Consider the following 50,011-nt stretch of genomic DNA (forward strand, 5'->3'; position numbering starts at 1 on the left):
GCACCTGATCCGCAAGCCGCGCGAATACGACGTCATCCTGACCGAGAACATGTTCGGCGACATCCTGTCGGACGAGATCTCGGTGCTGGGCGGCTCCATCGGCCTGCTGCCGTCGGCCTCGCTGGGCACGGAAGGGCCGGGCCTGTTCGAGCCGATCCACGGTTCGGCGCCGGACATCGCCGGGCAGGATCTGGCCAATCCTGTCGGCACCATCCTGTCGGCGGCCCTGCTGCTGCGTCACAGCCTGAAGCTGGAGGACGAGGCCGATTCGATCGAGGCCGCCGTCGCCGCCGTCCTGGCCGCCGGCGCCGTGACCGCCGACCTGGGCGGCGAACTGGGCACCCGCGCCGCGACCGAGGCCGTGATCGACGCCATTCGCGCCATCCACTGGGCGGCGGCCCATCGGGTGCAGATGCACTGGGCCTGACGCCCAGGCTCGCGACGCCTATTTACCCTGTTGAAAATCCTGTCGGAAACACCGGTTTCTGACGGGAAAAGAAAACGGTTAAGGCCTGCATGACGCAATGATCATGCGGGCCTTAACTTTTCTGTCGTGATAGTTGCAAGAAAGTTGCACCGTTTATGGTCAAGCCCCTTGCGCGGATCGTGATTGCGGTAAAACCTTCGCATCTGCGAGATTGCTAAGGGGGTTTTTGCTCATGTCGCGTGTCTGGAATCGACTTCCGGGAGCCGCCGCGCTCCTGTTACTGACCATCGGTCTCTTCTACGCGGGGGGCGCCTTCGCCCAGACGCCGGAGGCGGGGCCGGTCCTTCTGGCGCACCAGTCGGCGCTCGAGCTGGACGGCGCGGGCACGGCCTGGCTGGGCACTTCGACGGCCCTGGTCCTGCTGATGACCCTGCCGGGTCTGGCCCTGTTCTACGGCGGCATGGTGCGCCGTAAGAACGTCATCGCCACCATCACCCAGTCGGTCGGCGTCTTCGCCGTGGTCTCGCTGGTCTGGTTCATCGCCGGCTACAGCATCGCCTTCGGCGCCAATCCTGATGCGGGCCTGCAGCCCTACATCGGCAGCTTCGACATGCTGTTCCTGAACGGCGTGACCCTGGGCACGGCCAACAGCCTGCTGACCGGCATTCCGGAATATCTGTTCATCAGCTTCCAGATGACCTTCGCCATCATCACCCCGGCCCTCGTCACCGGCGCCTTCGCCGAGCGGATGAAATATTCGGGTCTGCTGCTGTTCACGGCCCTGTGGTCGCTGCTGGTCTATGCGCCCATCTGTCACTGGGTGTGGGGCGGCGGCTTCCTGGGTTCGGCCGGCGTGCTGGACTTCGCCGGCGGCGCGGTCGTTCACGTCAACTCGGGCGTGGCCGGTCTGGTCTGCGCCATCTTCCTGGGGCGTCGCAAGGGCTATGGCGCCGAACCGATCATCGCTCACAACCCCGTTCTGACCATGATCGGCGCCTCGCTGCTGCTGGTCGGCTGGATCGGCTTCAACGCCGGCTCGGCGGGGGCTGCGAACGAACTGATGGGCGTCGCCCTGCTGAACACCGTCCTGGCCGCCGCCGCTGCGGCTCTGACCTGGAAGGTGATCGAGTTCATCGAGAAGAAGAAGGTCTCGCTGATCGGCATGCTGTCGGGCGTCGTCGCCGGTCTGGTGGCCATCACCCCGGCCGCCGGCTTCGTCGATCCCAAGGGCGCGGTGATCATCGGCCTGATCGCCGGTCCGGTCTGCTACATCTCTTCGGTCTGGATCAAGAAGCTGCTGCGCTACGACGACTCCCTGGACGCCTTCGGCATCCACGGCGCCGGCGGTCTGATCGGCGCCCTGCTGACCGGCGTGTTCGCGACTACCGCGATCAACAGCCTGTCGGAAGGCGCCAACATCGGCGCCCAGGCCCTCGGCCTGGCCTGGACCATCGCCTACAGCGCGGTCGGCACCTTCATCATCCTCATCATCTGCAAGTTCACCACGGGCCTGCGCGTGAGCGAGGCGGAAGAAGCCGCCGGTCTGGACACCTCGCTGCACGGCGAGAGCCTGGACCACTGATGGGTGGGGCGCGGCCCGCCGGCCGCGCCCGCACTTCACGGCCCTAGGGCTGACTACTCTCTCGAATACAATATAAAACAAGGGGATACAGTATGAGCGTGAAAATGTTCGCCGCCGCCGCGGCCCTCACGATTGGAATGATTGCGTCTGCCGCACCGGCGCCTGCTTCGGCAGAAGAGCCTACATTCTCGGCTAACATTGGAGCCGTCAGCGATTACGTCTTCCGCGGCTTCAGCCAGACGAACGAAAATCCTGCGATTCAGGGCGGCGTGGATATGACCTATGGGTCCTTCTACGCGGGCGCGTGGGCGTCGAATGTCGATTTCGGCGATGACACGAACGCTGAAGTCGATGTCTACGGCGGCTATCGGACGGAAGCTGCTGGTTATGCTTTGGACTTCGGCGTGATCGGCTATCTCTATCCCGGCGAGCCTTCGGGTGCCGACTACAACTATGTGGAGTTCAAAGCTGCCGGATCCCGCGCGATCGGCCCCGCTACCGTCGGCGCCGCTGTCTATTATTCGCCGGACTTCTTCGGCGTCGACGAAAGCGCCACCTATGTCGAACTCAATGGCGCCTTTTCGCCGATTGAGAAGCTGACCGTCTCGGGGGCCGTGGGGCAACAATTTCTGGACGTTGGGGATGACTACGCCACTTGGAATATCGGCGCGACCTATGCCTTGGACGACACCATCGGCTTCGATGTTCGTTACCATGATACGGATGTCACGGGCGTCCCCGGTGCTTCCGACCGGGTAGTGGCGGGTCTGAAGTTCGCGTTCTGATCGGTCGACCTAAAATGGAAAGGCCCCGGAGATCGCTCTCCGGGGCCTTTTTCATTCAGCGGGCGTAACGGTCGTGGACCGGGTCGTAGCTGTCCCAGACCTTGCCGTCGGCCAGCGACCGCAGCAGCTTCAGATATTCTGCATGGGTCCAGGCGAGGGGGGTGGCCGAATCCGTGTTCTGGCCCAGGGCGTAGTCCTTGGCGGTCGGGTCGCCGACGCCGTCCCAGACCTGTTCGGCCAGCATCAGGCCGTCGTTGGCGAAACGCTCCATGCCGCGCACATAGGTCTGGCGGATGGCGGCGATGTCGGCGGCCGAGGGCGTGCCGTTTACGCTGGCGCGGGCCAGCTCGTAGTGACCGCGTTCGCCGGTGAAGAAGGGCCAGACCCGGCCGCGCTGACCGGGGCTCATTTCGCCGCCGACGCCGTAATTGGCGCCCGTACGCCAGTCCTCGCCATAGCCGTCGACGCCGTAGCGACGCCAGCCCGGCGTCTTGTCGCCCTCTGGGCCGAAGTCGTAGCGGACCCGGTACAGGTCCTCCAGGCCCTGGTCGTCATAGACGGGCAGGGTGGAGACGATGTGCGGATCGTCGGCCTTGCGCACGCCGTAGCGGACCAGTTCCAGGAAGCCGCCGTCGACGACCCGGTCTTCCTGCGGCGCGATCTGGCCGTTGGCTGCACCGATCGGGGCCTTGTCGTTCGGGTTCTCGTTCTGGGTGATGCGGATGTAGTAGCGGCCGTCGCCGAAGTCGCCGTTGGTGGTGAACATCCGGTCTTCGATCTTGGACGCATAGCTGTCGGCGGCGACCTGGTAGCGGGTCGCGCCCGCCGTATCGCCGGAGGCGCGGGCCATCTCGGCGGCGACGGTCAGGCCGGCGACCAGGGCGGCGGTGCTGGACGGCGAATAGCCCTGCTGCTCCTCCCAGCGTTCCTGCTGGGTGAAGGGCGGCTTGATCTCTGCGTCGTTCCACAGAAGGCCGATCTTGCCGCCGTCGACCAGGAAGTCGGCCGCCGGCTTCAGCATCGAACGATAGTGTTCGGTCATCTGGGCGTCGGATAGCCAGCCCATCTTCCACAGACGATAGCCCAGCATGATCGGCATGGCCGTCTGGTCCAGCTGGACCGCGACCCATTCCAGTTCGCCGTCGACGTGGGTCTTTTGCAGGAACCAGCCGCCGACGCCGGTATTGCCGGGCGTGTTCGGCCCGACCTGGACCTGGGGCAGATAGTTGAAGGCCGCCAGCGGCGTTTCCTTGTCGCCCAGGGCCGCCAGGGCCATGGCCACCTGATAGAAGTCGCGCGGCCAGACCGCCTTGTAGCCGGTCGAGGACTTGGAGGCGTCCACCGTGTCGCCCCAGGGGTTGGACAGGGAGGCGATCAGGGCGCCGGCGTGGGTGCGGTCTTCCTGCACCTTCAGCATCAGGGCCGAGGCATAGGCCAGTTTGCCGCCGTCGGTGGCCTGTTCGGCGATGCGCGGCAGTTCGCTCAGGGAGGCGACGTAGTCTTCCCAGCCCACGCGTTCGCCCTCGCCGTTGAAGCGGGCCAGGACCTCGTCCAGACCGGTCTGGAACGAGCCGTCGGCGGCGGCGCGGGCCTCGGCCTCGCTGTGGCCGAAGCCGATGACGAAGTCGCGCTGCAGGCTGTGGCCCGCGCGCAGGCGCGGCAGGGCGCCGGTCATCATGGTGTTGCCGGCCGTCTCGCCGGTCGAGGCGTAGGTCCAGTCCATCCGGCCGTTCTGCAGGTCGGTCAGGCCGTCCGACGCACCGACGAAGCCGACGCTGGCCTTGTCGAAGGCCTGGCTGGGCTTCAGCACCAGATGGGTGTCTCCTTCCCAGGCGTGGAAGCCGTCGCGCGCAGCCTGACCCAGGTCGTCGACGCCGGTGTTGGCGATGTGCGGCTCCAGCAGCAGATAGGGGGTCACGTCGCCCTTCAGGGCGGTGATGGCGACGCGCAGGACCAGGGCGTTGCGGTCCGGATCGCTGAAGATGGTCTTCACGATCTCGAAGCGACCGTTCTTGTCCTGGGTGGTGACGCGATAGGCGGGCGACAGGGGGCGGCCCTGGGCGTCGACGTGCAGATATTCGGTGCGGCTGTTGGTGTCGTCGCCCTCGACGACCAGACCGTCGTGGGTCACGCCGGCGAAGCGCAGCGACTTGATCTGGGCCTCGTGGATCAGGCCGTACATGGTCTCGGTCAGGACGCCGTCGGCGATCGAATACCAGACCTTGGACACGGCGCCGGTCGGGCCGCTGTCGCGATACTGGCCGTCGACATAGGCCTCATAGGATGCGCCGGCGCCGGTCTTGGCCGCGCTGGACCAGACAGGGGCGGCGCCCGGCGCGCCGGGGGCTATGCCCGACTGGGCCGAGGCGGCGGAGGCGAGGGCCAGGCCGGCGGCGCCGGCGAGGCAGAAGGTACGGAAGTGACGCATTGTGGTCCTCACGGGTTGCGCGTGGGGGCGGGGGAAAGAAGGAAGCTCAGGGGGACGTCCAGACGCTGGTTCCAGGACGCCTCGGTGTGCTGGGCGCCGGGGAAGACCAGGCTCTGGAAGTCGCCGGGGCCGTAGCCGCGACGGCGGAAGCTCTGGTCCACCTGGGTCTGGAAGGCGGCGTAGAACTGGTCCAGCGTCTCGTCGCCCCGGTCGAAATAGAAGCGATGGCTGCCTGGGGCGGGCAGGCCGCGCTCGATCACCCCGGTCCAGGCGGCGACCAGCCGTTCGCGCCAGGCGTCCAGTTCGGGGCCGTCCTGCAGGCCCACGACCTTCAGCGGCCAGTGGGTCGACAGACAGGCGGCGGCCGAGAAGACGTCGGGCCGTTTCATCGTCGCATACATCGAGATCAGCCCGCCCATGCTGGAGCCGGAGATCATCGTGTCCTCGCGCCCGGCAAGGGTGCGATAGGTGCGGTCGACGAAGGGTTTGATCTCTTCGGTCAGGCAGCGGACATAGCCGTCCGACAGGGGCGCGCCGCCATAGATGGCCTGGACGTCGGCGCGCATCTCCTCGGGCAGGGCGGCGATCAGGTCGCCGGGCACATATTCACGCAGACGCAGCGGGGTGTTCCAGACCCCGACCACGATCGGGGCGCGGACCTGACCATTGGCGATCAGCCGCGTCAGATGCTCGTCCACGCCCCATTCGCCGGAATAGGCGGTCGAGGCGTCGAACAGGTTCTGGCCGTCGTGCATGTAGAGGACCGGGTAACGGTCGTCCGAGGCGTCGTAGCCGGGCGGCAGCCAGATCGAGACCTTGCGCGGGGCGGCGTGGGACAGGGTCAGGTCGTCGTGGACGATCAGGCGGCCGCCCGCGATCTGGGCCTGGGCGGCGCCGGCGAAGGGCAGGGCGGCCATCAGGGTCAGAAGACCGCGGCGGTTCATGCCCGGTGCTCCTTGACCAGCAGGGCGCTGATCGCGGCCAGGACGAAGGAGACGCCGCCCAGGACCAGGGCCCAGATGGCCTGACCGTCGAACAGGGTCTTCAGGATCAGGCCCAGGACGGTGGCGGCCAGCAGCTGGGGCACCACGATGAAGATGTTGAAGACGCCCATATAGACGCCCATCTTCCGGTCCGGCACCGCCGCCGACAGGATGGCGTACGGCAGGGAGACGATCGAGGCCCAGGCGAAGCCGACGCCGATCATCGGGATCCACAGCAGGCCCGGCTCGCGGATGGCGAAGACGCCGATCAGGCCCGCCGCGCCGCACAGCAGCATCAGGGCGTGGGTCGCCTTGCGGCCGATCCGCCTGGCGATGACCGGCAGGGCGAAGGCCGCCAGGGCCGCGACGCCGTTATAGACCCCCATCAGCACCCCGACCCAGTCGGCGCCCTGGGCGTAGGCGGTCGAGGTGGGGTCGGTGGTGCCATAGTGGACGCTGGTCACGGCGGCGGTGGTGTAGATCCACATGGCGAACAGGGCGAACCAGCTGAAGAACTGGACGACCGCCAGACCGCGCATGGCCTCGGGCATACGGAAGATGTCGTTCAGGATTTCGGTCGCGGCGTTGGTGATCCGGCGGCGCTGCATCATGCCGACGGCGATCATCAAGAGGCCGAAACCGACCAGGAAGCCGCCGAGGATCAGCAGTTCCTTTTCCAGGTTCAGGACGGTGATCAGGCCGAGCGCCAACAGGCCCAGGACGCCGCAGACCAGCCCCGAACCCAGCCAGCCCTGCACCGACTTGGCGGGCGGTTCGGGCGTGTCGTCGTGGGCGATGCCGGTCTTCGCCTGCTCGAAGGCGGCGATCTGTTCGGGGCTGTATTCGCGGGTCGACAGCACGGTCCACAGGACGGCGGTGAACAGGCCGGCGGCGCCGACGTAGAAGGCGATCTTGACCGACAGGGGCACGACGCCCGCCTCGGCGGTCGAGACCACGCCGAAGACATTGGACAGCAGCCACGGCAGGGTCGAGGCGAAGACCGCTCCGGCGCCGATGAAGAAACTCTGCATCGCATAGCCGGCGGTGCGCTGCTCCTCCGGCAGATTGTCGCCGACGAAGGCGCGGAATGGCTCCATGGTGATGTTGATCGAGGCGTCCATGATCCACAGCATGGCTGCGGCGAACCACAGGCTGGGGCTGTTGGGCATGGCGATCAGGGCCAGGGTGGTCAGGATTGCTCCGACCAGGAAATAGGGGCGACGACGCCCGAACCGCGTCCAGGTGCGGTCGCTGAAATGGCCGATGATCGGCTGGACCAACAGGCCCGTCAGCGGCGCGGCGATCCACAGGATCGCCAGCGTATCGACCTCGGCGCCCAGGGTCTGGAAGATGCGGCTGGTGTTGGCGTTCTGCAGGCCGAAGCCGATCTGAATGCCGAAGAAGCCGACGCACATGTTCCAGATCGCCAGCGCCGAGAGGCGCGGGCGATGGGCGTGGATGGGTTCAGGCGTCGCGGTGCTCATCGACGCGCACGTCCGATGGGCACGAAGCGGATGGCCTGACCGCCGCCGGGGGCCAGGGCCAGGGTCAGGACGTCGGCCGAGGTCACGTTGCGCTGCTCGATGACGATGTCCTCGCGCCTGTCGGTGAAGTTGGCCTCGGGGCCGTCACGATAGATCTCGGCCCGGTAGCGGCGGCCGGCGTCGAGGAAGTCGAGGCGGGCGGTCAGGACGCGGGGGTTCTCGTCGGTCACGGCGCCCAGGGCCCAGACGTCCGAGTTGCGGTCCTTGCGGGCGGTGACGACATAGTCGCCCAGCTCGGCCGCCAGCACGCGGGTCTCGGCCCAGTCGCAGGGCACGTCCTTGATGAACTGGAACGGGCCGGGGTTGTTCTCGTAGTTGACCAGCAGGTCGGCCGCCATCTGGATCGGGCTGTAGATGACGACATAGAGGGCCAGTTGCTTGGCCCAGGTGGTCATCACGCCCTGCGGGCTGCGCGTCTCCATGCCGAAGATGCCGGGGGTATAGTCCATCGGCCCGGCCAGCAGGCGGGTGAAGACCAGGTTCGGCTCGTGCTCGGGCGGGTTCGACGGATTGCCCCAGGCGGAATATTCCATGCCCCTCTGGCCTTCGCGGCTGATCATGTTCGGATAGGTGCGGCGCAGGCCGGTGTCCTTGAACGGCTCGTGGGCGTTGACCGCCACCTTGTGACGGGCGCCGGTCTCGACGACCTTCAGATGGTGCTGGGCCATCGCCTGGCTCTCGTGCCAGGCCATGACCATCTGGCCGTCCGGCCCGGCGACGCGGGCGCCCTGGGCGTCGGCGACATAGCCGGTCTTGACCGAACGGACGCCCAGACGGCCGTACAGCTCCATCGCCGCTTCCAGCTGCTGCTCGTAGTGGAAGGCGTTGCCGCCGGTCTCGTGGTGGCCGATCAACTGCACGCCCTTCGACGCGGCATAGGTGGTCACGCGCTCAAGGTCGAAGTCGGGATAGGCCTCGGTGAAGCTGAAGTCCGCACCGTTGGCGAACCACTGGCCGTCCCAGCCCTTGTTCCAGCCCTCGACCAGGACGCCGCCGAAGCCGTGCTTGGCCGCGAAGTCGATGTGTTTGATCGTGTTCTCGGTGGTGGCGCCGTGCTTGGGACCGGAGTTCCAGCTCTTCAGCTCCAGGTGCATCTCCCACCAGACGCCGACGTATTTCATCGGCTTGAACCAGCTGACGTCGCCCAGCTTGTTGGGCTCGTTCAGGTTCAGGATCAGGCTGGACTCGATCAGGCCTGCGCCGTCGTCGGCGATCTGCAGGGTGCGCCACGGGGTGTTGAACGGGGCCTCGCGCACCACGGCGGCGTTGGTCAGGCCGGGCGTCAGCTGGGCGCGGAAGCGGGTCCCCTCCGAGCGGCGCAGGTTCATGCCGGCGTAGTCGACGCAGGCGGCCTCGTGGATCGAGACGTGCAGGCCGGACTGGCCCTTGATCGTCATCGGGGTCTGGGCGCTGCCGACTTCGTCGATGGCGGTGCGGCTGTAGAGATATTCCTCGCGGTTCCATTCCCAGGCCGGGCACCACAGGGCCTCGCCGTTTTCGGCCAGGTTGAACTCGGTGATCTCCGAGTTGAAGCGGACGGTGGTCAGGCCGGGCTGTTGCGGGAACTCGTAGCGGAAGCCCAGGCCGTCGTCATACAGGCGGAAGACCACGTCCACGCGGCGTTGCAGGCCGGCGGTCTCGGCATAGGTGACGCGCCATTCGTTGTAGTGGTTGCGAATGAAGCGGCGCTCGCCCCAGGGCTGCTCCCAGGTGTCGTCCACGGTCACGGGCTGACCGGCGGTGATGGTCAGGCCACGCTCGATGGCGGGGGCGTCGGTCAGCAGGAAGCCCAGCTTGGACGGGGCGACCACGAACCGGCCCTGACGCTTGACCGCATACATCGGACGGCCGTCGTTGTCGGTGAAGGCCTCGACCGTCAGGACGCCGCCGGGCGATGAGGCGCGGGCATGGGCGGGCGTGGTCTGGGCGCGGGCGCCGGTCGCGCCGAAGGCCAGAAGGGACACGCCGCCGAGGGCGAGGAAGGATCTGCGCTGCATCATGGGAACTCCGTTACGCCGCCTCTTGCCAACCGCTACGAACGGTGGCTGAAATGTTTGCAGAAAAATTTGCAGCAATCACAGGCTGCCGCCAGGAACCGCGACCTTGAGCCGCAAGACCACCCGACTTGAAGACATCGCGCGCCTGGCCGGCGTGTCCATCGCCACGGCCTCGCGCGCCCTGAACGACAGTCCCGCCGTCAACGACCGGACCAAACAGCTGATCTGGAAGCTGGCCAAGGAGCACGACTATCCGTTCCGCCGCTACATGCCCGCCGGTCCGATCGGGGCGCAGGGCACCATCGCCCTGGTGACGCCGCGACCGCAGGGGCGGGAAGGGCGGATTTCCGACCCCTTCTTCCTGGAGCTTCTGGCCGGGGTGGGCGAGGCGGCGCGCGAGCGCGACTGCGACCTGCTGATGAGCCATATCTCGCCGGCTACCTATGACGAGCTGGCGGCGGCGATGAACACCAGCCGCGCGGACGGGGTGATCTTCCTGGGCCAGTCCAGCCTGCACAACGCCTTCAACCGGCTGGCGGCCGGGGATCATCGCTTCGTGGTCTGGGGCGCCGACCTGCCCGAGCAGGACTACTGCTCCATCGGCTCCGACAACTTCTCCGGCGGCCGCCGGGCCACGTCGCATCTGGCGCGGCTGGGGCGCAAACGCATCGTCTTCCTGGGCGACCTGGATCCGCTTGAAGCCCTGCAGCGCCACCGGGGCTATCTTGAGGCGCTCGAGGCGGCGGGCATCGCCGTGGATACGGACCTGATCGTGCCCGCTCATTTCGAGGTCGAGTCGGCCGAGGCCTCGGTCGACGCCCTGGTGCGCCGGGGGATCGAATTCGACGGGGTGGTCGCGGCCTCCGACCAGATCGCCCTGGGCGCCGTGCGCGCCCTGCAGCACGCGGGGCTGACCGTGCCCGGCGACGTCTCGGTCATCGGTTTCGACAACGTCCCGTTCAGCCGCTATGCGCGCCCGGCCCTGAGCACCATCGCCCAGGACACGGTGAAGGCCGGACGGCTGATGGTGTCCAAATTGCTCGACCACGGGGGCGCGACCGCCGGTCGGTCGGAGCGTGTGCCCACCGATCTGATCGTGCGCGAGACCTGTGGCGGCTGAGACCGTCATGCCAGGCTGAAGACCAGGGCGGCGAGCGGGGGCAGGGCGGCGCCGTTCGCCTCGGTCCAGTTGATCGCCTCGATGCGCGTCGCGCCGGCGGGCGGGGTCCAGTCGACCGTGTCGTGACCCAGGTTGAAGACGCACAGCAGGCGCTCGTTCGACCCGCCGCGCTCGTGCCGTTCGAACACCAGCAGGCCCGGCGTCTCGACCAGATCCATGCCGCCGTAACGCAGGGCCGGATGCTGATGGCGCAGGCGGATCAGGCGGCGGGCGACCTGCAGGGTCGAGGCCGGATCGGCCTCCTGCGCATCGACCGCCAGCGGCAGGTGACGGGCGTCGACCGGCAGCCAGGGTTCGACGGTCGAGAAGCCGGCGTTGGCCTGCTTTGAATGCCAGGGCATGGGGGTGCGGGCGCCGTCGCGGCCCAGGGTCTCGGGCCAGTTGGCGATGGCCTCGGGATCGACCAGACGCTCGAACGGCACCTCGGCCTGGGGCAGGCCCAGTTCCTCGCCCTGATAGACGAAGACATTGCCGCGCAGGCTGACCAGCAGCAGCAGGGCCATTTCGGCGAAGGCCTTGCGGTCGCGGCCTTCGGCCCAGCGCGACACGGCGCGCGGCGCGTCATGGTTGGAGAAGGTCCAGGACGGCCAGCCCTCGCCCTGCTGATCCGGCCACATGGTTTCGCCCTGGGCGACCAGTTCGCCCTTAAGCGCGTCGGCGTAGAGGTAGAGGAAGCCGTAGGCCGAGTGCAGCCGGTCGTCGCCGGCGGTGTATTCCTTCATCTCGCGGTCGGCATGGTCGCCGCCGACCTCGGCCACCGTGAACCGGCCGTCGTAGCTGTCGGTCAGGGCGCGAATCCGGTTCAGGAAGCCCAGCGTCTCGGGCTGGCTCTGATTGTGGATCTTGTCCTGGAAGTCGAAGGGCCGGGTCTTCTTGCGGTCGTCGGTGAAGGGCGGATTGTCCGTCAGCCTGGTGTCGTGGATCGAGAAGTTGATGGCGTCCAGACGGAAGCCGTCCACGCCCCGGTCCAGCCAGAATTTCGCCGCCGCGACCAGGGCGTCCTGCACCGCCGGATTGCGCACGTTCAGTTGGGGCTGCGAGGCCAGGAAATTGTGCATGTAATACTGGCGACGACGCGCGTCCCAGGTCCAGGCCGGGCCGCCGAACACCGACTGCCAGTTCGATGGCGGCGAGCCGTCCGGCTTGGCGTCGGCCCAGACGTACCAGTCGGCGTGGGTGCCCGACTTCGAGGCGCGGCTGTCGACGAACCAGGGGTGTTCGTCCGAGGTGTGGGAGAAGACCTGGTCGATGACGACCTTCAGGCCCAACTCATGCGCGCGGTCGACCAGGGCGTCGAAATCGGCCAGGGTTCCGAATATCGGATCGACGTCGCAATAGTCGGAGACGTCGTAGCCGAAGTCCTTCATCGGCGACTTGAAGAAGGGCGACAGCCAGATGCCGTCCACGCCCAGGGAGGCCACGTGGTCGAGGTGGTCGGTGATGCCCTTCAGGTCGCCGACGCCGTCGTCGTTCGCGTCGGCGAAGCTGCGCGGATAGACCTGATACAGGACCGCGCCGCGCCACCAGTCGGGGTGGGCGGTCGCCGCTTCGGCCCCCGTCTGAGGAGCTGCTGAGAGGTCGGGTTTGTGGGCGTTCACTGGGCGGCGCTCTTGCAGATCAGATAGTCGAGAGGAGGGACGCGGACGGCGTAACTGGCCGGGGCGGAGGCCTCGGCCTCACAGTCGCCGTGCACAGCCTGCCACCGCAGGGAGGCGGCTTCCACCTCGACCTGGGCCGAGACTTCGGCGGTCGAGGTGTTGAACAGGACCAGGGTCTCGCCGCCGGTCTCGTCGAGGTGGGAGACGGCGAACAGCCCCGGCTTCTCGCCCGAGGCGCGGGCCACCTGGCGGCCGTGACGCAGGGCCGGTTCGGCGGCGCGGATGCGGGCCATCTCGGCGATGGCCCGATAGAGCGGGGCCTCGGTCGAATAGGCGGGCTGGCGGCCGCCGATGGGCATGTCGGCGGCATAGACGGCGGTCTGGCTGGGCCACATGTCCTGACGCGAGTTGCCGTAGCCGCCGGCGCCGGCGAAGCCCTGTTCGTCGCCATAGTAGAGGGTAGGCACGCCGCGGCTGAACATCATCAGGGCGTGGGCCAGGCGCACGCGGGCCAGGATCTCGGCGTCGTCGGCCTGGGGGTTGGCCTGTTTCACGAAGAAGCCCACGCGGCCCATGTCGTGATTGCCCAGGAAGGTCGGCAGGATGGCGGCCGTCTCGGCGCCCCGGGCGTAGATCGTGTCGGCGTCGAACAGCTTGGTCAGGGCGTCGGTCCCGACCTTGCCCGAGGCGACGTCGGTGGCCTGTTTCTGGAACGGAAAGTCCAGCACGGCGGGATACCGGTCGACCTTGGTGAAGCGGGCCGTCACCGCCGGGTCGGGATCATAGACCTCGCCGAAGATATGGAAGTTCGGGATGCCGTTGGCGCGGGCGCGCTCCAGCATGGCGGGGATGAAGGCCTGCCAGAAGACCGGGCTGACGTGGCGGGCGGTGTCGATGCGGTAGCCGTCGATGCCGTATTTCTCGATCCAGCCGCCGAAGATGTCGATCATGCCCTGGATCACGACCGGATCCTCGGTGAACAGGTCGTCCAGACCGGCGAAGTCGCCGTCGAAGGCGCTCTCGCCCGCGAAACTGCTCTCGCCCCGGTTATGATAATGGATCGGGTCGTTCAGCCAGGCGGGAACCTTGGCGTTCTCCTCGCCGGCCGGGACATAGGGGGAATAGGCGTAGTCGGGCCGGGTCAGGCGCGAGAAGTCGCGGCCGTCGAAACCCTCGTTGATCGCCGCTCCGTCCACGCCGCCCCGTCGGGTGTAGGGGTAGTCGGCGCGGCTGCGGTATTCGCACGGACGATCCGGGCATTCGCGATACTTGATCACGTCGGCCGTGTGGTTGGCGACGATGTCCAGATAGACCTTCATGCCGCGCGCATGGGCGGCCTCGACCAGCGACCGCATCGCCGCCTCGTCGCCGAAATGGGGATCGACCGCCGTGAAGTCGGTGATCCAGTAGCCGTGGTGGGCCGCGCCGGTATAGCTGCCGTGCGATTGCACCGGCTTGTTCTTGAAGATGGGCGCCAGCCAGACGGCCGTGGCGCCCAGGCCCTGGATATAGTCCAGCCGCTGCTCGACCCCGGCCAGGTCGCCGCCGTGATAGAAGTCGGTGTCGGACGTGTCGAAACCGCTGGTCAGCCGCTCGGGCGCGTAGCCGCCGTGGTCGTTGGTTTCATCGCCGTTGGCGAACCGGTCGGGCAGCAGGAAATAGATCACCTCGTCCTGCGGCGGACGCTGGCGCAGGGCCTCCAGAGCCGTGGACGACTGGGCCAAGACGGGCAGGGGCGAGGTCGAGACCAGCAGGGCCGCCGCCGCCGTCAGGGCGCGCGCCGAGGTCTTCCACTGTCGAGTGTTGGCCATTTCGCTGTCCTCCCGCCCAGAAAGTGCAAAGCCTTCCAGATCGATTTGCAAGATTTTGCAGTCCTGCCCGTCGCTGTCAACGCGGATAAGAATGCTGCATTGCAACAAGCAGCAGGCGTAAACCTTGCTCAAAGCCTGACTGTGTGGGGTGTTCTTGGGCGTTGAAAAGCAGCGGTAACCCGGCTCCAACATTAACAGCTTGCAAGAATGTCGAAGATTTGCATATTTTTGCGACGGCTCCGGTCGCGACGTTCAGAATCGCGACCAGCCCTCAGGGAGGATGATCATGATTCAACGTCTCAATCGGCGTGCGCGCCTGCTGTCCGGTGTCGCCTTCGGGGCCGCCGCCCTGCTGGCCGTCGGCAACGCCCACGCCCAAACCGTCACAAACACCCCGACCGACGATCAGGCGGACGAGGTCGGCGAAATCGTCGTCACCGGCATCCGCCGCTCGATCGAGGCATCGATCTCGGCCAAGGCCAACAACACCTCGATCGTCGAGGTCATCTCGGCCGAGGACATCGGCAAGCTGCCGGACGTCTCCATCGCCGAATCCCTGGCCCGCCTGCCGGGCGTGACCTCGCAGCGCCTCGACGGCCGCAGCCAGGCCATCTCGATCCGCGGCCTGGGCCCCGACTTCACCACCGCCCTGCTGAACGGTCGCGAACTGGTCACGACCGGCGACAACCGCGGCGTCGAGTTCGACCAGTTCCCGTCGGAACTGCTGGGCGGCGTGACCGTCTACAAGACGCCGGATGCGGCCCTGGTCGGCCAGGGCCTGGCCGGCACAGTCGACCTGCGCACCATCCGTCCGCTGGCCTATGGCCGTCAGGCCATGGCGGTGAACTATCGCCACGAGTGGAACGACATCGGCGCCCTGAACTCGGGCACGACCGACAACGGCGACCGCTACACCATCTCCTATATCGACCAGTTCATGGACGGCACGCTCGGCGTGGCCCTGGGCTATGCCCACATGAGCTCGCCGTATCAGTCCGAGCGGTTCAACAGCTGGGGCTATCCGACCTATACCGACGGCAATCTGCTGACCGGCGGCGTCAAGCCCTACGTCATGTCTTCGGAACTGGAGCGTGACGGCTATATGGGCGTGCTGGAATGGCGCCCGAACGACCGTATTCACTCGACGATCGACGCCTTCTATTCCGAGTTCAAGAACACCCAGGTCCTGCGCGGCATCGAGTTTCCGCTGGCCTGGGGCGGCCTGGCCGAAAGCCCGGGCCGTAGCGACACGGTCCTGGGCGGTTGCCAGATCACCAACGACGTCCCCACGCCGGACGTCTGCCGTCCGGCCCCGTCGCTGCGTCCCGGCTACACCGTCGAGGACGGCATGATCGTCGCCGGCACCTGGGACAACATCAAGGGCGTGGTCCGCAACGATCTGAACAAGCGCGACAGCAACATCACGGCCCTGGGCTGGAACACCGAGTTCGTCGCCAACGACGACTGGACCCTGGGCCTGGACCTCAACTATTCCAAGGTCGAGCGCAGCGACGTCATCCTGGAAACCAACGCCGGCACCGGCCGCAACATCAACGGCGCCCTGGACAGCCTGGGTTTCGTCCTGACCGATGACGGCGTGACCCAGTTCACCAGCCAGCTGAACTACGCCGACCCGACCCTGATCCGCATCACCTCGGCCCAGGGCTGGGGTTCGGACGTCATTCCGGGCGGTCAGGTCGGCTATATGAACACCCCGTCCATCGAGGACGAGATCAAGGCCGTGCGCCTGACCGCCAACCGTCAGCTGCACCAGAGCCCGTTCAAGTCGATCGACTTCGGCTTCAACTATTCGGAACGGTCCAAGAGCTTCGTCAACGACCAGTATTACATCGGCGTCCCCGGCGGCGGCGACCTGACGGTGCCGTCGGAATACCTGCTGGACCCGACTGACCTGGGCTATCTCGGCATCTCGCAGGTGCTGAGCTACGACGCCCTGGGCCTGGTCAACAGCGGCCTGCTGGACCTGGTGCGCAACCCGAACGCCGACGTCGCCGCCGGCAACTGGGAAGTGACCGAAAAGGTCTCGACCGCCTATATCCGCGCCAATATCGACCACAACCTGTTCGGCCTGCCGCTGACCGGCAACGTCGGCATGCAGTTCGTCTATACGGATCAGCAGGGCCAGGGCTTCGAGGCGCAACAGCTGAGCGCCGGCGTCGCCGCCGTCACCGAGGTCACGGGCGGCGCGGAATATCTGGAAATCCTGCCCAGCTCGAACTTCATCCTGGAAGTCGGCGACGACATGTTCGCCCGCTTCGCCGTGGCCCGCACCCTGGCCCGTCCGCGGATGGACGACATGCGCGCCTCGCGGAACTTCTCGTTCAACGCGGGCAACAACAACGAGAACGCCACGCCCGAGCAGAATTCACCGTGGAGCGGCGGCGGCGGCAACCCCGCCCTGAAGCCCTTCATCGCCAATGTGGTCGATGTCTCGTTCGAGAAGTATTTCGCCAACCGCAAGGGCTATGTCTCGCTGGCGGCCTTCTACAAGGATCTGGAGAGCTACGTTTACACCCGTAACGTGCTGTTCGACTTCACCGGCTATCCGACCGGCGGCGTCCCGCCCGTGATCAACCAGGGCGTCCTGACCACGCCCGAGAACGGCAACGGCGGCTGGATCAAGGGTCTGGAATTCTCGGTCTCGGCGCCGTTCGACATCTTCCATCCCGTGCTGGAAGGCTTCGGCGGCATGTTCAGCGCCTCGCAGACGGACAGCGAGGTCCAGCCGGATCCGCTGAACCCGCCGACCACCATGCCGGGCCTGTCGGAAACCGTCCTGAACGGCACTTTGTATTATGAGCGTTACGGCTTCCAGTCGCGCGTCTCGGCCCGCTATCGCTCGGACTATCTGGGCGAGGTCGCCGGCTTCGGCAACGGCCGCACCCTGCGTTCGGTCGCGGCGGAGACCGTCGTCGACGCCCAGATCGGCTACGAGTTCCAGTCGGGTCCGCTGGAGGGTCTGTCGATCCTGGCCCAGGTCAACAACCTGACCGACGAGCCGTTCAAGACCTTCGAGAACGGCGATGAGCGCCGCACCATCGATTATCAGAGCTACGGCCGGACCTTCGCGGTGGGCATGAACTACCGCTTCTGATTTCTCCCCTGAGCAAACTGGGCCGCTTCCGGAAACGGAGCGGCCCTTTCTTTTTCCAGGAAGGGGCGGTCGCGCCAAGTTTGGTTACAGGAACGGCTTTTCCGCTGGACGGATCGGCCGCTATGACCGAACCAAGGCGACCAGAACCGCGCGGCAAAGCGCGGCCGATTTGTTTTTGATCCTGAGAGGGGGATTAGATGTCCGCACCAGAGGCCGCGAAACGCCAGGGCACAGCCTTGGCCTTCGGCTATATCACCACCCTGTTCTTCGCCTGGGGTTTCGCCACTTCGCTGATCGATCCGTTGATCGCGGCGGTGAAGCGGGTGTTCGATCTGAATAACGCCGAAGCCTTCCTGACCACCTTCGCCTGGTTCATCGCCTATGGGCTGATGTCGCTGCCGGCGGCGGCGGTGCTGGGCAAGCTGGGCTACAGCCGATCGATCATCGGCGCCCTGATCGTCATGGTCGCGGGCTGTCTGATCGTGCCGGCCGCCACGGCCGCCGACTGGTATCCGGGCGTGCTGATCGCCCTGTTCGTCATCGCCTCGGGCGTGACCCTGCTGCAGGTCGCCGCCAATCCGCTGGTGGCCGAGCTGGGCAGTCCCAAGGGTGCGTCCAGCCGTCTGAACCTGTCCCAGGCCTTCAACTCGCTGGGCACGACGGTCGGTCCGTATCTGGGCTCGCACGTTCTGCTGACGGGCGGCGTCTTCGCCGCCGGCGCCGTAGTCACGGCCGCGACCCGGACCCAGTCGCTGCGCAGCATCGACCTGGCCTTCCTGGGCATGGGCGCCTTCTTCGCCGTGGTCGCCTTCTTCATCTTCACCGCGCGCAAGAAGATCAACGCTGCTGCTCCGGCCACGACCGAGGCCGTTTCGCCGCTGAAGGCCCTGACCTCGCCCTGGGCCGTCTTCGGGGCTCTGGCCATCTTCCTTTATGTCGGGTCGGAAGTGTCGATCGGCGGCATGCTGACCAACTTCCTGGAGAGCCCGGAGGTCCTGAACGCCCCCATCGAGACCGCCGGCAAGATGGTCGCCTTCTACTGGGGCGGGGCCATGGTCGGTCGTTTCATCGGTTCATTGGTCCTGACCAAGGTTCGTCCCGGCATTGTTCTGGCGGTCTGCACGGTCGCCGCAGGGATCCTGTGCTTCGTGGTCAGCCAGGTCGGTGGTCCGACGGCGGCCTATGCGGCCCTGTCGATCGGTCTGTTCAACTCGATCATGTTCCCGACCATCTTCACCCTGACGCTGGAACGGTCGACGGCGCCGACCTCGGCGACCTCGGGCCTGCTGGTGTTCGGCATCATCGGCGGCGCCCTGCTGCCGCAGATCGCGGCCCATATCGCCGACGCCGCCGGCGCCCTGCAACCGGCCTTCTTCGTGCCGATGCTGGGCTATGTCGGCTTGACCGTCTTCGCCATCGCCTGTGTGCGGACCAAGGCCAAGACCGAGGTCTCGGGATCGGCTTCGCCACACTGAGGTCAGTCTTCGGGCAAGACAAAGGGCGCGGAGAGCGATCTCCGCGCCCTTATCAATTCCGGGGGCGTGTCAGCCGTCGATCAACGCCTGAAGGATCGGCGCCAGGCGATCGCGCATCCGCTCGCATTCGGCGGGTTCGATGTTGAATGTGCCGCCGCCCAGTTCGCGGCTGACCGACATGCCCATGATGAAGCCAGCCAGCAGCCGCGCGCGCACGGTGGCGTCCGGCCCGGCCAGCCAATCTTCCAAAGGGGCGAAGAAGCGGGCGGTGCAGGTGGTCTGGACCATTTCCGAGGCCTTGGCCGAACCGACCGAGCGCAGCATGATCGACATGCCCTTCAGCTTCTCGGCCTTCTTGGGTTCGAACACGATCTCGTGCGCCACGCGCCGGCCGAAGTCGGCCTTGTCCCCTGACATCAGGCTGCTGCCGTCGCCGCAACTGTCCAGGGCCGCGAGGAACAGATCGTCCTTGGAGCCGAAATAGCGGCTGATCAGGGCCGCATCGACCCCGACGTCCCGGGCGATGTCGCGCATGCCCACATCGTCATAGCTCTCGGCCGCGAAACGTTCGCGCGCAGCATCGAGGATGGCCGTGCGCGTCGCTGCGGCGTTCCTCGGACGTGGGCCGGGACATAACAAGGGGATGACACTCCACAGGTGAATAACCGTAGATCACATATGGCTTTGTCAACGCGTGTTGACAAGCGTCACGATGCCCAGCATTAAGTCACCACGCGTTGACAAGGCCGACTCCCCATCGGCCTATGTCCGCTCGACTGGGATTTTACCTCCGACAGGGAGATTGCGCAGATGCGCGGGCTGAAGATTGCGGCCGTGTCCGTCATGGTGACGGGTGCGCTATATGGTTGTTCCCCCAAGGCTGAAGGACAGGCGCAAGGCGCGCCTCCCGTGACAGTGGCCACGCCGCTGCAGCAGAAGGTGGTGGACTGGGACGAATTCACGGGCCGCTTCGAAGCGGTCGAGAGCGTCGAGGTGCGGGCTCGGGTCGGCGGCTATATTCAGGCCGTCCACTTCACCGACGGTCAGATGGTTCAGCGCGGACAGCTGCTGTTCACCCTGGACCCGCGTCCGGCCCAGGCGGCTCTGGCCCAGGCCCAGGCCCAGGTGGCGCAGATGACGTCGCAACTGGGTCTTGCCCGCGCCAACCTGGCGCGCAGCGAGGCGTTGCTGGCGTCTCAGGCCGTGTCCAAGGCGGAGTATGACTCCAACAAGGCCGCCGTCGACGCGGCCGTGGCCAATCTGGCCGCCGCCAACTCCGCCGTCCGTACGGCTCAACTGAACCTGGAATACACCCGCGTCACGGCGCCGACCTCGGGCCGCGTGTCCGACCGTCGCGTCGATCCGGGCAATGTCGTCGCCGGCGGTTCCTCGGCGGGCGACGTTCTGACCACCATCATCTCGGGCGGTCCGATCCACTTCGTCTTCGACGGTTCGGAAGCGGTCCTGCTGAAGTATCTGCGTGACGGCGGCGCCAACAACGGCGCTCCGGTCCGGATCCGCCTGCAGGACGAGAGCGGCTACACCCGCACCGGCCGCCTCGACTTCTCGGACAATGCGCTGGACACCGCCTCCGGCGTCATCCGTATGCGCGCCATCGTGCCGAACAGCGACGGCTTCCTGCGTCCGGGCCTGTTCGGTCGCGCCCAGGTCGCCGGCGCCGGTTCTTATGACGCCCTGCTGGTCCCGGATTCCGCCATCGGCACCGATCAGGCGCGCCGTGTCGTCTCGGTCGTCGCCGCCGACGGCTCCGTCACCACCAAGGCCGTGCAACTGGGCCCGATCGTCCAGGGTCTGCGCGTGATCAAGTCGGGCATCGCCCCGACCGATCGCGTCATCATCGCCGGCCTGCAACGCGCCGCCCAGCCGGGCGCCAAGGTCACCGCCCAGAACGGCCGTATCACGCCCGTCGCCGAAACGGCTTCGGACGCACCGGTCACCCAGGCGGCCCCGGCCTCGAGCGCCTCGTTCGCCAACAGCCTTTCCACCGGCGACTAAGCCATGAACATCTCCCGCTTCTTCATCGACCGGCCGATCTTCGCGGCCGTGATCGCTGTGGTGATCTCCATCATCGGCATCGCCGCCTATCCGCTGCTGCCCCTGTCGCAGTATCCGGAGATCGCGCCGCCGACGATCACCATCAACGCCACCTATCCCGGCGCCTCGGCCGAGACCCTGGCCGAGACCGTCGCCGCCCCCATCGAGCAGGAGGTGAACGGCGTCGAGGGCATGCTGTACCTCACCTCCTCGTCCACCTCGGACGGGGCGGTGGCGATCACCGTGACCTTCCAGCCGGGCACCGACCTCGATTCCGCGCAGGTCCTGGTCCAGAACCGGGTCGCCCTGGCGGAGCCTCGTCTTCCGGACGCGGTTCGTCAGACCGGCATCATCGTCAACAAGGCCGAAAGCGGCTTCCTGATGATCCTGGGGCTGACGTCGCCCAGCGGAGCGCTGGATAACGACTATGTCGGCAACTACGCCAACTCGACGCTGCGGGACCGTCTGCTGCGCCTCGAAGGCGTCGGCGCGGTCCAGATCTTCGGCGGCGGCAACTATTCGATGCGGATCTGGATCGACCCGGCCAAGGCGGCCGAGCGCGGTCTGACCGGTCCGGATATCGTCGCCGCGCTTCAGGCCCAGAACGTCCAGGCGGCCGCAGGCTCCATCGGCCAGCCGCCGTTCGCGACCAACGCCGCGGCCTTCCAACTGCCGATCCAGGTCCAGGGTCGTCTGACCGATCCCGACCAGTTCTCGAACGTCGTCCTCAAGACGGACGACAGCGGACGCATCACCTATCTGCGCGACGTGGCGCGGATCGAGCTGGGCGCCCAGGATTACGGCATCCGCGGCTTCTTCGACGGCCAGCGCGGCGTCGGCATGGCCATCGTGCAGCAGCCCGGGGCCAACGCCCTCGGCACCGCTGACCGTGTCCTGGCCGAAGTCGAGGCCATGAAGGCCGACCTGCCCGCCGGCATGGCGATCTCCGTGCCCTACAACCCGACAGAATTCGTCGCCGCATCGGTGGAGTCGGTTCAGCACACCCTGGTCGAGGCCGTCTTCCTGGTCGTGATCGTGATCATGGTCTTCCTGCAGACCTGGCGCGCTGCGATCATCCCGATCGTGGCCATCCCGGTCGCCCTGGTCGGCACCTTCGCCGTGCAGCTGGCCCTGGGCTATTCGATCAACTCCCTGTCCCTGTTCGCCCTGGTCCTCGCGGTCGGCATCGTCGTCGATGACGCCATCGTCGTGGTCGAGAACGTGGAACGGGCCATCAGCGAGGGCCTGACGCCGAAGGAGGCCGCCTATCGATCGATGCAGGAAGTCTCCGGCGCCCTGATCGCCATCGGCCTGGTGCTGATCTCTGTGTTCGTGCCGACCATGTTCGTGCCGGGCATTCCGGGCATCTTCTATCGCCAGTTCGCCGTCGTCATCGCCTCGGCCTCGGTGATCTCCCTGTTCGTGTCCCTGACGCTGTCGCCGGCCATGGCCGCCCTGCTGCTGAAGCCGCACAAGAAGGACCACGAGAACGTCCGCAAGCCGGGCGTGCTGGGATCGGTCGCCTATTACGGCGGCTGGGCCGGTCGCAAGTTCAACGAGGGCTTCGACTGGCTGTCGGACCGCTACGGTCGCCTGACGGCGCGTCTGGTGCGGACGGTCGGCCTAGTGCTGATCATCTACGCCGGTCTGCTGGGCCTGACCGCCTGGCGCCTGGTCGATACGCCCTCGGGCTTCATTCCCGAGCAGGATCAGGGCTTCCTGATCGGCGTCATCCAGCTGCCCGCCGGCGCCTCGCTGGACCGCACCGAAGCGGTCATGCAACGCGCTCGCGAGATCATGCAGAAGACGGACGGCGTCAACGGCACCGTGGCCTTCGCGGGCCTCGACGGCGCCAGCTTCTCGTTCGGCTCCAACGCCGCCACCATCTTCGTTCGCCTGAATCCCTTCGAGGAGCGGACCAAGGAGGAGGCTGCGACGGCCCTGGCCGGGGCCATCACCCAGGCCACGGGTTCGATCGAGGACGCGCAGATCTTCGTCATCGCCCCGCCGGCGGTTCAGGGTCTGGGCAACGGCAACGGCTTCAAGATGATGATCCAGGACACCTCGGGCGCCGGCTACCGCGCGCTGGAGGGAGCGACCTTCGCCATGATGGGCGCGGCCGCACAGTCGCCGGATCAGGTCAGCCAGGTCTTCTCGACCTACAACACCGGCTCGCCGCGTGTGTCGGCCGACGTCGATCGTGACAAGGCGCTGATGATGGGGGTCCAGCCCAGCGACGTGTTCAACACGCTGGGGGTCTATCTGGGTTCGTCCTACGTCAACGACTTCAACATGCTGGGCCGCACCTACCGGGTGACGGCGCAGGCGGAGCCGCAGTATCGGGACGACATCGCCGACATCGCCAACCTGAAGACCCGCTCGACCAGCGGAGCCATGGTTCCGATCGGCTCGGTGGCGAACCTGGTCAATGACTCGGGGCCGTCGCGGATCGTCCGCTACAACCTGTTCCCGGCCGCCGAACTTCAGGGCAACCCCGCCATGGGCGTGTCCTCGGGCCAGGCGCTGCAGGTGATGGAGCAGATGGCGACCAGCACCCTGCCGCAAGGCTTCTCGTACGAGTGGACCGAGCTGGCCTACCAGCAGAAGGCGGCCGGTTCGGGCGCGACCATGATCTTCCTGATGGCCGTGGTCTTCGTCTTCCTGGTGCTGGCGGCCCAGTATGAAGCCTTCACGCTTCCGCTGGCGGTCATCCTGATCGTTCCGATGTGTCTGCTCGCAGCCATCATCGGGGTGAACATCCGGGGCCTGGACAACAACATCCTGGTCCAGATCGGCCTGGTCGTTCTGATCGCGCTGGCGGCCAAGAACGCCATCCTGATCGTCGAGTTCGCCAAACAGGCGGAAGAGGAGGAGGGCATGAACCGCTTCGACGCGGCCGTGCACGCCGCCCGCAGCCGTCTGCGCCCGATCCTGATGACCTCCTTCGCCTTCATCCTCGGCGTCGTGCCGCTGATGCTGGCGACCGGACCTGGCGCGGAAATGCGCCAGTCGCTGGGCACGGCCGTCTTCTCCGGGATGCTGGGGGTGACCTTCTTCGGTCTGATCTTCACGCCGGTCTTCTACGTCGTGACGCGCTGGCTGTCGTCGAAGCTGCCCCAGTCGCCGAAGAAGGAGCGCGAACTGCCGACCACCTACGGCATGCCGCCTCATGACAGCATCGTCGACAACGATGCGCCTGCGCCGGCGACCGGCCGGATTGGGGACCACTGATGACCCGCAACACGACCCTGTCCTTCCTGACCGCCGCGGCTGCGAGCGCCCTGCTCGCCGCCTGTGCGGTCGGGCCCCGGGCGCCCTCGGCCGACCTGCCTGCGGCGGGTGCGGGCGCCTTCATCGGCTCCACCTCGTCCACCGTCTCGACCGCCGAGGCGAGGGACGACTGGTGGCGGCTGTACAACGATCCGACTCTGGACGGCCTGATCCAGCAGGCGTTCGCCCAGAACAACGAACTGGAGGCCGCCTTCGCCAATCTTCGCGCCGTCCAGGCGTCGCTGTCGGAGGCCCGCGTGGGCCGTTTCCCGACCACGACGACCAGCGCCCAGGCCCAACGCAGCCGCGCCTCTGCGGCCACGGTTCAGGGGTTGCCGGCCGGCGAGAAGGCGCCCGAGATCGACACCTATGACGTCGGTCTCCAGGCCTCCTACGAGGTCGATCTGTTCGGCCGCGTCGAATCGACCATCCGCGCCGCCCGCGCTGACGCCCGCGCCGCGCAAGCGGCCCTGGCGACAGTCCAGGTGACGGTGGCCGCCGAGACGACCCGGGCCTATGCCGACACCTGCTCGGCCAACGCCCAGATTGCGGTGGCGGAGCGGACGCTGGACCTGCAGCGCAACACCTCCAACCTGACCCAGACCCTGCTCGACAACGGCGCGGGGACCGGGCTGGACGTGGCCAGCGCCCGCGCGGCCCTGGCGCAGACGGCGGCGACCCTGCCGACCCTGCGTGCGGCCCGCAACGAGGCCCTGTTCCGCCTGGCGACCCTGACCGGGGTGACCCCGGCCGAGGCCAGCCAGGCCGCCGCCGCCTGTGTCCGTCCGCCGCAACTGAGCCAGCCGATCCCGGTGGGCGACGGCGCGGCCCTGCTGGCGCGTCGTCCCGACGTGCGCGAGGCCGAGGCCAATCTGGCCGCCGCCGCCGCGCGCGTGAACGTGGCCACCGCCAACCTCTTCCCGCAGATCAGCCTGGGGGGCTCGATCGGCTCCACCGCGCTGGAATCGGGCGAACTGGGCGATGATCAGAACTTCCGCTTCAGCTTCGGTCCGCTGATCAGCTGGTCGTTCCCGAACGTCTTCGCCGCGCGCGCCCAGATCAAGGCCGCCGGCGCCCGTTCGGATGCGGCGCTGGCCACCTTCGATCAGACGGTGCTGACCGCCCTGCAGGAGACGGAAACGGCCCTGTCCAACTACGCCAACGAACTGGACCGCCGTGCCGCCCTGACCGAGGCGCGCGACCAGGCGGCCCGCGCCGCCGGCCTGTCGCGTCAGCGTTTCAACGCCGGCGCCGACAGCTTCCTGCTGGTTCTGGACGCTGAACGGACCCAGGCCTCGGCCGACGCGGCCCTGGCCCAGTCGGACGCTTTGGTGACCACCTATCAGGTCGCCCTGTTCCGCGCCCTGGCCGGCGGCTGGCAGCAAGCCGAGAACTGAACCCGTCGAGGCCGGCGTCCTCCTTCCGCATGGAAGGGAGACGCCGGTCCGTCGCCGCTTCGAGGGGCCGCGCGATCCGTCGCCGGCCCTTTTTCGCATCTGAAAGACGACGGCCGTCCACAAGCGCGTTCCGATTCCATGTTCCCGTTATGTTCCGTTCGTGCTTCAACCGTCCTCGGTCCGTGGCGTGATGGAGGACGAGATGAACGACGGCGTGCTGGCCCATATGATGGCCGAACTGGATGCGGAGCTGGCGCGTGTGGAGCCCGCCCTTCCGCAACATCCCGAACAGACGAGACAGGTCGAGGTGCTGCGCGCCCTGGCCCTGGGCCTGGGCAATTTCGAACGGATGCGGGCCCACGAGGTCCACATGCTTGCGGCGCGGCTGTCGCCCCGCAGGGCCTGAGCGCCGCCTGACCAGAGGGCCGGTGCGACCTGCCCGCTTAGCGGGCGGGCTCAGCCCGCCGTATTCACCCGCGCCACCACCGACATACCCGGCGCCAGACGTTGCGCCGCCTCCTGGCCCGGATCGATGCGGATGCGGACGGGAATGCGCTGGGCGACCTTGGTGAAATTGCCGGTGGCGTTGTCGGGGCGGATGACGCTGAACTCGCTGCCGGCGGCGGGGGCGATGCGTTCGACGCGGCCGCTCAGGCTCTGGCCGCCCAGGGCGTCGACCGTGATCTCGACCGGCTGACCGATGCGGATGTTGCGCATCTGGGTCTCCTTCAGGTTCGCCGTGATCCAGACGACATCGGGCACCAGGCCCATCAACTGGGCGCCGGCGGTGACATACTGGCCCTGCCTCACGCCCACCTCGCCCAGTCGGCCGGGGCGGGGGGCGACGATCCGGGTGTTGGCCAGGTCGATCTGGGCCAGGCGCAGGGCGGCGCGGGCGTTCTCGACGGCGGCGGCCAGACTGTCGCGCCCGACCACGGCCGAGGTGACGCCGGTCTGGGCCACGCCCTCGGCGGCCTGGGCCTGGGCGACCTGGGCCTGGGCGCTGCGCAGGGCGGCGACGGCGATGTCGACATTGGACTGGGACACCCAGCCGCCCGCCTTCAGGGTGCGGGCGCGGTCGGCGTCGGCCTGGGCGCGGGTCAGGGTGGCCTGGGCGGCGGCGATCGAGGCGCGCTGCTGGGCCACGGTCCCGCGCGCCGAGGCCTGGGTCTGGGTCGAGTTGGATAGGGCGACCTCGGCCGAATGCAGATTGGCCTGAGCCTGTTCGACCCGCTGCTGATAGATGCGGTCGTCGACCTGGGCCAGCAACTGGCCCTGCTGGACCGTCTGGAAATCCTGGACCGGAACCTCGGTCACATAGCCGCTGACCTGGGGGCTGATCAGGGTGACCTGGCCGCGGACATAGGCGTTGTCGGTGCGCTGGATATGGCCGGTGAAGGGCGGCAGTTGCCAGGCGTAGAGCACCAGGGCCACCGCCAGCAGGGCGACCGCGCCCGCGACCACGGCCCAGAGGACGCGCTTGCGGGGTTCAGGCGCGGCCGGAGCGGGGGCGGGAGCAGGCTGAGGGGCGGCGGGGGCGGTGGTGTCGGTCATCGGAATGCAGGGGGCTTTCGGGGTCAGTCTATGGCGGCGGCGGCGGCGGCCTGATTTGTGGCGTTTTGGGCGTCGCGGCGGGCCTGGGCGCGGGCTTTGAAACGGGGACGCAGATGGATGGCCGACACCCAGGCGCAGCCCAGGCCGGCGAGGACGGCGATCATCAGGAAGACGTCATTGTAGGCCAGTATATTGGCCTGTTGCGTCACCTGGCGGCTGAGCAGGGCCACGCCCTCGGCCTTGAGCAGGGCGGGGTCGCTGATGACGTGGCTGTAGGCGCCGGACAGTTGGGCCATGCGCTGGGCGACCTGGGGATCCATGCCGGTGATCCCGGCGGCGAGTTCGTTGGAGTGGAATTTCTCGCGCACGATCTGGACCGTGCCGACCAGGGCGCTGCCGGCCAGGCCGCCGACGTTCTGGAGCACGCTGAACATGACGATGAAGCTGATCAGGTTGCGCGGCCCCTGCTGCAGCACCTTGCCGACGCCGATCAGCAGGGCCGGGCCGACGAACATGGCCGAGGCGAAGGCGATCAGGCCCTGGCTGAAATAGAGTTGGGCCGGGCGGGTCAGGATGGTGGCGTGGCTGTCGATGAAGGCGCCGATGGCGATCAGGCCCAGGGCGATGGCGATGGGCTTGTTCAGCTTGGCCAGGTTCAGGGTCAGGGCGCTGACGGCCGTGCCGGCGACCATGGCCAGCAGGATCAGGGCGAACAAGCCGTGCAACTGGTCCGGCCCCAGGCCGACCACGGTCAGGAAGCCCACGGCGCCCGAGGTCTGTTCCGACAGGGTGATCCGGATCAGGAAGACGGCGCCGAACAGACGCAGCACGTCCGGCCCGGTCAGCCACCGGGTGTTGATCAGCGGGTTCTTGCGGTTGTGCTCGATCACCAGGGCGGCGGTCAGCAGGAGGATGGACCCGGCCAGGGCCCAGCCGATCCAGGCGGCCTCGGTCCACCAGACGATCCGCCCCAGGCCGATGGCGGCCGTCAGCAGGGCCACGCCCGGCGCGAACAGGGCGAAGGTCAGAAAGTCCAGCGGCTCGAACAGTTTCAGCCGTTCCGACGGGGGCAGGCGCAGCACCTGGACGGCGGCCCAGGCCAGCAGAGCCATGCCCAGCTCGAAGGTGTAGAAGGCCTTCCAGTCGTTCAACTCCAGCAGGGTCGGCATGACCAGGCGCGAGATCGGCACGGCGAAGCTGGACAGGCCGATGCCGATGACCAGCCCCTTGAGCCGGTGTTTCGCCGGGAAGGCCTGGATCATGTAGAGGAAGCCCAGGCTGGACAGGCCCGTCGCCGCCATGCCGGCCGCGCCGCGCACGACCAGGGTGGACTCATAGTTGTCGACCACCAGGTGGGCGGCGCAGGTGGCCACGAAGGCGCCCAGGCAGATCTGGGTGAACAGGCGCAGGCCGTACTGCTGGCGGAACTTGACCAGGATCAGGTTCATACAGGCGTTGGTCATGACGAAGACCACGGGCAGCCAGGCCGCCTCGGTCAGGGTGATGCCCAGCGAGCCCTGCAGGCTGGTGATATTGGCGGTGACGGCGGCGTTGCCCATCGACCCCACCATGGCCACCAGGAAGCCGGTCAGGGCGTACTGGATGCGCAGCCAGCCGGGGAAGTCGGGCGTGGCGGGCGAGCCCGGCAACTGGGGCAGTTCGTGCGGCTTCAGCGTGGCGACATACTGGTCCCACGGCAGATGCCAGTTGTGGTCGAGACGGCGGGCCATCAGCGGACCTTCACGCCGTCGAGCAGGATGGCGCGGATACGGGCCGAGACGGCGCGACGTTCGTCCTCGTCGGCGCCCTGGAAGCCGGCGCCCAGCACGGTGGCGATCAGACGGATGTCCATCGGCCGCAGATCCTCCCGCACCAGACCGGCGGCCTGGGCCCGCTCCAACGGCGCGGCGCCCGCCTCCATCAAGCGCTGCCGCAGGGGAGTAAGCGCGTCGGGCGAACGGACGTTCCGCACCACCCCGGCAAGGCCGGCGTTGCGGATCATGTGTTCGGCCAGCTCGTCCAGGAACCAGAAGAAGACTTGCGGATCATCCCCCTGTTCGGCGGTGCGTCGGCCCAGTTCGGCGACATCCGCCTCAAGCACGGCCAGGGCCAGTTCGGTGCGGTCGGCGAAATGGCGATACAGGGTGCCGCGCCCGACCCCGGCCTTTTCCGCGATCAGGTCCAGAGGCGCGTCCAGCCCCTGGTCGGCGAAGACCGCGCGCGCGGCCTCCAGCACGGCGGCGCGGTTCTGCAGGGCGTCTTTTCGGATGGGGCGCGACATGATGACGCGCTTAAATGGACAATGGTGTCCGCTTTGCAAGGGGCGACGCAACTCTTTCGCTGATTTCGTGTGGAAATTGGGGGGGAGTTTCCGGGAAGGCGTCGTTCGCGACCGTCTGGTGCGTCATTCACCAACTGCTCGTCATCCTAGGCCTTGTGCCTAGGATGACGGGGCGGGGATCTCAGAGCGCCTTTTCCAACACGACGAATGCAAGCTCGGGGCGAGGCGGCGCAACGGGGAAGGGGCGGGTCTCGCCGGTGGGGGCATAGCCGCGCCGTTCGTACCAGGCGATCAACTCGGCGCGGCGATGGATGACGGTCATCTCCATGCGGCGGGCGGCGAAGCGGGCGACCGCCTCGGCCTCGGCGGCGGCCAGCAGACGTCGGCCCAGACCGGCCGCCTGCAGCGACGGATCGACCGTCAGCATGCCCAGATAGGCCAGATCCTGACCCGCGCGGGCGATCTGGACGCAGCCGATCAGCCGGTCTCCGTGGTGGGCCAGCAGGATGACCCGGTCGGGATCGGCGATCAGGGCCGCCAGTTCGTCGGGACTGGTGCGGTCGTCGAACAGCAGATCCGCCTCGTGCGTCCAGCCGGCCTTGGCCGTCTCGCCGCGATAGGCGCGCTCGATCAGAGGGTGGAGGGCGGCGACATCGTCAGACGTCGCCGCGCGGAAGGTCGGTTGCATCAGCGCGAGACGCCCAGCTCCTCGACCAGATGGTCCATGCCGTAGACGTCGCGCAGGGCCACGGTCACGGCCTGGGTGGTGACGATGACGCTGCGGTTCGCATTGCGGTCGTAGCCGTAGGCGTTGCGCTGGGTCAGGACGGTGGAGTCGAAGTTCGCCCCGATGATCTCGCCCTTCGCATTGACGGCGGGCGAGCCGGACGAGCCGCCGATGGTGTCTGACGAGACGGCCATGTCCATCACGGCGTTCGGGTCGATCCGGTCTTTCGCCGCCAGCAGTTTCGGCGCGACGGCGAAGGGTTCGGCGCCGGTGGCCCGGTCCCACAGGCCGGCGAAGGTGGTGAAGGCGCCGAAGCGCTGTCCCGGCACGTCCGAGCCTTCGACCTGGCCATAGGTCAGACGCAGGGTGCCGGTGGCGTCCGGATAGACGGCGTCGCCATAGGCGGCGAAACGGGCGGCGGCCAGTTGCTCCGAGGCGCGGGCGGTCGGACCGTCGACCTTGTCGCGCCATTCCGCGCGGACGGCGCGGGCGTCGGCGTCGATGGCCAGGACATACTGGATCAGCGGATCGGTCGAGGCCTGGACGGCGGGCAGACCGCCCTCCCACAGGGCGCGGCGCACGGCGGGATCGGCCAGTTTGGTGCCGGCGATCAGGCGGGCGGACAGCTCCTCGGGGCTTTCCTTGCCCAGCAGGACGCGGACGTGCGGGCTGTCGACGGTCAGCCATTCGCGGGTCTTGGACAGCCACCATTCCAGACGGATCTGCTCCAGCGCCGGATAGGTCGGGCGTTCGGCGAACAGGCCGGACTGGACGGCGGGCAGGCGGCTGTCGGCGAACTCGGACAGGCGCTGGTCGGACGGCTTGGTCCGCTCCTGGGCGCCGCGCACGATGGCCCGCGCCCACTGGAACAGGGACGATCCGCCGGCGACCGAGGTGGTGCCCATGCCCGTGCCGCCCTCCAGCAGGGCCGTGACCGGATACAGTTCGCGGGCGGCGGGCTGGATGGCCTCCAGCCTGCCCCACGGATCGGCGCCTTCACCGTTGGAGGCGGCGTAGCGCTGCATGAAGTCCACTTCGGCGGCGGCCTTGGTCGCCATGAAGTTCGGGTCGATCAGGGCGGCCATCCGGCCGCGCCCGCGCTTGTAGGTGTTCTCCAGACCGACGATCGGGTCCATGGCGATAAAGGCCTGTTCCTCGCCCTCTTCGGCAAAGCGGATCAGGCGGCCGCGCAGTTCGGAGGCGATCAGCTGATCCAGAGGCAGGACCACGTCGCGGATGGTGGTCAGCTGATCCATGGTCAGCAGGCGCTGGGTCGAGCCGGGATTGCCGGTGATGAAGACGGCCTCGCCCTCGGTCGGCTTGGCGGGGTTCCAGGTGAAATGGGTCGGGGTCTCGACCGGCTTTCCGTCCTCGTACAGGCGGATGAAGGCCGCATCGATGGCGAACCGGGGGAAGGAGAAGTTGTCCAGATCCCCGCCGAAGGTGGCGGCCCGGTCCTCGGGCGCCCAGGCCAGGCGGACGTCGGAATATTTGCGGAACTTGTAGAGCTTGAACTGGCCGCCCCGGTACAGGCTGACGACCTGGCAGCGGATCTTGGGATCGTTTCCGCAGGCCTCCGTCTCGATCCGGCCGGCCTCGGCCTCGCGCGCCTGGGTGAAGGCCTGGCCTTCAAGCCCTTCGCCGGCCTTGTGCATCCGCTCGGTGACGTCGGAGATTTCGGTCAGGATCTCGGCCGTGGCGCCGGGGCATTTCAGCTCTTCCTCGCGCGATTTCGGGGTGAAGCCGGTCTCGGCGTAGTTGACCTGTGGTGTGGACAGGTTGGCGACGCAGGTGGCGACGCAGTGGTTGTTGGTCATCACCAGCCCCTGGCCGGACACGACCCCGGCCGAACAGCCGCCGAACTTGACCGACGACAGACGCACCCGGTCCAGGAAGGCCTGGTCGATGTTCGTGCCCAGGGTCGCGTTGGCGCGGGCGATGGGGAAGTTGTCGTAGGTCCACATGCCTTCCTCCGCGCTGGCCGAGGAGGCGGCGGCGAAGGCGAGAACGGCGGCGGAGGCGAGGAGGGCGAGGCGCATGGGGCGGTGTCCTTGAAGTCTCCTCCCTGTCCGCGCAGCGGATGGGGAGGTGGCGCGGCGCTTCTTCAGCGCCGTGACGGAGGGGCTCTTGAATACATTACAGACGCCGGTGCGGTGGTGAAGAGCCCCTCCACCGCGGAGCCTGTCCTCGGGCTCGCCGAAGGCGAGACCCGGGGGCGGTCCCCCTCCCCATCACAAGCGATGGGGAGGAGACGCTCTCGTCTTAGCGACGCACGCCCAGTTCGCGCAGCAGGCGCGGCTGGTTGTAGACGGTGCGCAGGGCTTCGGTGATGGCGGCGGTCGAGACCGTCACCGTGCGGTTCAGTTCCGGATCGTAGCCGAAGCTGCCGCCCAGCGAGTGGATGTTGCCGTCGAAGGCGGCGCCGATGACTTCGCCCTTGGCGTTGATCACGGGCGAACCCGAGTTGCCGCCGATGATGTCGTTGGTCGAGACGAAGTCATAGACGGTCGACTTGTTGACCTTGTCCTCGGCCGCCATCCAGTCCTCGGCGGCGTTGAAGGGCTCGGCGCCGGTGTTGCGCTGATACAGGCCGCCGATCTCGGTGAAGGGCGTCACCGTCACGCCGCGATAGGTCCAGCCCTTCACCTGGCCATAGGACAGGCGCAGGCTGAAGGTCGCATCGGGATACAGGTTGGTGCCGTAAACCGCGAACCGGGCCTGGGCGATCTTCTCGCCGGCGCGGCTGGTCGGGCCGGACACGGCGGATTCCCACTGGGTGCGGACGGCCTGGGCCGCGTCGTCATTGGCCAGGACGAACTGGATCAGAGGATCGCCCGAGGCGGCCAGCTGCTCCGGCGTCATGGCCAGGGCCTGGGCGCGGAAGGCCGGGTCGGCCAGACGGGTGCCGTCGATCAGACGTTCGGCGACCTGGGCCGGGCTCTCGGTTCCCAGCAGGGCCTTCACGTTGGCGTTGTCGACGGTCAGATATTCGCGGGTCTTGGACAGCCAGAAGTCGACGAAGATCTTCTCCAGATCGGTCGAGATCGGAACCTCGGTCGCCAGGCGGCGGCCCAGGGAGGCGATGTCGGCGTCAGAGTATCCGGCGCGACGCTCAGTCACCGGCTTGGCCCGTTCCTTCGAGGCGCGGACGATCGAGCGGGCGTAGGAATAGAGTTGCGACCGCTGGCCGGCGGCCGATTCCAGCTGGCGATAGGGCAGGTAGAGGTCGCGCTGGGCGGCCGAGACGCGCTCCAGATCGGCCCACGGATCACCGATACGCTGGGCCAGGGCCGCGTCGGCGGCGACGCGCTGGCGCAACTCCTGTTCTTCCGACCGCTTCGTAGCCATGAAGGCCGGATCGGTCAGGGCGCCCTGCTGGCCGTAGAAGACCTTGAAACTGTTCTCCAGGCCGAACAGTGGGTCGACGGTGACGCGCTTGGCCTCTTCGCCGGTGGTCGCATATTCGACCAGACGGCCGCGCAGTTCCGACGACTGGATCAGGGTCAGGGGCATCTGCTGGTCGCGCAGGGCCTCCAGCTGGGCCACGGTCAGCAGGCGCGAGGTCGAGCCGGGGTTGCCGGCGACGAAGGTGACGTCGCCTTCCTTGGGCGCATTGGCGTTCCAGGTCAGGTGGTTCGGCGTGGCGACCGGCTTGCCGTCCTCGTAGATGCGCAGGAAACCGGCATCCAGGGCGTAGCGGGGGAAGTTGAAATTGTCCGGGTCGCCGCCGAAGAAGGCCGCCTGGAACTCGGGCGCGAAGACCAGGCGCACGTCGTCGTACTTGCGGAACTTGTAGAGCTTGTATTGGCCGCCGCGGTAGAAGCTGATGACCTGGCAGGTCAGCTTCTGGTCGTCGCCGCAGGTCTCCTTCTGGATCTTGTCGATCTCGGCCGCGCGGGCCTGGACAAAGGCGGCGCCCTCAAGCCCTGCGCCGGCGCCGACCACACGGTCGGTCACGTCGATGATGTCGGTCAGGATCTCGGCCGTCTGGCCGGGGCATTTCTTCTCGTCCTCGCGGGTGGCGGGCATCCAGCCGTTCTTGACATAGTCGTTGTCGGCCGAGGACAGGTCCTGGACACAGGAGACGACGCAGTGGTGGTTGGTCAGGATCAGGCCTTCGCCCGAGACCAGAGAGGCCGAGCAGCCCTGCAGGCGGACGGCGGCGTTGCGGACCCGGTCCAGCCAGGCCTGGTCGATGTTGGTGCCGTACTTCTCGTTCACCGTCGCGATGGGGAAGTTGTCGAAGGTCCACATGCCTTCGTCGGCACGGGCCGGGGTCGCGGGGGCGGACAGGACGACCGTCGCGGCGCCGAGGGCGGCCAGCGAGGCGGTGAGACGAAGGGACGGCAGGGACATTCGGGATCTTCTCCGTGCGCGGAACGAGCCTGTCCCGCCTGTTATCTTGTAACTAGCGCCGTTTCACGAGCGCCGCCAAGAGGCAGACGCCGCCTTAGTCCCCTGATTTTCCGGGCGCAACGTCGCGGGTCTTAACAAGCCTTACCCCGATTTAACTTGGCCGTGAGGCGGCTCGCGCTCAGATAGACGCCATACCGGGGGTTTATCGACGACCATGTCGCTTGCGCTATCTACGCTGCTGTTCGAGTGGCGCCGCTATATGGCGGCGGTCATGGCCCTGGCCCTGTCGGGTCTGCTGGTCCTGGCCATGACCGGTGTCTTCATCGGCATCGGCAAGGGGTTCACCGCGACCATCGAACGGTCGGGTGCGGACATCTTCATCCTGCAGCCGGGCGCCAAGAGCCTGATCAACGGGCCGTCGGGCGTGCCGCGCCGTTTCATTCCGCTGGCCTACAACCACCCCGAGGTGACCGAAGTCATGCCGCTGGACGGCGCCGGCGGCACCTTCCAGAACATCAAGAACGTCGACCCGACCAAGAACCAGGCCGACAACGCCCGCCAGGGCGCGCCGCGCCAGAAGTTCGTCCAGACCAGCATCATCGACACCCGTCCGGGTTCGGTGACCATTCCGACCGACTATTCGCAGGAACTGGTCGACGCCCTGCGCCAGCCCTACACCGTGGCGGTGGACGAGACGGCCCTGGGCACCCTGGGCGTCAAACTGGGCGACAAGGCCCTGTACAACGGCCAGACCGTGACCGTCGTCGGGGTGACGCGCGGCTATCCCAACATGATGCAGCCGGGCGTGGTCATGTCGCGCGACACCCTGCGGATGCTGGGGCAGGCCGACACGGGTCCGCGCGTCGGGCCGCTGATGATCAAGCTGCGCGATCCGGCCCGCGCCCCCATCGTCGTCGCCCAGCTGAACGCCATGGGCAATGGTCAGTGGAAGGCCTGGACCAAGTCGCAACTGGCCGAGGCCAACGCCGGCGCCATGTTCGAGGAAGGGATACTGGTCATCATCATCGGCGGCTGCGTCGTGCTGGGGATCATCATCGGCGTGGCCATCACCTGGCAGACCCTGCGCGGCGCCATCATGGCCAATATCAAGGAGTTCGCCTCGCTGCGCGCCCTGGGCGTCGGCATGGGCTCGCTGCGCCGGATCGTGGTCGAACTGAGCTTCTGGGTCGGAGTGGTGGGCGTGTTCGCGGCGATCTTCCTGACCTGGCTGGTGTCGCTGCTGGCCAAGCTGGGGGCGGTGATCATCGCCCTGCCGTTCAGCCTGCTGTTCGTGGTGGGCGTGGGGCTGATCCTGATCGCCATGGTGTCCGGCCTGCTGTCGCTGGGCATCCTCAAGAACAGCCAACCGGCGGATCTGCTGCGATGAACATCCATACGAAGGTTCACGGCAAGCACGGCGACTTCGCCATTGAGGCCAAGGGTCTGGTCAAGCGGTTCAAGTCCGGCAAGGCCTGGGTCGAGGTGCTGAAGGGCGTCGATTTCGATGCGCGGCACGGCGACCTGACCATGGTCATGGGACCGTCGGGCTCGGGCAAGTCGACCCTGATCGCCGCCCTGTCGGGTCTGCTGAAGCCGGAGGAGGGGCGGGTGGACGCCCTGGATGTCGACGATCTGTGGAAATACTCCTCGGGTCGGATCGACAAGTTCCGGCTGGATAATTGCGGCTTCATCTTCCAGGGCTTCAACCTGTTCCCGTCGCTGACGGCGCTGCAGCAGGTCGAGACCGTGCTGAAGTTCCAGGGGCTGACGGCCGGTCAGGCGAAGAAGCGCGCCACCGTCGCCCTGGAAGAGGTCGGCCTGGGCCATCGCCTGCACCAGCGGCCGGCGGCCCTGTCCGGCGGCGAGAAACAGCGGGTCGCCATCGCCCGCGCCCTGGCCAAGGATCCCAAGATCCTGTTCGCCGACGAACCGACCTCGGCCCTGGACGGCGAGAACGGCCAGGTGGTGATCAAACTGTTGCGCCGCGCCGCCACCGAACACGGCGCCGCTGTGATCTGCGTGACCCACGACCCGCGCCTGGAGGCCTGGGCGGACCGGGTCATCCATATCGAGGACGGCAAGATCCTGGACGACCAGCGCCGCATACCCGATCCGAACGCCATCCTGGCGTCCCACTGAACATAACGACGACATCGCTTAGGACGAGACGCCAATGCCCGGCTTTCTGAAGAAAAAACGCACCTGGATCGGCCTGCTGCTGGTGATCGTGCTGGTGGTCGGCTTCATGCTGTTCCAGTCGGCCGCCAAGACCAAGAAGGTCGAGCAGGAAAAGGCGGCGGCGACCAAGGTCGAAAGCCCCTATGCGGCGATCGCCAACGGCAAGGTCGATGTCGAGGGCGGCATCATCCAGATCGCGGCCCGTCGCGGCGGCATCGTGCGCGAGGTTCTGGTGCAGGAAGGCGACCGCGTCGTCGCCGGCCAGATCCTGGCCCGTCAGGAGGACGACGAACCGCGTCTGGCCGTCCAGAGCGCCCAGGCCGCCGTGGCCCAGGCCGAGAGCCAGCTGGCCCAGATCCGCGTCGACATCCGCACCGCCCAGCGTGAGCAGGAACGTCTGCAGCGCCTGGTCGCCACCAACTTCGTCGCCGCCCAGCGGATGGACCAGGCCCAGGACGCCATCGCCACGGCCCAGGCGCGGCTGGGGTCGCAGACCGCCGCCGTCCAGACCGCCCGCGCCCAGCTGGACCAGGCCCGCTATGATCAGGAACTGACCGTCATCCGCGCGCCCAGCGCCGGCCGGATCGTGCGTCGCTACGCCAATCCCGGCGCCGGCGCCTCGACCCTGAATGTCTCGACCATGTTCGATCTGGAGCCCGAGGCCCCGCGCATCGTCCGCGCCGAGGTGGTCGAGAGCGACCTGCCGAATCTGCGTGACGGTCAGGCTGTCGAGATCACGCCGGAAGGCGACACCACCAAGGTCTATATCGGCGCGGTGATGCGTCGGGCGGCCGTGTTCGGCGCCCGCAAACTGGCCTCGGACGATCCCTCGCAACGCACCGACGAGCGGGTGGTGGAAGTCGTGGCCTCGGCCGGCGACGCGCCCCTGCTGATCGGCCAGCGGGTGCTGGTCAAGTTCATGAAACCGGGTGAGACCGCCGGGGCCAAGCGCGCCGTGACGACCGGCGTCGGCCCCAATCAGGCGATGCGCGCCCAGTAAGGCGAAGACGGATCAGCGGCCGGAGAAGTCACCCGGCCGCTTGTCCAGCACGGCGTTGACGCCTTCCAGATGGTCTTCGGTCAGATGGGCCAGGGCCTGCATGGCGGCCGACAGCTCCAGGATCTGTTCGAAGGTCTGGTCACGGCCCTGGCGCATCAGGGTCTTGGCCATGCGCAGGGCCTGGGGCGGTTGGGCTGCGATCTGGCCGGCGGTGATCAGGGCCTCGTCCATCAGCCGGTCGTGCGGCACGACCCGGTTGACCAGACCCCAGCGTTCCGCCGTCTCGGCGTCGATGCTGCGTCCGGTGAACAGCATTTCGGCGGCGCGGGCGTAGCCGACGTCGCGCGGCAGCCGCCAGGCGCCCCCGTCTCCGGGAATGATGCCCAGCTTCAGGAAGGGCACGCCGAAACTGGCGCGCTCCGAGGCGATGCGGATGTCGGCGGTGGCGGCGATGCCGCAGCCCAGCCCCATGGCCGGGCCGTTGACGGCCGAGAGCAGCGGCATCTCCAGATCATAGAGGGAGCGCACGATCCGGTGGACCACGCGGCGATAGCGGTCGCGGATCTGGGCGCCCGATCCCTCGAACAGGTCGCGTCGATCGCGCATGGCGGTCAGGTCGCCCCCGGCTGAGAAGGCCCGACCGGCCCCGGTCAGGACGACGCATTTCACCGTCGGATCATCATTGGCGCGGGCGCAGGCGGCGGCGAATTCGTCGCCGTCGGTCAGGTCCGGCAGGGCGTTGAGCCGCGCCTCGCGGTCCAGCGTCCAGATCAGGATGTCGCCCCGTCTTTCTTCGGCGATCAGCCTCTGTTCGTCGATCAGGCCCATGCGTCTCTCCGTCGTTTCGTCCGTCATCGACCGCAGACGCGACGAGAGGCAAGTCCGGAATTGCAAAAGCCCCGGCTTGAACCGGGGCTTCCGCAGCATCGGACCTGTCGGCCGTCAGCGTTTCTTGATCGTATAGGGTACGAAGTTGGACGGATGGCTGACCGCCCGCCCGGAGTTCGACGGCATATGCCGACTATTGACCAGCATCCCGCCCCACAGGGCAAAGGACATCATGGCGTGTTGGAGGTTACGCTCCTTATCGTTCATCTTGGCGTCTCCTTTCGCAGAACGATGAAAAGAGACGCGTCGTACCTCTGGGGATTCCACCCTCAGTCGTTTCGCGTCAGAGGCCAAGATAATCAATTTTGCGGAAATTGCAAATTTATCCCTCAGGGTCCGGAGTATATTTCGTGATGGCGTCACATTGACCGATCCAGGCGCACCCTCTGGCCGCCCCGCCGGACCGCCCAAGGCGATCGCCACGCCATGCGTCATGGTTTGCGCCGTCGACGGCGACAGCGGTCTGTGTCTGGGCTGCTTCCGCACTCTGAAGGAGATCGCCGGCTGGCGCGCGCTGAGCGACGACGAACGTGCGGCGGTGATGGCCGACCTGCCGTCGCGGCGATCGCGGGTGGACCCGGCCAAGCTGGGCGAGGCTTAAGGTTTCGTCAGCCACGTCGTTTCATCGCATTCCAACCTGCGATGGATATGCAGGATCCATGATCCGCATCGACCTGCAGTCTGTAGCCGTTCTCGCCGTCGCCCTCGTGGCCTCGTTCGCCACCGCCGCGACCATCCGGCATCTCGACGGCTCCGACGCCGCCATGGCCGCGACCGTCCAGGTCGCGCCCGCGCGCGCCTCGGGCTCGGCCGCCCAGGTGGTCAAGGGGCCGGACGGACACTATTGGGCCCAGGCCAAGATCGACGGTCGCGCCGTTCAGGTGCTGGTGGACACCGGCGCCAGCGTCGTGGCCCTGACCCGCGCCGACGCGCGCCGACTGGGCGTCGATCCGGCGCCTGAGGATTTCACCGGCAAGGTCCAGACGGCCTCGGGCGTCGTCCGCGCCGCGCCGGTCGAGCTGAAGACCATCTCGGTCGCCGGCGCCCGCGTCGACAAGGTCGAGGCCCTGGTGGTCGAGGAGGGGCTGGCCTACTCCCTGCTGGGCATGAGCTTCCTGGGTCGGCTGTCGGCCTTCGAGGCCACCCCCGCCGGCCTCACGCTGCGCCCTTAAGAGACCCCTTCGCGCGTCGCGCGGGCGCGTCCAGCGGCGCGAGCGGTCGCCAGAGCCTGGGCCAGACCGGCTTCGTCATAGGGCTTGCGCAACAGGACGACGCCGAGCGCCGGATCGTGCGGCGCCTCGGTATCGCCCGTGGCGAAGACCAGGCCGATGGACGGCGACAGGGTATGCGCCCGTTCGGCCAGGACCGCGCCGGACACGCCCGGCAGGTTCAGGTCGGTCACCAGCACGTCGATCGGCGCGGTCTGCAAGGCCGACAGGGCCTCTTCCGCGCTGCCGGCCTCCAGCACCGAGGCGCCGAGATCCTGAAGCATCTGGGCCGTGGCGGCGCGGATCAGGGCGTCGTCCTCGACCAGCAGAACCATGGGGGTCGGCGACAGTCGATCCCCGGACGACGGGACGGCTGACGGGGTTTCGGTCGTGGCCGTGGCGGCGCGGGCCTGGTTGCGTTGCTGCTGGTTGGCCAGGACGTGGCGGACCTTCCGCGCCAGTTGCTCGCGCGTATAGGGCTTGCCCAGCAGGTCGACCCCGGCGTCCAGACGGCCGCCGTGGACGATGGCGTTCTCGGTATAGCCGGAGGTGAACAGGACGGCGACGTCGGGCAGGCGTTCGCGGGCGCGGCGCGCCATCTCGGGGCTCTTCATCGAGCCGGGCATGACGACGTCGGTGAACAGCAGGTCGATGGCCACGCCGCTCTCGATCACGTTCAGGGCGCTGTCGGGATCGGTGGCGCGCAGGACGCGATAGCCCAGGTCGCCCAGCATCTCGATCACCGTGGCGCGCACCTCGGCGTCGTCCTCGACGACCAGGACGGTCTCGGCGCCGCCCTCGACGGGACCGTTGTCGACCGTCACTTCCAGATCCTCGGCCGCCAGGGCGCGGGGCAGGTAGAGTTTGATCGTCGTGCCGTGGCCGGGCTCGGAATAGATCTTGATGTGGCCGCCCGACTGTTTGACGAAGCCATAGACCATCGACAGGCCCAGGCCCGATCCCTTGCCCTCGGCCTTGGTCGAGAAGAAGGGCTCGAACACCTTCTCGATGATCTCGGGCGACATGCCTGCGCCGGTGTCGGTGACCGCCAGCATGACATATTGGCCGGCTGTCACTTCGTCGTGGATCCGGGCGTAGTCGTCGTCGAGCAGGGCGTTGCCCAGTTCGATGGTCAGGCGCCCCTGGCCGTCCATGGCGTCGCGGGCGTTGATCGCCAGGTTCAGCACGGCGTTCTCGACCTGAGCCGGGTCGATGAAGGTGTTCCACAGACCGCCGCCGACGACGGTCTCGACCTCGACCCCGTCGCCGATGGCCCGACGCAGCATGTCGTCGATGTCGCGCACCAGCCGGGTCAGGTTGACCACCTTGGGCTCCAGCGCCTGGCGGCGGCCGAAGGCCAGCAGATGGGCCGCCAGCTTGGCGCCGCGCGAGACCCCGGCCATGGCGTTGGCGATCTTGGCCTCGGCCCGCTCGTTGCCGACCACGTCGCGCGACAGCAGCTGAAGATTGCCGGACACCACCTGAAGCAGGTTGTTGAAGTCATGGGCGACGCCGCCGGTCAGCTTGCCGATGGTCTCCATCTTCTGGGCCTGGACCAGCGAGGCCTCGGCGCGGCGGCGTTCCTCGATCTCGGCGACGACGCGGGCCTCCAGCGTCTCGTTCAGGTGACGCAGCTGCTCCTCGGCCCGCTCGCGGTGGCGGACCTGACGCTGCAGGTCTTCCTGACGCTGGGCCCGTTCCTCGATGTCGAAGACCAGGACATGGATGCCGTCCACGGCGCCGTCATGGTTCAGACGGGGAATGTAGCGGACCTCCGCCCGGCGGTCCGTCCCGTCCTTGTGCGGCATGAAGCTGTCGACGACCAGGGCTTCGCCGCCCATGGCGCGCCGGATCAGGGGCAGGCGCTGCTCATAGACCCGCTCGCCCACGACGTCGCAGACATGGCGGCCGACCATGGCCTCGGGATCGGCGCCGACCCAGTCGCGATAGAAGCTGTTGGCGAACCGATAGACGTGGTCCTGGTCGATGAAGGCGATCAGGACGGGCAGGGCGTCGGTGATGGTCTTGAATTCGTTAGCGACCCGCAGGGCCTGGCGTTGGGCCGCGACCTTCTCGGTGTTTTCGATGACGGTGCAGAGGACGCCGCCGACCACGCCGTCCGATCCATAGACGGGGGTGTAGAAGAGGTCGAACATCACCTCTTCCGGCGCGCCGGCCCGCCTCAGCGTCATCGGCTGGTCGCGGTAGGACAGGACCTCGCCCCTGAAGCCGGCTTCAAGGATGCGGCTGTTCCAGTCCCAGATCTCGGGCCAGATGCCCGGCACCGTGCCGCCCATGGCCCGCGGGTGATAGGCGCCGGCGATCGCGATATAGGCGTCGTTGTAGATCATGATGTGGTCGGGCCCCCACATCAGCACCTTGGCGACCGGCGAGTTGACCACATTGGACACGGTGGTCCGCAGTTCGGCGGACCAGGCGTCGATCGGCCCCAGGGAGGTCTTCGACCAGTCGAAGGCCCGAACCAGATCACCGCACGCGCCGCCGCCGATAAGGGTCATGAATGCGATTTTCCCCGGAAACCCTGAATGGTCAGGTCGAGTGCGGGGTCGGCGGTCCGGTGTCAAGCGCGGCCTTGGAAACGCCGGTCAGAGGTCCCGCATCTGGCGCATGGCCTCGCGGAAATACTGCCAGCCGGTCCACAGGGTGATGACGGCGGCGAACCAGATCAGGAAGACGGCGAAGGACTCGAACGGCGCCTGCCAGGCCAGGGGGGAACCGTCCGGCTCCTGCAGGCCGAAGGCGCTCCACAGCAGGGTCAGTTGCAGGGCGGCCAGGGCCACCATCTGCACCGTGGTCTTCCACTTGGCGGCCAGGGTGACCGGCAGTTCGATGCGGCCGGCCATGGTCTCGCGCAGGGCCGAGACGGCGAATTCGCGGAACAGGATCAGGCCGCAGGGCAGGGCGATGCCCGGCAGGGAGCCCGAGGCCAGGACGCCCAGGATGGCGCCGGTGATCAGCACCTTGTCGGCGATGGGGTCCAGGATGGCGCCCCAGCGGGTGGTGGCGTTCCAGCGCCGGGCCAGGAAGCCGTCGACCCAGTCGGTCGAGGCGGCGATGACGAAGATCCAGAAGGCCCAGATCCCGAACCGGCCTTGCGTCTCCGGCGACAGCCAGGCGTCCAGCGCCCCCGGCGCCGCACCGGCCATCATGGCGAACATGACCACCCCGGCGAACAGGCGGATGCCGGTCAGGATGTTCGGGATCGGATTGGCGCGGTGCGGATGCGCGGTCATGACAGGGTCTCCAGCAGGGACGCGAGCAGGGGGTGTGGCGTCTCCGCGAACGGATTGGCGACGGTGACGCCTCGATAGACGAAGCCGTCCTGCATGTCTTCGGAAAGCAGGAGGTTGCAGCCGGCTTCGGCGGCGATGGTCAGGATCAGGGCGTCCCAGATCTGCAGGTTGAAAAAGGCGGCGCCTTCCAGGGCTGTCGCCATCGTCTCCGCCGAATGGGCGGTCAGGCCGACGCCTGTGGTCCAGTCCTCGACGATCTTGCGGGCGATCTTGGGGGGATGCCCACCCTTGCGGGTCAGGATGTTGTAGAACTCGCCCGCCACCTGGGTCGGGATGACCACCTCCTGGTGCGCTGTGGCCTTCAGAACCTGCACCGCACGGCGGCGTTTCGGCGCGTCGTCGCCGATTCCGGCGGCGTAGCCCAGGACATTGGTGTCGAGGGCCAGTCTCAAGCGTAGCCGTCTTCGCGGGTGATCCGTCCGGGCGCGCGCGCAGGGAGAGCGGCGAGATCGTCGATCAGGGCGTGAAGACGGGCGACCCGTTGATCCTCGGGCTCGACCGCCGCACTCGCCGGCTCCATCCGCACCAGAGGCTTGCCCCGCGCGGTGACGACATAGGACTCGCCCGCCGCCACCTCGCGGAAGATCCGCGAGAAGTCGCGATTGGCCTCAGTCGCGGTGATGGTGCGTTCCATGCCTAGATAGTAGTGATTTTCACTACTTTTGGCAAATCAAGTCAGGGGTTCGAACCGGGGCTTTTCGGTCAGGGCGGTCAGGACGCCGTCTGCGATGCCGAAATGCAGGCCGGTCAGGGTGAGCTGGCCGGCGGCTTCCTTCTCGGCGATCCAGGGGAAGGTGCGCAGGTTGCGGATCGACAGGCGGACGACCGCTTCCTCGGCGGCGCGTTCGACCTGGTCTGGGGCGGCGGTTTCGCAGACGTGCTGGACCACGGGCACGCCCTGGGCGATCCAGGGGGCGACGAAGTCGGCGACGATGTCCGGCGCGCCCTTGATCATGGCGTTGACCCCGCCGCAGTGGGCGTGGCCCATGACGACGATCCGCTTGACGCCCAGAACCTTGACCCCGAACTCAAGCGCGGCCGAGACGCCGTGAAGCTTGCCGTCCGGCTCGTAGGGCGGGACCAGATTGGCGACGTTGCGGACGACGAACAGCTCGCCCGGCTTGGCGTCGAAGATCAGGGCCGGATCGGCGCGGCTGTCGGAACAGGCGACGATCAGGGTGTGCGGCTTCTGGCCCTTGTCGGCCAGGGTCTCGTATTCCGCTCGGGCCTCGGGCCAGTGTTCGGCGCGGAAGCGGCGGTAGCCGGCGGTCAGTTCGTCGTCGTGGGTGCTCATGGGCGGCGGTGTAGCGTCTTGGGCGGGGTTCGGAAAAGGTGTATACGCGTATATACGAAGGAGGCGGCCATGCCCGTGACCAGTCGGACATTTCGTAGCGGCAACAGCGATGCGGTGCGTCTTCCCAAGGAGGTTTCCTTCGGGCCGGGCGTCGAGGTCGAAATTGAACGCAAGGGCGACGTGCTGACCATGAAGCCGAAGCGTCTGTCCATTCAGGAGATGATCGCCAAGCTCGAGGCTCTGCCCAAGCCGTCGAAGATCGGGAAACGACCGCCGTTTATCGCTCCGATACGCAAGGGGCTGTGATCCGTTGTTGATGCTGGACACCAGCGTCGCGATTCACCTGAGGGATGGTGACGACGGCGTGGTCGAGCAGATCAGTGCGCTGGAGGATGCTCTGGCCTTGTCGATCATCACCCTCGTCGAGCTTGAGGCCGGGCTTGTTCTTGACGGACAAGCCGAGATCCGACGCGCGCGATTGGCTGCCCTGCTCGAAACCGTTGAAGTTCGCCCTTTCGATCAGCGGGACGTGACGGCCTATGGGCGCATACTGGCCACGACCGGCTTCTCGCGACGCAAGGTGCTGGATCGGATGATCGCCGCCCAGGCGCTTGTCGATGGAGCCATGCTCGTGACGATGAACGGCGAAGACTTTCGGGACATTCCCGGCCTGAACCTGCTGGAGTGGTGACCTCTACGCCTTCCTGAAGAAGGCGTGGATGCGTTCGGCCAGGGCCTGGCTGACGCCGTCGACCTGGACCAGGTCGGCGACCGAGGCGCGGCCGACGGCCTTGGCCGAGCCGAAGGCATGGAGCAGGGCCTTCTTGCGGCCGGGGCCGACGCCTTCGATCTCGTCCAGCGGGTTCTTCTTGATGTCCATCGAGCGGCGCTTGGCGTGGGCGCCGTTGGCGAAACGGTGGGCCTCGTCGCGCAGCCGCTGGAGGTAGTAGAGGGCCGGGGACTTCAGCGGCAGCATGAAGGGTGCCTTGCCGGGCATGAAGAACTTCTCCATGCCCGCATCGCGGTCCGGGCCCTTGGCGACGCCGACCACGGCGATGTCGTCCAAACCGCCCAGATCGGCCATGACGGCCAGAACCTCGGCCAACTGCCCCGCGCCGCCGTCGATCAGTAGCAGGTCGGGGCGGACGACATCCTCGCCCTTGGCCTCGCCCTCTTCCTCGTCCTTGACCAGGCGGGCGAAGCGGCGGCGCATCACCTCGCGCATCATGCCGTAGTCGTCGCCGGGCGTCAGGTCTTCGCCCCGGATGTTGAACTTGCGGTACTGGGATTTCTGGAAGCCGTCGGGGCCGGCGACGACCATGCCGCCGACTGCGTTCGTGCCCTGGATATGGGCGTTGTCGTAGATTTCGATCCGCTCGGGGCGGGCCTCAAGACCGAAGGCCTCGCAGACTTCGTCGAGGATCTTGCCCTGGGCCGAGCTCTCGGCCAGGCGGCGGCCCAGGGCCTCGCGGGCGTTGGTCAGGGCGTGGTCGACCAGGGCCAGTTTCTCGCCGCGCTGGGGTTTGGCGATCTCGACCTTGCGGTCGGCCTTCATCGAGAAGGCCTCCTCCAGCAGCTCCAGCTCGTGCGGGCGGACGTTGGACAGGATCAGGCGCGGGATCGGCTTGTCCTCGTAGAACTGGCCCAGGAAGGCGGCCAGGATCTCGGGGTCCGTGTCGGACTTGTCCACGCGGGGGAAATAGGCGCGGCCGCCCCAGTTCTGGCCAGCGCGGTAGAAGAAGACCTGGACGCAGGCCTGGCCGCCGTCGGAGTGCAGGGCGAAGACGTCGCCTTCCGCCACGCTGTCGGCGCTGACCGAGTTCTGCATCGAGATGGCCGACAGGGCGCGGATGCGGTCGCGGACGCGGGCGGCCTGTTCGAAGTCCATCTCGTCGGAGGCGGCCTGCATCTCCTGCGACAGGCGGCCGATGACGGCGCGCGACTTGCCGCGCAGGAATTGTTCGGCCTCGGTGACCAGTTCGCCGTAGTCCTCAAGCGAAATCAGGCCGGTGCAGGGGGCCGAGCAGCGCTTGATCTGGTGCAGCATGCAGGGGCGGGTGCGGGTCTCGTAGACGCTGTCCGAGCAGGAGCGCAGCAGGAAGGCCTTCTGCAGGGTGTTCAGGGTGTGATTGACCGCCCAGGTCGAGGCGAAGGGGCCGAAATACTGGCCCGGCGTGGTGTGGGCGCCGCGATGTTTCCGCACCTGGGGGGCGCGGTGGTCGCTGCGGATCATCAGTTCGGCGAAGGACTTGTCGTCGCGCAGCAGGACGTTGAAGCGGGGCTTCAGCTTCTTGATGAAGTTGGATTCGAGCAGCAGGGCCTCGGTCTCGGAGGCGGTGACGACCAGTTCCATGGACCGGGTCTGGGCCACCATCAGGCCGATGCGCTGGGTGTGGAAACGGCCCTGGGCGTACTGGACGATCCGCTTCTTCAGCGACTTGGCCTTGCCGACGTACAGGCACGACCCGTCCTCGCCGTACATGCGATAGACGCCCGGCTTGTCGGGCGCCCGGCGCGCCTCGTCGGCGATCAGGGCGGCGGCCGTCAGGTTCGAATCGAGCGTCTCCTCGGTCATCGGACTGGATATAGGGGGTCTGGAGGGCGGTCGGAACAGACCTTCCCCCGCTTGTGGGGGAAGCAGCACGTCGTGGCGCGCAGCGACACGGCGTGACGATGGGGGCGTTTCGCGATCCGGCGACACTTCCCCCTCCGACCCTGGTCCGGCTGCGCCGGACGCCGGGCCGCCTCCCCCGCAGGCGGGAGAGGGTCTTGTTCTACGACCGGCGGACCAGAAGGACGCCGGCCAGAACCAGGGTGACGCCGGCGACGCGGCCCAGGTTCAGCGGCTGCTGCGGCACGCCCAGGGCGCCGAAATGATCGAGGATCAGGCTGAGCAGCAGCTGGCCGCCGACCATCAGGGTGATGGTCATGGCCACGCCCAGGCGCGGCACGGCCCAGGCGGCGGCGACCACGAAACAGGCGCCATAGGCTCCGCCCAGCCAGGCGTACCAGGGCAGGGCGCGCGCAGCGGTGAAGTCGGGCCGGGTATGCAGCAGGGCGGCGAGGATCCCCAGAACCGTAGTCCCGACCGCGAAGGAGATGAAGGCGGCGTTGACCGGCGAGCTGACCGCCGTGGCCAGCCGGGCGTTGGTCGGCGCCTGGAGGGCGGTGGCGCCCCCGGCCAGGACGACGACGAGGATGGCGAGCAGGGATGGGTTCATGGCCTTCGGTTAGCACGCGGGCGGCGGCTTGCGGAGATGGACCTTGGCCAAGGGGGCGGTTCAGGCGCTGGAGCGGTGCTGCTGGCGGTCGGCGCGGTTCTGGCGGCGGCGCTTGGCCCGGTTCAGGACGGCGACGACGGCCGGGGGAGGGGCCGCAGGCGCAGATTCGGTCGGGGCGGGGCGCGGTTCGGGCGTCGGGGCGGGCTGGGCCGGGGATTCGGAAAAAACAGGGTGGATTTCGTGTACTTCGTGCACTTCCGTCGTCTCCGCCGAGGTCGCGTCGGGGGCCTCTTCCGTGGCGGGGGCGTCCGCCTCGCCGCGCGCCGACAGGGTGTCGAACAGGCGCAGCCAGCGCAGGGCCTCGGCGGCGCGGCCCTCCAGCAGGGCCAGGGCGACGCGGCGTCTGGCGGTCTCGGCCATCAGGGCGAAGTCGTGGAAGGGGACGGGGCGTTCGGCGTCCGGCGCGACGGGTTCGGGGTCGGCCTGGTCCTCGCGTCGCCAGCCGCCCAGCTTGGCGCGCTTGCGGAAGGCCGAGAGGCTCAGGCCGAAACGGCGGCAGACGGACTCGGCCGCCTCGCCTTCCAGATAGGCGTCGCGGGCCTGGTCCCAGGTGTCGGATGTGCGGACGCGGTAGGCGGGGGCTGGATCGGTCATGGACCGATGTTCGCTCACGGGTGCGTCAGGAACGGACGTAGGTCGGGGTCAGCCCCCGGCGGCGATGAAGCGGGCGGCGCGTTCGCCCTCGGGATCGCCGGCGGCGCCGAAGCCGCGGTTGATTGTCATGTGGCTGTCGTCCGGGGCGGGGACGACCTGGGCGTGGCCGCCGGCGCGGGTCAGGGCCTGGCCGAGGCCCTGGCTCTGGTCGGCGGATTCCTGACGGCGGGCGACGTGGAAGATCAGGAAGGGGGGATAGGTGCGACCCGACTGGACGCGCAGGGTCGGGGACAGGGCGGCGGCCTGGTCGCCGAAGGCCCGGTCGAAGGTCTCGCCCATCCAGGCGCCGAGCCGGTCGCTGGTCTGGGGGACGGTGGCGTCATAGGCGGCGCCGTCCAGCAGGATGACCCCGGCCAGATCCGACGGCTTCAGCCCCACGGCGCCGAGATAGGCGGGATCGACCCCGACCAGGGCCGACAGATGGGCGCCGGCCGAATGGCCCAGCAGGAAGACGGGGCGGCCGGGCAGGCGGCGCTTCAGATCGGCGACGGCGGCGGCGACGTCCAGGGCGGACTCGCGGGCGTTGACGGCGGGGGCCAGGCGGTAGCTGGTCGAGGCCAGGGTCAGGCCGTGGCGGGCGGCGTAGGCGGGCAGTTCGCTGACCATAGACCGCTCGCCACGCGACCAGCCGCCGCCGTGGACAAACAGCAGGATCGGGCCGGATCCCCGGTCGGCGTAGAGATCGTAGGTCTGCAGCGGGTCGGGGCCGAAGCTGTAGCTGTGATCGGGGGCGACGGCGGAGCGGCCCGAGGTTCCCCGGCGTTGCAGGCGGTCGCGAAGTCGGGCTTGCGCGAGGACGGGCAAGGGGAGGGCGGCGGCGGTCAGGCCCAGCAGGGCGGCGCGGCGGGAGACGGGCATGGGGCGTCCTTTCTTACGCCCAGACTAACGCCGCGCAGGCGGGATTCCGGCTCACCAATTTGTATCGGTTTGTACCCCGTCGAAGATCTCGGCCAGACGCGCGCGGCAGCCCCGGTTGGTGTCTTCCGGCAGGGCGGAGGGGGAGAACCAGCCGATCTCGGCGATCTCGCCGTGGCTGGTGCGGTCGCCCAGGTCGCCCGGCGCGACGCCGTCCAGACGGAAGACGACCACATGGTCGCCGGGGAAGAAGCGCTCGTTGGAATGGATCGAGACCAGGACCGGCGCCGTGCGGACAGTCAGGCCGGCTTCTTCCTTCAGTTCGCGCAGGACGGCGGCCTGGGTCGTCTCGCCCCGGTCGACCCCGCCGCCGGGCAGCCACCAGCCGGCGACATAGGTGTGCCGGACCATCAGGACGCGGCCTTCGGCGTCGACGGCGACGGCGCGGACGCCCAGGGTCTTGCCGCGCGTCAGGCGCGACCAGGCGAAAAAGAGAGGGCGGGTGAAGGGTTCGACGTGGATGCGCCAGTTCATGATCCGCCTGCTCCAGAGCGTGACGGGTCGGACGACCGTCTTCATCGGCACGACTAGTGCCGTGTCGGCGAGGCGGGGTCCAGAAGCGGACGTTGGGAATGTCTGGGAAGGGTGGTGGGCTCAACCGGTGACCGCAACACGCTAACTTTTCTTCGGAGATGGAGCGTGGGCGATGAAGCAGCGGCGGCGGATCTATTACTCGGCGGCCCAGCGGGCTGAAATCTGGGATCGCTGGAAGGC

General features: G+C 67.7%; 42 protein-coding genes. 17 read left to right on the forward strand and 25 right to left on the reverse strand.

Annotated elements, in window-relative coordinates; translation table 11 throughout:
• The 3 genes from ACIQ1T_RS16995 to ACIQ1T_RS17005 all read left to right on the forward strand — a co-directional run.
• Positions 1 to 427 (forward strand): isocitrate/isopropylmalate family dehydrogenase (locus tag ACIQ1T_RS16995; RefSeq protein WP_395945742.1); only part of this gene is annotated, 427 nt, incomplete at its 5' end.
• A 232-nt stretch (positions 428 to 659) separates the two neighbouring features.
• Positions 660 to 2,009, forward strand: coding sequence for an ammonium transporter (locus ACIQ1T_RS17000; protein WP_395945743.1), 1,350 nt, complete (start codon positions 660 to 662; stop codon positions 2,007 to 2,009).
• Between the two features lie 92 nt (positions 2,010 to 2,101).
• Positions 2,102 to 2,794: a TorF family putative porin gene (locus ACIQ1T_RS17005; protein WP_395945744.1), complete on the forward strand. Its 693-nt coding sequence runs from the start codon at positions 2,102 to 2,104 to the stop codon at positions 2,792 to 2,794.
• A 55-nt stretch (positions 2,795 to 2,849) separates the two neighbouring features.
• On the opposite strand, the gene ACIQ1T_RS17010 is transcribed toward ACIQ1T_RS17005, so the two are convergent.
• The 4 genes from ACIQ1T_RS17010 to ACIQ1T_RS17025 are packed head-to-tail and all read right to left on the reverse strand — an operon-like array spanning position 2,850 to position 9,749.
• Positions 2,850 to 5,222 (reverse strand): glucan 1,4-alpha-glucosidase, encoded by a 2,373-nt coding sequence (locus tag ACIQ1T_RS17010; protein ID WP_395945745.1) that lies wholly within the window; start codon positions 5,220 to 5,222, stop codon positions 2,850 to 2,852.
• 8 nt (positions 5,223 to 5,230) lie between these two features.
• Positions 5,231 to 6,166, reverse strand: coding sequence for an alpha/beta hydrolase (locus ACIQ1T_RS17015; RefSeq protein WP_395945746.1), 936 nt, complete (start codon positions 6,164 to 6,166; stop codon positions 5,231 to 5,233).
• Positions 6,163 to 7,689: an MFS transporter gene (locus ACIQ1T_RS17020; protein ID WP_395945747.1), complete on the reverse strand. Its 1,527-nt coding sequence runs from the start codon at positions 7,687 to 7,689 to the stop codon at positions 6,163 to 6,165. Before ACIQ1T_RS17020 ends, ACIQ1T_RS17015 begins: the two co-directional genes overlap by 4 nt.
• Positions 7,686 to 9,749 (reverse strand): glycoside hydrolase family 97 protein, encoded by a 2,064-nt coding sequence (locus ACIQ1T_RS17025; RefSeq protein WP_395945748.1) that lies wholly within the window; start codon positions 9,747 to 9,749, stop codon positions 7,686 to 7,688. Before ACIQ1T_RS17025 ends, ACIQ1T_RS17020 begins: the two co-directional genes overlap by 4 nt.
• 64 nt (positions 9,750 to 9,813) lie before the next feature.
• Between ACIQ1T_RS17025 and ACIQ1T_RS17030 the strand changes: the two genes are divergently transcribed.
• The gene (locus ACIQ1T_RS17030; protein WP_395945782.1) at positions 9,814 to 10,866 is read left to right on the forward strand and encodes a LacI family DNA-binding transcriptional regulator; all 1,053 of its coding nucleotides are present in this window, start codon (positions 9,814 to 9,816) and stop codon (positions 10,864 to 10,866) included.
• Positions 10,867 to 10,871: 5 nt separating this feature from the next.
• Here the strand turns inward: ACIQ1T_RS17030 and ACIQ1T_RS17035 are convergent, their stop codons facing one another.
• Entirely contained in the window at positions 10,872 to 12,434 is a 1,563-nt protein-coding gene (locus tag ACIQ1T_RS17035; RefSeq protein WP_395945783.1) for an alpha-amylase family glycosyl hydrolase, read from the reverse strand.
• Between the two features lie 86 nt (positions 12,435 to 12,520).
• Positions 12,521 to 14,335: an alpha-amylase family glycosyl hydrolase gene (locus tag ACIQ1T_RS17040; protein ID WP_395945749.1), complete on the reverse strand. Its 1,815-nt coding sequence runs from the start codon at positions 14,333 to 14,335 to the stop codon at positions 12,521 to 12,523.
• Positions 14,336 to 14,621: 286 nt separating this feature from the next.
• On the opposite strand from ACIQ1T_RS17040, the gene ACIQ1T_RS17045 reads away from it, so the two are divergent.
• On the forward strand, positions 14,622 to 17,450 hold the full coding sequence (locus ACIQ1T_RS17045; protein WP_395945750.1) for a TonB-dependent receptor: 2,829 nt from the start codon (positions 14,622 to 14,624) through the stop codon (positions 17,448 to 17,450).
• A 197-nt stretch (positions 17,451 to 17,647) separates the two neighbouring features.
• Positions 17,648 to 18,925 carry a sugar MFS transporter gene (locus ACIQ1T_RS17050; RefSeq protein WP_395945751.1) on the forward strand — a complete coding sequence of 426 codons (1,278 nt, stop codon included), beginning with the start codon at positions 17,648 to 17,650 and terminating at the stop codon, positions 18,923 to 18,925.
• Between the two features lie 69 nt (positions 18,926 to 18,994).
• Here ACIQ1T_RS17050 and ACIQ1T_RS17055 read toward each other — a convergent pair whose 3' ends face one another.
• Positions 18,995 to 19,564, reverse strand: coding sequence for a TetR family transcriptional regulator (locus ACIQ1T_RS17055; RefSeq protein ID WP_395945752.1), 570 nt, complete (start codon positions 19,562 to 19,564; stop codon positions 18,995 to 18,997).
• A gap of 270 nt (positions 19,565 to 19,834) precedes the next feature.
• On the opposite strand from ACIQ1T_RS17055, the gene ACIQ1T_RS17060 reads away from it, so the two are divergent.
• The 4 genes from ACIQ1T_RS17060 to ACIQ1T_RS17075 all read left to right on the forward strand — a co-directional run bounded on the left by ACIQ1T_RS17060 (position 19,835) and on the right by ACIQ1T_RS17075 (position 26,053).
• Positions 19,835 to 20,941, forward strand: a complete 1,107-nt coding sequence (locus ACIQ1T_RS17060) for an efflux RND transporter periplasmic adaptor subunit (protein ID WP_395945753.1) — start codon at positions 19,835 to 19,837, stop codon at positions 20,939 to 20,941.
• A gap of 3 nt (positions 20,942 to 20,944) precedes the next feature.
• Positions 20,945 to 24,211, forward strand: a complete 3,267-nt coding sequence (locus ACIQ1T_RS17065; RefSeq protein ID WP_395945754.1) for an efflux RND transporter permease subunit — start codon at positions 20,945 to 20,947, stop codon at positions 24,209 to 24,211.
• A complete protein-coding gene (locus tag ACIQ1T_RS17070) occupies positions 24,211 to 25,647 on the forward strand; it encodes an efflux transporter outer membrane subunit (RefSeq protein ID WP_395945755.1) in 1,437 nt (478 codons plus the stop codon). Before ACIQ1T_RS17065 ends, ACIQ1T_RS17070 begins: the two co-directional genes overlap by 1 nt.
• 160 nt (positions 25,648 to 25,807) lie before the next feature.
• The gene (locus tag ACIQ1T_RS17075; RefSeq protein WP_395945756.1) at positions 25,808 to 26,053 is read left to right on the forward strand and encodes a hypothetical protein; all 246 of its coding nucleotides are present in this window, start codon (positions 25,808 to 25,810) and stop codon (positions 26,051 to 26,053) included.
• A gap of 50 nt (positions 26,054 to 26,103) precedes the next feature.
• On the opposite strand, the gene ACIQ1T_RS17080 is transcribed toward ACIQ1T_RS17075, so the two are convergent.
• The 6 genes from ACIQ1T_RS17080 to ACIQ1T_RS17105 form a co-directional block, all read right to left on the reverse strand.
• Entirely contained in the window at positions 26,104 to 27,201 is a 1,098-nt protein-coding gene (locus ACIQ1T_RS17080) for an HlyD family secretion protein (protein ID WP_395945757.1), read from the reverse strand.
• 23 nt (positions 27,202 to 27,224) lie between these two features.
• Positions 27,225 to 28,931: an MFS transporter gene (locus ACIQ1T_RS17085; protein ID WP_395945758.1), complete on the reverse strand. Its 1,707-nt coding sequence runs from the start codon at positions 28,929 to 28,931 to the stop codon at positions 27,225 to 27,227.
• Positions 28,931 to 29,482: a TetR/AcrR family transcriptional regulator gene (locus ACIQ1T_RS17090; protein WP_395945759.1), complete on the reverse strand. Its 552-nt coding sequence runs from the start codon at positions 29,480 to 29,482 to the stop codon at positions 28,931 to 28,933. Before ACIQ1T_RS17090 ends, ACIQ1T_RS17085 begins: the two co-directional genes overlap by 1 nt.
• Positions 29,483 to 29,663: 181 nt before the next feature.
• Complete coding sequence (locus ACIQ1T_RS17095; RefSeq protein WP_395945760.1) at positions 29,664 to 30,170, reverse strand: GNAT family N-acetyltransferase; 507 nt, start codon at positions 30,168 to 30,170, stop codon at positions 29,664 to 29,666.
• Positions 30,170 to 32,248 carry a S46 family peptidase gene (locus ACIQ1T_RS17100; RefSeq protein ID WP_395945761.1) on the reverse strand — a complete coding sequence of 693 codons (2,079 nt, stop codon included), beginning with the start codon at positions 32,246 to 32,248 and terminating at the stop codon, positions 30,170 to 30,172. The genes ACIQ1T_RS17095 and ACIQ1T_RS17100 overlap by 1 nt, the downstream gene beginning before the upstream one ends.
• Before the next feature lie 223 nt (positions 32,249 to 32,471).
• The gene (locus ACIQ1T_RS17105; RefSeq protein WP_395945762.1) at positions 32,472 to 34,565 is read right to left on the reverse strand and encodes a S46 family peptidase; all 2,094 of its coding nucleotides are present in this window, start codon (positions 34,563 to 34,565) and stop codon (positions 32,472 to 32,474) included.
• Between the two features lie 214 nt (positions 34,566 to 34,779).
• Here ACIQ1T_RS17105 and ACIQ1T_RS17110 point away from each other — a divergent pair, with 214 nt between their 5' ends.
• From ACIQ1T_RS17110 to ACIQ1T_RS17120, 3 genes are read left to right on the forward strand one after another with little or no spacing between them, the layout of a single operon-like run.
• Positions 34,780 to 35,952 (forward strand): ABC transporter permease, encoded by a 1,173-nt coding sequence (locus tag ACIQ1T_RS17110; RefSeq protein WP_395945763.1) that lies wholly within the window; start codon positions 34,780 to 34,782, stop codon positions 35,950 to 35,952.
• On the forward strand, positions 35,949 to 36,704 hold the full coding sequence (locus tag ACIQ1T_RS17115; protein WP_395945764.1) for an ABC transporter ATP-binding protein: 756 nt from the start codon (positions 35,949 to 35,951) through the stop codon (positions 36,702 to 36,704). Before ACIQ1T_RS17110 ends, ACIQ1T_RS17115 begins: the two co-directional genes overlap by 4 nt.
• 34 nt (positions 36,705 to 36,738) lie before the next feature.
• Complete coding sequence (locus tag ACIQ1T_RS17120; protein ID WP_395945765.1) at positions 36,739 to 37,743, forward strand: HlyD family secretion protein; 1,005 nt, start codon at positions 36,739 to 36,741, stop codon at positions 37,741 to 37,743.
• Positions 37,744 to 37,755: 12 nt separating this feature from the next.
• On the opposite strand, the gene ACIQ1T_RS17125 is transcribed toward ACIQ1T_RS17120, so the two are convergent.
• Both ACIQ1T_RS17125 and ACIQ1T_RS17130 read right to left on the reverse strand, forming a co-directional pair.
• Positions 37,756 to 38,571, reverse strand: a complete 816-nt coding sequence (locus ACIQ1T_RS17125) for a crotonase/enoyl-CoA hydratase family protein (protein WP_395945766.1) — start codon at positions 38,569 to 38,571, stop codon at positions 37,756 to 37,758.
• A 114-nt stretch (positions 38,572 to 38,685) separates the two neighbouring features.
• Positions 38,686 to 38,838, reverse strand: coding sequence for a hypothetical protein (locus ACIQ1T_RS17130; protein ID WP_395945767.1), 153 nt, complete (start codon positions 38,836 to 38,838; stop codon positions 38,686 to 38,688).
• A 226-nt stretch (positions 38,839 to 39,064) separates the two neighbouring features.
• Here ACIQ1T_RS17130 and ACIQ1T_RS17135 point away from each other — a divergent pair, with 226 nt between their 5' ends.
• Together ACIQ1T_RS17135 and ACIQ1T_RS17140 are read left to right on the forward strand one after the other, a co-directional pair.
• Positions 39,065 to 39,232, forward strand: coding sequence for a DUF1289 domain-containing protein (locus ACIQ1T_RS17135; protein WP_395945768.1), 168 nt, complete (start codon positions 39,065 to 39,067; stop codon positions 39,230 to 39,232).
• Between the two features lie 58 nt (positions 39,233 to 39,290).
• Positions 39,291 to 39,803, forward strand: a complete 513-nt coding sequence (locus ACIQ1T_RS17140; RefSeq protein WP_395945769.1) for a TIGR02281 family clan AA aspartic protease — start codon at positions 39,291 to 39,293, stop codon at positions 39,801 to 39,803.
• Here ACIQ1T_RS17140 and ACIQ1T_RS17145 read toward each other — a convergent pair.
• The 5 genes from ACIQ1T_RS17145 to ACIQ1T_RS17165 form a co-directional block, all read right to left on the reverse strand.
• Positions 39,800 to 42,358: a response regulator gene (locus ACIQ1T_RS17145; protein ID WP_395945770.1), complete on the reverse strand. Its 2,559-nt coding sequence runs from the start codon at positions 42,356 to 42,358 to the stop codon at positions 39,800 to 39,802. The genes ACIQ1T_RS17140 and ACIQ1T_RS17145 overlap by 4 nt on opposite strands.
• Positions 42,359 to 42,445: 87 nt before the next feature.
• On the reverse strand, positions 42,446 to 43,093 hold the full coding sequence (gene pgsA / locus ACIQ1T_RS17150; RefSeq protein WP_395945771.1) for a CDP-diacylglycerol--glycerol-3-phosphate 3-phosphatidyltransferase: 648 nt from the start codon (positions 43,091 to 43,093) through the stop codon (positions 42,446 to 42,448).
• A complete protein-coding gene (locus tag ACIQ1T_RS17155) occupies positions 43,090 to 43,545 on the reverse strand; it encodes a PIN domain-containing protein (protein ID WP_395945772.1) in 456 nt (151 codons plus the stop codon). Before ACIQ1T_RS17155 ends, pgsA begins: the two co-directional genes overlap by 4 nt.
• A complete protein-coding gene (locus ACIQ1T_RS17160) occupies positions 43,542 to 43,787 on the reverse strand; it encodes a type II toxin-antitoxin system Phd/YefM family antitoxin (RefSeq protein WP_395945773.1) in 246 nt (81 codons plus the stop codon). Before ACIQ1T_RS17160 ends, ACIQ1T_RS17155 begins: the two co-directional genes overlap by 4 nt.
• 36 nt (positions 43,788 to 43,823) lie before the next feature.
• A complete protein-coding gene (locus ACIQ1T_RS17165) occupies positions 43,824 to 44,447 on the reverse strand; it encodes a carbonic anhydrase (protein ID WP_395945774.1) in 624 nt (207 codons plus the stop codon).
• Positions 44,448 to 44,516: 69 nt separating this feature from the next.
• Between ACIQ1T_RS17165 and ACIQ1T_RS17170 the strand changes: the two genes are divergently transcribed.
• Both ACIQ1T_RS17170 and ACIQ1T_RS17175 read left to right on the forward strand, forming a co-directional pair.
• Positions 44,517 to 44,753 carry an antitoxin gene (locus tag ACIQ1T_RS17170; protein ID WP_395945775.1) on the forward strand — a complete coding sequence of 79 codons (237 nt, stop codon included), beginning with the start codon at positions 44,517 to 44,519 and terminating at the stop codon, positions 44,751 to 44,753.
• Between the two features lie 10 nt (positions 44,754 to 44,763).
• Positions 44,764 to 45,138: a PIN domain-containing protein gene (locus ACIQ1T_RS17175; RefSeq protein WP_395945776.1), complete on the forward strand. Its 375-nt coding sequence runs from the start codon at positions 44,764 to 44,766 to the stop codon at positions 45,136 to 45,138.
• A 3-nt stretch (positions 45,139 to 45,141) separates the two neighbouring features.
• On the opposite strand, the gene uvrC is transcribed toward ACIQ1T_RS17175, so the two are convergent.
• From uvrC to ACIQ1T_RS17200, 5 genes are all read right to left on the reverse strand, one after another.
• Positions 45,142 to 47,022 (reverse strand): excinuclease ABC subunit UvrC, encoded by a 1,881-nt coding sequence (gene uvrC, locus ACIQ1T_RS17180; RefSeq protein ID WP_395945777.1) that lies wholly within the window; start codon positions 47,020 to 47,022, stop codon positions 45,142 to 45,144.
• A gap of 199 nt (positions 47,023 to 47,221) precedes the next feature.
• Positions 47,222 to 47,668 (reverse strand): DMT family transporter, encoded by a 447-nt coding sequence (locus tag ACIQ1T_RS17185; RefSeq protein ID WP_395945778.1) that lies wholly within the window; start codon positions 47,666 to 47,668, stop codon positions 47,222 to 47,224.
• 60 nt (positions 47,669 to 47,728) lie between these two features.
• Positions 47,729 to 48,322, reverse strand: a complete 594-nt coding sequence (locus ACIQ1T_RS17190; RefSeq protein ID WP_395945779.1) for a hypothetical protein — start codon at positions 48,320 to 48,322, stop codon at positions 47,729 to 47,731.
• A gap of 48 nt (positions 48,323 to 48,370) precedes the next feature.
• The gene (locus ACIQ1T_RS17195; protein ID WP_395945780.1) at positions 48,371 to 49,240 is read right to left on the reverse strand and encodes an alpha/beta hydrolase; all 870 of its coding nucleotides are present in this window, start codon (positions 49,238 to 49,240) and stop codon (positions 48,371 to 48,373) included.
• A gap of 51 nt (positions 49,241 to 49,291) precedes the next feature.
• Positions 49,292 to 49,771, reverse strand: a complete 480-nt coding sequence (locus ACIQ1T_RS17200) for an NUDIX domain-containing protein (RefSeq protein ID WP_395945781.1) — start codon at positions 49,769 to 49,771, stop codon at positions 49,292 to 49,294.
• Between the last annotated feature and the right edge of the window lie 240 nt (positions 49,772 to 50,011).

This window comes from Brevundimonas sp. (genome assembly GCF_044336875.1).
In the GTDB taxonomy this organism is placed as follows: domain Bacteria; phylum Pseudomonadota; class Alphaproteobacteria; order Caulobacterales; family Caulobacteraceae; genus Brevundimonas.

Excerpts from the sequence above, each read along its gene's own strand:
- ACIQ1T_RS17000 (WP_395945743.1), top strand. The coding sequence starts at position 660 with ATGTCGCGTGTCTGGAATCGACTTCCGGGAGCCGCCGCGCTCCTGTTA.
- ACIQ1T_RS17005 (WP_395945744.1), top strand. The coding sequence starts at position 2,102 with ATGAGCGTGAAAATGTTCGCCGCCGCCGCGGCCCTCACGATTGGAATG.
- ACIQ1T_RS17010 (WP_395945745.1), bottom strand. The coding sequence starts at position 5,222 with ATGCGTCACTTCCGTACCTTCTGCCTCGCCGGCGCCGCCGGCCTGGCC.
- ACIQ1T_RS17015 (WP_395945746.1), bottom strand. The coding sequence starts at position 6,166 with ATGAACCGCCGCGGTCTTCTGACCCTGATGGCCGCCCTGCCCTTCGCC.
- ACIQ1T_RS17020 (WP_395945747.1), bottom strand. The coding sequence starts at position 7,689 with ATGAGCACCGCGACGCCTGAACCCATCCACGCCCATCGCCCGCGCCTC.
- ACIQ1T_RS17025 (WP_395945748.1), bottom strand. The coding sequence starts at position 9,749 with ATGATGCAGCGCAGATCCTTCCTCGCCCTCGGCGGCGTGTCCCTTCTG.
- ACIQ1T_RS17040 (WP_395945749.1), bottom strand. The coding sequence starts at position 14,335 with ATGGCCAACACTCGACAGTGGAAGACCTCGGCGCGCGCCCTGACGGCG.
- ACIQ1T_RS17045 (WP_395945750.1), top strand. The coding sequence starts at position 14,622 with ATGATTCAACGTCTCAATCGGCGTGCGCGCCTGCTGTCCGGTGTCGCC.
- ACIQ1T_RS17050 (WP_395945751.1), top strand. The coding sequence starts at position 17,648 with ATGTCCGCACCAGAGGCCGCGAAACGCCAGGGCACAGCCTTGGCCTTC.
- ACIQ1T_RS17065 (WP_395945754.1), top strand. The coding sequence starts at position 20,945 with ATGAACATCTCCCGCTTCTTCATCGACCGGCCGATCTTCGCGGCCGTG.
- ACIQ1T_RS17070 (WP_395945755.1), top strand. The coding sequence starts at position 24,211 with ATGACCCGCAACACGACCCTGTCCTTCCTGACCGCCGCGGCTGCGAGC.
- ACIQ1T_RS17080 (WP_395945757.1), bottom strand. The coding sequence starts at position 27,201 with ATGACCGACACCACCGCCCCCGCCGCCCCTCAGCCTGCTCCCGCCCCC.
- ACIQ1T_RS17085 (WP_395945758.1), bottom strand. The coding sequence starts at position 28,931 with ATGGCCCGCCGTCTCGACCACAACTGGCATCTGCCGTGGGACCAGTAT.
- ACIQ1T_RS17090 (WP_395945759.1), bottom strand. The coding sequence starts at position 29,482 with ATGTCGCGCCCCATCCGAAAAGACGCCCTGCAGAACCGCGCCGCCGTG.
- ACIQ1T_RS17095 (WP_395945760.1), bottom strand. The coding sequence starts at position 30,170 with ATGCAACCGACCTTCCGCGCGGCGACGTCTGACGATGTCGCCGCCCTC.
- ACIQ1T_RS17100 (WP_395945761.1), bottom strand. The coding sequence starts at position 32,248 with ATGCGCCTCGCCCTCCTCGCCTCCGCCGCCGTTCTCGCCTTCGCCGCC.
- ACIQ1T_RS17105 (WP_395945762.1), bottom strand. The coding sequence starts at position 34,565 with ATGTCCCTGCCGTCCCTTCGTCTCACCGCCTCGCTGGCCGCCCTCGGC.
- ACIQ1T_RS17110 (WP_395945763.1), top strand. The coding sequence starts at position 34,780 with ATGTCGCTTGCGCTATCTACGCTGCTGTTCGAGTGGCGCCGCTATATG.
- ACIQ1T_RS17115 (WP_395945764.1), top strand. The coding sequence starts at position 35,949 with ATGAACATCCATACGAAGGTTCACGGCAAGCACGGCGACTTCGCCATT.
- ACIQ1T_RS17120 (WP_395945765.1), top strand. The coding sequence starts at position 36,739 with ATGCCCGGCTTTCTGAAGAAAAAACGCACCTGGATCGGCCTGCTGCTG.
- ACIQ1T_RS17125 (WP_395945766.1), bottom strand. The coding sequence starts at position 38,571 with ATGGGCCTGATCGACGAACAGAGGCTGATCGCCGAAGAAAGACGGGGC.
- ACIQ1T_RS17130 (WP_395945767.1), bottom strand. The coding sequence starts at position 38,838 with ATGAACGATAAGGAGCGTAACCTCCAACACGCCATGATGTCCTTTGCC.
- ACIQ1T_RS17135 (WP_395945768.1), top strand. The coding sequence starts at position 39,065 with ATGGTTTGCGCCGTCGACGGCGACAGCGGTCTGTGTCTGGGCTGCTTC.
- ACIQ1T_RS17140 (WP_395945769.1), top strand. The coding sequence starts at position 39,291 with ATGATCCGCATCGACCTGCAGTCTGTAGCCGTTCTCGCCGTCGCCCTC.
- ACIQ1T_RS17145 (WP_395945770.1), bottom strand. The coding sequence starts at position 42,358 with ATGACCCTTATCGGCGGCGGCGCGTGCGGTGATCTGGTTCGGGCCTTC.
- pgsA (WP_395945771.1), bottom strand. The coding sequence starts at position 43,093 with ATGACCGCGCATCCGCACCGCGCCAATCCGATCCCGAACATCCTGACC.
- ACIQ1T_RS17160 (WP_395945773.1), bottom strand. The coding sequence starts at position 43,787 with ATGGAACGCACCATCACCGCGACTGAGGCCAATCGCGACTTCTCGCGG.
- ACIQ1T_RS17165 (WP_395945774.1), bottom strand. The coding sequence starts at position 44,447 with ATGAGCACCCACGACGACGAACTGACCGCCGGCTACCGCCGCTTCCGC.
- ACIQ1T_RS17170 (WP_395945775.1), top strand. The coding sequence starts at position 44,517 with ATGCCCGTGACCAGTCGGACATTTCGTAGCGGCAACAGCGATGCGGTG.
- ACIQ1T_RS17175 (WP_395945776.1), top strand. The coding sequence starts at position 44,764 with ATGCTGGACACCAGCGTCGCGATTCACCTGAGGGATGGTGACGACGGC.
- uvrC (WP_395945777.1), bottom strand. The coding sequence starts at position 47,022 with ATGACCGAGGAGACGCTCGATTCGAACCTGACGGCCGCCGCCCTGATC.
- ACIQ1T_RS17185 (WP_395945778.1), bottom strand. The coding sequence starts at position 47,668 with ATGAACCCATCCCTGCTCGCCATCCTCGTCGTCGTCCTGGCCGGGGGC.
- ACIQ1T_RS17190 (WP_395945779.1), bottom strand. The coding sequence starts at position 48,322 with ATGACCGATCCAGCCCCCGCCTACCGCGTCCGCACATCCGACACCTGG.
- ACIQ1T_RS17195 (WP_395945780.1), bottom strand. The coding sequence starts at position 49,240 with ATGCCCGTCTCCCGCCGCGCCGCCCTGCTGGGCCTGACCGCCGCCGCC.
- ACIQ1T_RS17200 (WP_395945781.1), bottom strand. The coding sequence starts at position 49,771 with ATGAACTGGCGCATCCACGTCGAACCCTTCACCCGCCCTCTCTTTTTC.